Origin of the sequence: Arthrobacter sp. FW306-05-C (assembly GCF_021801725.1) — a bacterium.
GTDB lineage: Bacteria > Actinomycetota > Actinomycetes > Actinomycetales > Micrococcaceae > Arthrobacter.
The window spans coordinates 2,971,692-3,029,362 of the sequence record NZ_CP084556.1 but is presented as its reverse complement, the minus strand read 5'-3'; the positions used below and the strand labels follow the sequence as shown (position 1 = coordinate 3,029,362).

Sequence of the window (57,671 nt, the reverse complement as noted above, 5' to 3'; positions counted from 1 at the left end):
TCCCGCGTCCTTGACCCCGCTTACACGGCCGCAACGCCGGCCCCGGATGCTTCCCTCCTCCCGTTGGCCGCGGACCTCACCAAGAACTGGGTATCCCTGGATGGGCCGTGCACGGAGGAGATCGCCCCGGACAGCCGTCTGTTGAAGGGATCGTGTTTCGAACAGCGGCCGTCCGGTGAGCCTTCCAAGCGGGTCCTGGTGCTCGGGGACAGCCATGCGCAGCAATGGACCGGTGCCGTCAAACCGTTGGCAGCCCAAAAGAACTGGCTGCTGTATTCCATCCTCAAGGGTGCCTGCAAGGCCACGCCGGCGGGGCTCGGAGGAAGCGAGGACTGCGACGCCTTCAACGCGGACGTGCAGAAGGAAATCACCCGGCAAAAGCCTGATGCCATCATCGTGGTGGGGACTGCGGCGGCGCCCTCGACTCCTGCCGAGGCCCTGACACCGGGGTTCGAGGAGATGGTCTCCGGGTGGCTGGACCAGGGGATCCAGGTAGCTGCCGTCCGGGACAATCCCCGTTTTTCCTTCAACATGGCTGAATGCGTGGTTCGGGAAGGTGCCGAGGCCCAGGGCTGCCGCCCGGCGATCGGGGACAATTTTCCGGCGGCCAGTCCCTTCGACACCCTGGACATGGCGCGTCTGCCCGGCTTGTCCCTGGTGGACCTGACAGACAGGATCTGCACGCCGACGGAGTGCCCTGCCGTGGTGGGCAACGTGTATGTGTATCTGGACGACAACCACCTGAGCGCGGAATACGCGGAAAGCATGGCGGACGAGTTTGCCAAGCGGCTGCAGACGGCGGCGGGATGGGCGGTCTGATGCCGCAGGCAGCACCAGACACCAAAGCCACGTCAGCAGGCCCCGCGCCTTCGAAGCCCCGGAAGCCCTCCTTCCGCCCCGAGGTCCAGGGCCTGCGCGCCCTGGCTGTCCTGATGGTGGTGGCCTACCATGTCTGGCTGGGCCGCGTGTCCGGCGGTGTGGACATTTTCCTGTTGATTTCTGCATTCCTGCTCACCCTCTCCTTCGTCCGCAAGGCGGAGTCAGGCAAGCCCTTCCAGCTCCTGGCGCACTGGCTGCACCTGTTCAAGCGCCTGTTGCCCGCCGTCGTCGTGGTGATCCTGGGGGTCCTGGCCGGAACCTGGCTGATCCTGCCGCAGGGGCGGTGGCCGGAGGTGCTCGACCAGGCGTGGGCGTCCCTGCTCTACCGCCAGAACTGGCTGCTGGCGGATGCCGCCGTGGACTATTACGCGCAGGACCATGCGGGCGCCAGCCCACTGCAGCACTTCTGGTCGCTGTCCATCCAGGGGCAGGTCTTCATCCTGTGGCCACTGATCTTCGCCGCCACGGCCATTGCGCTGTCCCGGCTGCGCCGGATACCCCGCCTGGGCCGACTGACTTACCGCGGGCTGCTCGCCGTCGTGTTTGGGACGGTGTTCGTGCTGTCCCTGGCCTATTCCGTAGAACAGACCGCCACCAGCCAGGCCTACGCCTACTTCGACACGCGAGCCCGGCTTTGGGAGTTTGCGCTGGGGTCATTGCTGGCCCTGGTGCTGCCCTACCTGAAGCCCGGCCGCAGGCTCCGGGTGGTGCTGGGCTGGGCCGGACTGGCAGGCATGGTTTCGTGCGGGCTGGTCCTGACCGTTGACCGTTCCTTCCCCGGGTATGCGGCACTCTGGCCAACGTTGTCGGCGGCCGCCATCATCGTGGCGGGGCAGACCGGCAGCCGGTTCGGGGTGGACCGCCTCCTCAGCAGCCGGCCCGCTGTCGCCCTGGGCGATAATTCCTACGCCCTGTACCTGTGGCACTGGCCCCTCCTGGTGCTGGCCCTTGCGGCTACCGGGGTGGAAGCGCCCAACCTCAAACAGGGCCTTGGCATCGTCGCTGCCTCCATCGTGCTCGCCGTCCTGACCACGCGCTTTGTCGAAAAGCCCCTGCGCGACTGGCACTGGCCCAAGCTGCGCGCCTGGCGCACCGCCGTCGTCATTGTTGCCTGTGGTGCCGTGCTGGCGGGGCCCGTCGCCGTCTGGCAGACATCGCTCACTGCGGAGGAAAGCGCGACGGCGGCACAACCGAGGGAGCTGACGCCAGGGGCGCTGGCACTCACCCCGGAGAACGAAAACACTCCCGCCCCCAGGGCCCGGACCATCCCCGGGCCCACCGCGCTGGACAACGACTGGGCCGGCATCGACTCGCCCTGCACTGGCGCCAATGCCACCAGCGACCCGATATTGGAGGGCTGCCGGCAGGAGCTGCCGGAGGAACCTTCCTCCAAGCGCATCGTGGTGCTGGGCGACTCCCATGCCCAGCAGTACCTCGCCGCGCTGGCCCCGGTTGCTGCTGCCCGCGGCTGGGAACTGGTGACACTGCTGATGCCGGCCTGCCGGTTCGGCGCCGACTCGGAAACGCGTAACGCAGAGTGCAACGCCTACAACCGCGCCAGTTCCGCCTACGTCCTGGAGCACAGGCCCGATGCTGTGTTCACGGTGGCTTCGCTGACCCACGAGGAGGCTCCCTTCGAAACCGAGGTGCCGGGATACCTCGAAGGCGTGCAGCCATTTGCCCATGCGGGTATCGAGGTGGTGGGAATCCGGGACAACCCCCGGTTCACGTTCAATATGCCGCAGTGCGCCCAGCGCCACGGTGCCGCTGCGCCGGCCTGCAACCCGGCGCTCGCCGAGTCCCTGGTGGAGCCGTCCCCCCTCGAGAACTACCGCGGCAAGCTGCCCGGGCTGCACCTGATGGACATGAGCGACTTCATTTGCGCCCGCGGGGTCTGCCCGGCGGTGGTGGGAAACGTCTACGTCTACAAGGATGACAACCACCTGACCCGGACCTATGTGGAGACCATGATCCCCATGTTCGAGCAGCGCCTGCTCGCCGCCACCGGCTGGAACTGACCCACCCCTTGGGCTTGGCCTGAGCGGCGAGCGGGTGGGGGACCGTGCGGTTGCTCACATTGGCCGCGCGGAATAGGGGGATCGGCGCCGAGGTTCTAATATTTACTCAACACTTTCTGCCCCGGAATGCCGTGCTGCACGGTGCTCCCGCAGGATCGTCTGCACAGGCCAGTTCCGTAATCACGGGCTGGTCATCGGCTGCAACCCCTACCCGTGACCCAGCAACCAAGGTAAGAGGCGCACTCATGACCGAGCCCGAACACAACCCCTTTGGCTTCATTGGCCTGACCTACGACGACGTCCTCCTCCTGCCCGGCCACACCGACGTCATCCCGTCCGAGGCAGACACCTCTTCCCGGATCTCCAAGCGGATCAGCGTGCAGACGCCGCTGCTTTCCGCCGCCATGGACACCGTTACGGAGTCCCGCATGGCCATCGCCATGGCCCGCCAGGGTGGCCTGGGCGTGGTGCACCGCAACCTGTCCATTGCCGATCAGGCGGACCAGGTTGACCGGGTCAAGCGGAGCGAGTCCGGCATGATCACCAACCCGCTCACCATTCGCCCCGAGGCGACGCTGCGTGAACTGGATGATCTCTGTGCCCACTACCGCGTCTCCGGACTGCCCGTCGTGGACGAGGACAACCGCCTGCTGGGCATCGTCACCAACCGCGACACCCGATTCGTCCCGGAGTCCGATTTCCCGCTGCGGCTGGTCAGTGACGTCATGACCAAGATGCCCCTGGTCACCGGGCACGTGGGCATCAGCCGCGAGGAAGCCTCGCACAAGCTGGCCACCAACAAGATCGAAAAGCTTCCGCTGGTGGACGACCAGGGCCGGCTGAAGGGCCTGATCACCACCAAGGACTTCACCAAGGCCGAGCAGTACCCGCTGGCCACCAAGGATGACGAAGGCCGGCTCCGCGTGGGTGCCGCCATCGGCTTCTTCGGGGACGGCTGGGAGCGCGCCATGACCCTGGTGGACGCCGGCGTCGACGCGCTGTTCGTGGACACTGCCAACGGCCACTCCCAAGGCGTGCTGGACATGATCCACCGCCTGAAGTCCGAGCCCGCCGCCGCGCATGTGGACATCATCGGCGGCCAGGCTGCCACCCGCGAAGGTGCACAGGCGCTGATCGACGCCGGTGCCGACGGCATCAAGGTGGGCGTCGGTCCGGGATCCATCTGCACCACCCGTGTGGTGGCCGGCGTGGGCGTCCCGCAGATCACCGCCATCTACGAATCCGCCAAGGCTGCCATCCCGGCCGGCGTGCCGCTGATCGCCGACGGCGGCCTGCAGTACTCGGGCGACATCGGCAAGGCCCTGGTGGCCGGTGCGGACACCGTCATGCTCGGCTCCCTGCTCGCCGGTTGCGACGAGTCCCCGGGCGAGCTGATCTTCGTCAACGGCAAGCAGTTCAAGTCCTACCGCGGCATGGGCTCCCTCGGCGCCATGCAGTCGCGCGGCAAGAACACGTCCTACTCGAAGGACCGCTATTTCCAGGCCGATGTGTCCGGCGACGACAAGCTCATCCCCGAAGGCATCGAAGGCCGTGTTGCCTACCGCGGTCCGCTGTCCTCGGTGGCGTACCAGCTGGTGGGCGGCCTGCGCCAGACCATGTTCTACACCGGCGCACCCACCATTCCTGAGCTGAAGGTCCGCGGCAAGTTCGTCCGGATCACCTCTGCCGGGCTGAAGGAATCGCACCCACACGACATCCAAATGACCGTCGAGGCGCCAAACTACGGCTCGCGCTAAGCTGCGGCGGCACGTTTCCGCTGAGCGTGCATGAATAAAAGGAGGCAGGGGTGACCCTGCCTCCTTTTGTTTTGGCCTGAGACAGCTGCGAAACAGAATGTCAGACCCTCGATAGATGATTCTTCTATGGGAATCGGCTGTGGCGCTGGGGTGGCTTTGGAGGGTGTTCGTGCCTCTGTGGCTGCCCTCGGCGCGCTGGATGCCATAAGTGTGCTGGACCGGGAGGATGCGTTCCTGGCCTCCGGGATTGCTGTTGGTTCGGGCGCTGCTCTCGGTTCCGGCGTTGTTATTGGTCCGGGTGTCGATGTGCTGCAGCGGCGGTACGAGATCCGGCTGGAACGGCTCGGACTAACGGCCCGCCTGGAAGCGCAGCTTGCCGCCATGAAGGCGCGGGATGCAGCCGAGGCGATCGGGTTCCAGCAGGCCATGACCCCGCCCGACGCGTCGGTGCAGGACCGTACCTACGCCGAGATGTCCATGGTGGAAGAGATCGCAGGGGTCCTCACCATCAGCTCCGCCGCCGCAGGCGCCCTGGTGGAACAGTCCCGGAAAATCTGCTCCCTCCCACCCGTGTTCCAGGCCCTGGCCACCGGCGCCATGTCCTGGCAGCACGCCCGCATCGTCGCGGACGAAACCGAGGGCCTCGATCCGGCCGGCGCTGCCGCGCTGGTGGCCCACTTCTTCGACCCCGACGCACCCCACCCCGCCCGCGGCGCAACCCCGGGCCAACTCGTCCCCTCCCGGTTCCGGGCCAAAGTCCGTAACTGGCGCGAACGACACCACCCCGAGACACTGCAGAAACGCCACGCCAAAGGGGTTACTGACCGGCGGATGGAATACACCCCGGACCGCGACGGCATGGCCTGGATCTCGCTCTACCTCCCCGGCGACACCGCCTGCGCCATCTGGAACCGCACCACCGCCACCGCCCGCGGCCTCCAAGGCCCCAACGAACCACGCACCATCACCCAACTCCGCCCCGACATCGCAGCATCCCTGCTCCTCAGCGCCGGCAACACCACCGGCAACACTCTGACAGCCACCGGCACCACCACCGCGGCAGAGCCGGCCAGCATCGACGACGGGACCGGCAACGACGACGTGACCGGCACCGACGCCAGTTCGTCGGCCGTGACGGAAATCGGCAAGGTTCCCACCCCGCGCGCGGACGTCCTGGTCATGGTGCCGGTGTTCTCCCTGCTCGGACTCACGGATGAGCCAGCGGTACTGGACGGGCTGGGACCGATCCCGGCATCCATGGCCCGCAAACTGGTCGCCGACGGTGCGGACTCCTTCTACCGCGTCCTGGTCGACCCCCGCGACGGGGCACCCTTGGAGATCGGCCGGAAGAACTACCGGCTCACCGAAACCATCAAACGCTGGATCAGGATGCGCGACGGCAAATGCACCTTCCCCGGCTGCACCAACCGCACCCCGGACAACGAAACCGACCACCTGAAAGCCTGGGAACACGGCGGAACCACCGGGGCCAGCAACCTGGCACAACTCTGCCCGGAACACCACCGGCTCAAACACCACAGCCAATGGACACCAGACCCGGCCACCAACAACGGATCACCCGGCTGGACCTCGCCCACCGGCCGCCACTACAAACCCGAACACCCCCACCCAGAACCCACACACTGGCCAGTAGAGATTCATGCGCAGGGCAGGACAGATGTTCCGGGCGGGACATTCGAGCCTAAAACCGGGGTGAATCTTAATGGGGAATTGCTGCGGGTGGTTGGCCATCGCCCGGACTTCCATTACCTGGATTGGTCCCCGGGAGAGGACGCCTTGCGGCGCTGTCTCCATTCCACCAAATGACTCCAGGCCTGTTCGAGCACTCCCAGCACTAGGCTGATTCCATGCCTCCAACACGCCATCCGGCGGAGCTGACTCCTAAGCGCGATCCGCAAAAGCGGCTTGCCTTGCGCCCCTATGCCAAGGCCGTGGCCCAAGTCCTCCGAGTGAGCTTCCGGGCATCCCCAGGCGCTGTGGTCATGAAGGTGCTCGGCTCCCTGATCTCCGCAGTGCTGCCGCTGGTCACCACCTACTTCGCGTCCCTCACCACCTCGGCGCTGGCCGCGGCATATGCGGGCGACGGCGGAGCAGGCCGAAGTGCTGTCGTCTACGTCATCATCACGGCCGCGCTGGGGCTGTTCTGGGGCGCCTTCAACAGCGTGGACCGCTACATCCAGCAGTTGATGAGTTTCAAGGTTGGCGCCATCGTGGGGGACCAGATGTATGAGCGGTTCCTCGCTCTCGAGTTCTGGCGCTACGACGACAAAGAGACGGTGGATCTATACGACCGGGCAAAGCGGTTCTCCGATTCCTATGCCCGCGTCCTGGACCGCATCGCCGCCATCTTCACGCAGCTGGTCTCGGTCATCCTGGCCATCGGCGCCCTGCTGCTGGTCAGCTGGTGGATCGCCGTCATCGTCCTGGTGGCGATCGTCCCCAGCGTGTACCTGCAGTTCAAGCTGTCCAGGGAGCAGATCGCGCACTGGAACACGCAGGTGGATTCACGCCGTCAGCGGCGCATGATTGAAACCAACCTCCTGCGGCCGCAACACATCGCCGAGATGCGGCTCTACGGCATTGTCGGCTTCCTCATGGGCCTTCGGTCCCGGCTCCGCGACGCGGACGAGCGGCGGCGCCTGGATTACCAGCGACGCTACATCCCCAAGCAGCTTGCCGCCGACGCACTCCAATACGGCGCGGAGGTGGTCTCGCTGATCTGGGTGGTGGGGCAGATCATTGCCCGCGCCGCCCCGGTGGGCCAGTTCCTCTACGTTCAGCAGATCGTCAGCCGTGCCCTGTCCACGGCGAACAACCTGGTGTCGTCCCTGAGCTCCATCGATGAGGACCTGGCTAACCTGAAGGACTACGAGCTGTTCATGGCGATGCCCATGCACTCGGAACACGCGCCTCCTCTGCTGCAAGCACCCAAGGAAGTGGAGCTGAAGGACATCCGCTTCACGTACACGGGCAGCGACATTGAAGTGATCAAGGGCATAAGCCTGACCATCCGCCAGGGCCAGCACATCGCCATCGTGGGGGAAAACGGTGCCGGCAAGTCCACCCTGATCCGCATCCTCGCAGGCCTCTACCGTCCCGACTCGGGGCAAGTCCTGCTCGACGGCGTGGACCTGGCCGCCGTCGACGTCACCTCCTGGCACCGGCACCTGGCGGTTCTCAGCCAGGAGTTCCTCAAGTACGAGTTCGCCACGGCCGCCGAGAACATCTACTTCGGCGATGTGGAGAGTCCTCGCGATGATGACCGCATCCGCAGGGCCGCAGCCGACGCCGAGGCACTCGACTTCATCAACAAGCTGCCCAACGGCCTGGATAACCACGTCAGCAACTGGATGGAAGACCCCCGCGGCCGGAAGGGGAGCGGCCTTTCCGGCGGTCAGTGGCAGCGCCTGGCGATGGCCCGGAACTTCTACCGGGACGCATCCTTCATGGTCATGGATGAGCCCACGTCCGCCATTGATGCGCTGGCCGAGCACCGGATCTTTACGCGTCTCTTCGCCGACCGCAGCAGCACCATCATCGCCATCAGCCACCGGCTGGCCACCATCGAGAAGGCGGACGTGGTGTACATGCTGGAGGACGGGCAGATCGTGGAGCAGGGAACCCACAAGGAGCTGGTGGCACTGCGCGGCCGCTATTTCCGCATGTTCGAGTCCCAGCTTTCCGTGGAGGAACCTGAAGGAGTCTGACGCAGGTTGTCGAAGCCCGCACTCCGCGCAGGGTACGGCGAAGACCATGCTCATCCACCAAAACCGGAAGAGACGGGCCCTTCGATGGGCACAACCCCGTGCCCGTTCCTGTGCATCACGGTTGCCTCGGCGCCGGCGTCTCCAACGCTTCCACCACGGTGGTGCGCACGCGGGCCACACTTGGCCGCGGCGGCACACTGCTGAAGCCGAACGTTACGGCCGGCCGGATGGGGGAGAGCGTCCCGGCGTTGGCACCTTCCCAAGTGACGACGGCGGAGGTCACGTGGTGCAGGTCGGTCACCCCATAGAACTCCGCCCTTCCACTGCCGGCAGTTCCGTAGGTGCGGGCGCCGGGTGCCGCGAGGGCAGCGAGTGGATTGACCGCGGCGAGCCAGCGGGGATGGACAGCAAGGCGCCGGGGCACTGCCTGAAGCACCGAACCCAGGCGAGTCCTGGCACCGGTGACGGCCCGGATTTCCAGCGGGCCGGCGTCGACCGTCAACCTGTGGCCGGCGAGCGAGGCGGAAACGTCCACCACCTGCACCTCGTCAAAGCTGTAGGTGGCGGCGATGAAGCCGGCAACTTCAGGCGTCGGTGCCAGCAGCAGCCGGTGTCCCGAAGGCTGCTGGACCATGACGTCCGAGAAGGATCCGAAGGGGGAGTCCTGCCATATTCCAACTACGGCGCGCAGCCCGGAAGTAGTACCAATGCCGGCGATATGCCCGTCAAATGTCCAGCGGCTGCCCATCACGCCACTGTAGCGGGAAGGGTGCGCCTTACAGAGGTCCGGAAGCCGGGTTGCCGTAGGGTCACGCCAAGAGGACCAGGTCCTCCCTGTCGGAAGGAAGCCCAATCGTAAGCTGGTCGCGGGAGCATCCACCGAGACTCCGGAGAAGGCTACGTGTTTGCCCCGCGCCGCCGCCACGGGCAGCGCTTTCCGTCAGGATCCGGCCCGGGCAAAGCCAGCGGACCTGCTGGGATAACCTAGAGCAGTGACTTATGAGATCGAGATCGGCCGTGGCAAGCGTGGGCGTCGTGCCTACTCCCTGGATGACATCGCAATCGTCCCCAACCGTCGCACCCGCGACCCCAAGGACGTCTCCGTCTCTTGGCAGATCGACGCCTACCAGTTCGACATGCCAGTGATCGCCGCTCCGATGGACTCGGCCATGTCCCCGGCCACGGCCATTGCCCTGGGCAAGCTGGGTGGCCTCGGCGTGCTGGATCTGGAAGGCCTCTGGACCCGGTACGAGGATCCGCAGTCGGTCCTCGATGAAATTGCGGCGCTTGAAGACAAGACCAACAGCCCCGTCGTCACCGGTCGGATGCAGGAGCTGTACCAGGCACCCATCCAGCCGGAACTCATCACGTCCCGCCTGGCCGAAATCCGCGAGGCCGGCGTCACCGTTGCCGGATCCCTGACCCCGCAGCGCACCCAGGAGCACTACAAGACGGTCCTGGCTGCCGGCGTCGATATCTTTGTCATCCGCGGCACCACCGTGTCGGCCGAACACGTCTCCAAGGACCACGAGCCCCTCAACCTCAAGCAGTTCATCTATGAACTCGACGTCCCGGTGATCGTGGGCGGCGCAGCCGGCTACACCCCGGCGCTGCACCTCATGCGCACCGGTGCCGCCGGCGTGCTGGTGGGCTTCGGTGGCGGCGCAACCACCACCACGCGGCGCGCCCTGGGCATCCACTCGCCCATGGCTTCCGCAATCTCCGACGTCGCCGCGGCACGCCGCGACTACATGGACGAATCCGGCGGCCGCTACGTCCACGTGATTGCCGACGGCGGCATGGGCACCTCGGGTGACATCGTCAAGGCAATCGCCATGGGCGCCGACGCCGTCATGCTGGGCAGTGCCCTTGCCAGGGCAGAAGAAGCGCCGGGCAAGGGCTGGCACTGGGGCCAGGAAGCCCACCACACCGAGCTGCCGCGCGGGGACCGCGCCAATGTCGGCACCGTTGGGCCGCTGGAGGAGGTCCTCTTCGGACCCGGCCACCACACAAACGGCACGTCCAACCTCATTGGTGCGCTGCGGCGCTCCATGGCGACCACCGGCTATTCGGACCTGAAGGAATTCCAGCGGGTCGACGTCGTCGTATCGCCTTACGAAGGAAACTAAGCACAGGTCAGGGCCGGGTGGGCACCACCCGGCCCTGCCCAAAGCACGCCCATTGCAAGTAGTGTGGGGTTACTACCGGCACTAGAGGCACTGGAGGCGTTCAATGAAGAGTGTTCCTGCAAACGGCGGGGTCCTTGGCCCCGAAGCCAGGGAAGCATCCATCCAGCGGCTGCGCGCCACAGCCGAACCCGGCCAGGAGCTGGACATTCTGATTGTGGGCGGTGGCATCGTTGGTGCCGGAGCAGCGCTGGACGCCGTGACCCGTGGGCTGAGCGTTGGCATCGTCGAGGCAAGCGACTGGGCCGCCGGTACCTCCTCAAGGTCATCCAAACTCATCCATGGCGGCCTGCGCTACTTGGAAATGCTGGACTTTGCCCTGGTCAAGGAGGCCCTGCAGGAACGCGGCCTGCTGCTCTCCGAGATTGCCCCGCACCTGGCGCGGCCGGTGCCCTTCCTTTACCCGCTCACCAAGCCGTTCATTGAGCGTCCGTACGTGGGCGCCGGCATCGCACTGTACGACGTCATGTCCATCTCCAGCGGACACAGCCGCGGCGTGCCGTTCCACAAGCACTTGAGCAAGCGCGGCACGCTGCGGGCGGCCCCCAGCCTGAAGAACGATGCCTTTGTGGGATCGATCAGGTACTACGACGGTCAGGTGGATGACGCCAAATACGTGGCCAACCTGGTCCGCACGGCTGCATACTACGGAGCGCATGCAGTGAACCAGATGGCGGTGGTGGACTTCCTGCGCGAGGGCGAGCGGGTGGTTGGAGCCAAGGTGGAGAACCGCGAGGACGGCACGCAGTTCAGCGTCCGCGCCAAGCAGGTCATCAATGCCACGGGTGTGTGGACCGATGAAACCCAGGCCATGGTGACGGACCGCGGCCAGTTGAAGGTGCGCGCCTCCAAGGGTATCCACCTGGTGGTTCCCCGGGACCGTTTCCAGTCCACCGTGGGGCTGATCCTGCGCACCGAGAAGTCGGTGCTGTTCGTCATCCCGTGGGGCAGGCACTGGATCATTGGCACCACCGACACGGACTGGCATCTGGACAAGGCGCATCCGGCAGCCTCCAGCAAGGACATCGACTACGTCCTGGAACACGTCAACCAGGTTCTGAAGCGGCCGCTCACCAGGGAAGACGTCGAAGGGGTCTATGCCGGGCTGCGGCCGCTGCTGGCCGGTGAAAATGACTCCACCGCCAAGCTCTCCCGCGAGCACGTGGTGGCGCATCCGGTTCCCGGCCTGGTGGTGGTGGCCGGCGGCAAGTGGACCACCTACCGGGTCATGGCCAAGGACGCCGTCGACGAGGCCACCCGCACCATGGACGAGCGGGTGCCGCCCAGCTGTACCGAGACCATCCCGCTGCTGGGCGCCAGCGGTTTCCGGGCGGCCTGGAACCGGCGGAACCGCACCGCGGAGGAATCCGGGGTGCACGTGGCGCGGATCGAGCACCTGCTCAACCGATACGGGTCCATGACCCCCGAAGTCCTGGAAATCATCGAGCAGAACCCTGAACTGGCTGAGCCTATCCCGGGAGCCGATGACTATCTTCAGGCCGAGGCCGTGTACGCAGCCACGCACGAGGGCGCCCGCCATGTGCAGGACGTCCTGACCCGACGGACGAGGATCTCCATCGAGGCGTGGGACCGCGGCGTGTCCGCTGCCCCTGTTGTCGCTAAACTGATGGGTGACGTCCTTGGCTGGAGCGAGGCACAGCGCGAAAACGAAGTCCGCCACTACCTTGCCCGTGTGGAGGCGGAACGCCTTAGCCAGCAACAGCCGGACGACGAATCCGCAGACGCTGCCCGCCTGGGCGCGGAAGACATCGTGCCCTTGCGTTGAGGGGCCGCTAGCCCCACTGCTGACCGAAGGGATACGCCTTGGCGGAACCACTGGACCCGTATGACGCCCATTTGACCACCGCCGACATGGTGATCCTGGAAATGGAGGCCAAGGACAAGACCGACGCCACCAACCAACTGGCAGAGCGGCTGCACGCGGCAGGGCGGATCTCAGATCTTGACGGGTTCCTGAAGAACGTTAACGCCCGGGAGCACCAACTGGCCACGGGGCTCCCGGGCGGCATCGGGTTGCCGCACGCAAGGAGCGAATTCGTCTCCCAAACGTCCATCGCGGTTGGAATCGCGAAGTACGGCCATGCGCTGGACTTTGGTGCCGCGGACGGTCCGGCCACGGTCATCCTGTTGATTGCCACCCCGGCCAGCTCCTTCTCGGACCACCTGGAGGTGCTGGCCACCCTGGCCCGGTCGCTCTCAAAGGAGTCTTTCCGGGAGTCGCTGCGTCGTGCGTACGACGCCGAAGTGATTGCCGAACTCATCAACTCCAGCCTGGTCTTCTTCGACCACTAGGCGCGGCTGGGATGGGCCGGTCCCGTTTCCGGTCCGGATGCCCTGGCGTTTAGTTGTTCTACAGAAGTACGAAGTACGGTTAAGACGTGTGGAAAACAGCCCTTAAGCCCCGATGGATCGCAGGCTTTATCTTCGCGATCGTTCTCTCCGGGGTCTTCGTGCTGCTGAGCCAGTGGCAGTTCGGGCGCTCCACCCAACCCGAGGTGCCGGTCAACCCGGCTTCTGAACAGGTCCAACAGCTCACAAGCACCCTGCAGCCCGGGGAGTTCTTCCACGGAAGCGTCGCAGACCAGATGGTGACGGCGCAGGGAACGTACAGCCCGGACAAGCAGGTCCTGGTTCCCGGCAGGCTCCACGACGGCAAAAGCGGCTACTGGGTGGTGTCCGCCTTCGCCGTCAACGGTGCCCCGGCCCTGACCGGCGCGGGCGCATCTCCCCAAACCTGGATCCCGGTGGCACGCGGGTGGGTAGCCGAGCCGGGGGATGCGGCAGCACCGCCGTCGGGCGTTGTTGAACTAACCGGACGCCTCCTGCCATCCGAGGCGCCGGTGGCCGGGAAGTCGCCCAAGCCGGGGGAGGCCACGGCTGTTTCCGTCGCCGAGCTCATCAACTACTGGGACGTGAGCAGCTACCCGGGCTTTGTGTCTGCCACCGCCGAGGTGGTGGGCGGCCAGGACGTCAGCGCCTCAGCCGTCCCTGGAAAGCTCCTGCCCCTGGATATCGGGCCGCAGCCCCCCGGGCAGCACATCAACTGGCTCAACCTGTTCTATTCCATCGAATGGGTCGTCTTCGCCGGTTTCGCCTTCTTTATCTGGTGGCGCCTGGTCAAGGACGACTACCACCGCGATCTCGAGGAGGCCCTCGAGGACGCCGATGAAGCCCCCGCAGGCGGCCTCCACGAAACACAGCCTCTTCAGCAGCAGCCTAACCAGCACCAGCCTGAACAGCAGCAGCCTGACCAGCACCAGCAGAAGGTACAGCCATGATTGATCCGAAACCCGCCACCCCATCCCCGCAGGCATCCGGCGGCAAGACTTCCGGCAAGAAGCGCCGCTTCGGCGGTACTGAGGCACAGATCCGGTCGGCCCTGAAGTTCTACAAGGTCATGGCCTACCTCACCGGCACCATGCTGCTCCTGCTCTGCGCCGAACTCGTGGCGCGGTACGGCTTCGGGCAGTACCTGTTCGCGGGCGGCACCAACGCAGTGACCGGCCAGCCGTTCGGCTTCGGATTCGCCGACGCCGAACCGGCCGGGGTGATCAACGGCGTCAACGTCTCCGTCACGGTGCTGATCGTGCACGGCTGGATGTACGTGGTGTACCTGATCTCCAACTTCCGGCTGTGGTCGCTTATGCGCTGGCCGTTCCTGAAGCTAATCCTGCTGGCACTGGGTGGCGTGGTGCCGTTCCTGTCCTTCATCGTCGAGAAGAAGTTCCACGCCGAGGTGGAGGCCGAGCTGGCCGCCAACCCGCAGGCCCCGCAGCGCTACTGATCCCCTCCGCAGTGGGCTGCGCACAGGCAGCCGACCGGCCGCCGTCGGACGTTTGCTCCGTCACAGCGCGGCCTCCCAAGGTGCGCCGGTGCAACGGCGCCAAGTAGGCTATTACGGTGACTACTCCCACTGCATCCCAGACTTCCCAGAAGCCGGTGCTGGTTGTTGATTACGGTGCCCAGTACGCGCAGCTGATTGCCCGCCGCGTCAGGGAAGCGAATGTGTATTCGGAAGTGGTTCCGCATACTTACTCCACCGAGCAGCTCCTGGCCAAGAATCCCGCCGCCATCATCCTTTCCGGCGGCCCTTCCAGCGTTTATGCCGACGGCGCCCCGAGCGTTGGTGCCGACCTCTTCGAGGCCGGCGTCCCCGTCTTTGGCATCTGCTACGGGTTCCAGGCCATGGCCAACGCGCTGGGCGGCAAGGTGGACAAGACCGGCCTGCGGGAGTACGGATCCACCGAGACCACCATCCTGGGCGAGGGGCGTTCCGTGCTGGAAGGCATGCCCCAGCACCAGAAGACCTGGATGAGCCACGGCGACTCCGTCCACTCTGCGCCCGAAGGCTTCGAGGTGCTGGCCACGACCGCGGGCGCGGAGGTGGCTGCCTTCGCCAACGAGGAAAAGGGTCTCTTCGGTGTGCAGTGGCACCCGGAGGTCAAGCACTCCGCCTACGGACAGCAGGTGCTTGAAAACTTCCTGTTCAACTGCGCCAAGATTGAGCCCAACTGGACCACCGGAAACATCCTGGAGGAGCAGGTGGAGCGGATCCGCCAGCAGATCGGGGATTCCCGGGTAATCTGCGGGCTCTCCGGCGGCGTCGATTCAGCAGTGGCGGCAGCGCTGGTCCAGCGCGCCGTGGGCGACCAGCTCACCTGTGTGTTCGTGGACCACGGACTGCTGCGCGAGGGCGAAGCGGAACAGGTGGAACGCGACTTCGTGGCCGCCACCGGCGTCAAGCTGTACGTGGCCAACGAACAGGAGCGCTTCCTTTCGGCACTGGCAGGCGTCAGCGATCCCGAAACCAAGCGCAAGATCATTGGCCGCGAGTTCATCCGCGCCTTCGAAGAAGCCGAACTGGCCATCATTGCCGAGGCTGCCGCGCACGGCGAGAAGATCAAGTTCCTGGTCCAGGGCACCCTCTACCCGGACGTCGTCGAATCCGGCGGCGGCGAAGGTGCCGCTAACATCAAGAGCCACCACAATGTGGGCGGGCTTCCCGAGGACCTGCAGTTCGAGCTTGTCGAACCGCTGCGAGCCCTGTTCAAGGATGAAGTCCGCGCCGTGGGCGCCCAGCTGGGGTTGCCGCAGGAGATCGTGGGCCGCCAGCCGTTCCCCGGCCCCGGCCTGGGCATCCGGACCGTCGGCGAGGTCACCAAGGAGCGGTTGGACCTGCTCCGCAAGGCGGACGCCATCGCGCGCGCCGAGCTGACCGAGGCCGGCCTGGACAACGAGGTCTGGCAGATGCCGGTAGTGCTGCTGGCGGACGTCCGCAGCGTCGGCGTCATGGGCGACGGCCGCACCTACGGCCACCCCATCGTGCTGCGTCCCGTTTCGTCCGAGGACGCCATGACCGCCGACTGGTCACGCCTGCCCTACGACCTCCTGGCCAGGATTTCCAACCGGATCACCAACGAGGTGGACGGCGTCAACCGGGTGGTGCTGGACGTCACCAGCAAGCCGCCGGGAACCATCGAGTGGGAATAGCTTCCTAAGTGGCCGGCCTCCGCCAGCGGGGGCCGGCCACTGCTTTTCCCGAATGAATCCTCCGCAATTTCCCGTGCTCCAGTGTTGCGGTCGCTCAAGTCCGGCGCCGAAGCGGCTACTCTCGAACCTATGCCGGTATGGTCCAGGACGTCACGTGCAAACGCAGAAAAGAAGGCAGAAGTGTCAGTTGGTCAAGGCCACCCGGAGGGCTCGGAAGAGCTTCGTAAATGGCTGTCCGGGCTCAAACCCGTCACCGGCGCGGACACGATGCTGCGCTTCACCAAGACGCCCGAAGGTTCCATCGACCTCACCTCGGCACACCCCTCCGGACTCGCCCAGCTCATGGCCGGGCGCCGCACCCGCCTGTCCACGCTGATCCGGGACCGGCAGCAGTACGTGGTCGCGGCAAGGGCTTCACGCAACATCCGGTCCAAGATCTTTGAGCTCGCCAATGACCGCGGTATCGATGCCGGGTACCTGTCCGCAGGCACCGTGGTGTGGACATCCGCCGTCGGGGGCAAACCCCAGCGTGTGTCCGCCCCCGTGATGCTGACCGCCATCTCCCTCACGGTTCGGCCAGGGGAGGACGACTTTGAACTGCAGCTCACCGAGCAGGCACAGATCAACCCGGCATTGGTGCGGCACCTGAAGAACATCCACGGCATCGTCTTCGACGTCAACGCCGTGACCCGCCTGGCTTACAGCACCGCCCGGTTCGACCCCCAGCCCGTCCTGGACCGGCTGGCCACCCTGATCCGGCCCATCCACGGGGCGGAAACCCAGCACAACCTGCTCGTTTCCACCTTCGCCGACCTCTCCGGCAACCTCGACGACCCCTGGATCAACGACACACACCCCATCGTGTCCGCACTGGCCACCGCCGCCGGCGGCGAGATGGTGGACATTGAAGAACCGGACCCGTCCCGCTTCCCGCAGCTGGACAACCGGCACCCCAAGGACGAACTGCTCCTGCTGGACGCGGACACGGACCAGCAGTACGTAATCGATGCAGCCCGCGCCGGGGACTCCCTGGTGGTCAGCAGCCCGCCCGGTACCGGCCAGACCCAGACCGCGATCAACACCATCGGTGCCCTGGTGGATGCCGGAAAGACCGTGCTGGTGGTGGGCGACCGGCGCGCCAGCCTCAATGAGGTGTCCGGACACCTGGAGTCGCTGGGACTGGAGTCCATCCTGTTCCAGCTCACCGGGAATGTCACCGCCCAACAGCTGAAGGGCCAGTTGGTCCGGGCGATCGTCCGGAACGAGAAGTCGCTGGAACCGCAGCTCGGGAACCTGCACAACACCCTTACCGAGCACCGGCATGCGCTGATGGACCACGTGGCATCGCTGCACAACGTCCGCGATCGGTGGGGCTGCTCGCCGTACCAGGCCATGCAGTCCCTCGCCGAACTCACGTCCATCCATCCGGCACCGGCCACCACCGTCCGGCTTAAGCGCAGCGTCCTGGACAGCATCCGGGACCGCGATGAACTGGCCGGCCGGCTTCGCCGTGCTGCCGAACTGGGCAGCTTCAGCAAGGCAGCCACCACCAGCCCCTGGCACGGCGCAAGGCTGCTGACCCGCAAGGAAACCGAGGAAGCCCAGGACCTGGTCCGGTCCGTGGCCAAGAGCCTTCCCATCCTCCGCGACCGGATGGACGCGGTTGCCGAGCACGCCGAAATCCGTCTGGGCGAATCCTTTGCCGAGTGGGGCGAGCAGCTGGAACTGCTGGTTGCCGTCCGCGGCAGCCTGGACAAGTTCACCCCGGACATCTTCGACCGCCCGGTGACGGACCTGATCTCCGCCACTGCACCGTCCTCGTGGCGGCGTGAGCGCGGCATCGAGCTGACGGCCATGCAGCGCTCCAGGCTGCGCCGGGTGGCCAAGGAATATGTGCGTCCGGGCGTCCACATCGCGGACCTGCACTCGTCCCTGCTGCTGGTGCAGGAACAGCGGGCCCTGTGGGCGGGATACGCCACAACGCAGCGGCACCCTGCCGTTCCATCGGGCCTGGCCGAAATGAACGCCATGTACCGCTCCCTGGACAAGGAGTTGGCGCAGCTGGGCGAGGCGCTGCGGCATACGGAAGACGGTGGGTCGCTGACCGGCGTTCCCTACCCGCAGCTGATGGAACGCCTGGAGCGCCTGGTGGCGGACACCGATACGCTCAAGACCCTGCCCGAACGCACACTCCTCATCGAGAACATGCGCGAACACGGCCTGGGTGAACTCCTTGCCGACCTTGCCGAACGGGAAGTACCCGAAGGATCGGTCGCGGCCGAATTGGAACTGGCCTGGTGGCAGTCCGCGCTCGAGGCAATGATCAGCGGTGACGACTACCTGGCCATGTCCGACGGCGACGCACTGCGCCGGCTCGAAGCAGAGTACCGCCTCGCAGACAATGCGCACATTGCCAGCGGCGCAGCCCGGCTGCGGTGGGCCCTGGCGGAGCGGTGGCGCACCGCTATTGCCGCCCAGCCGCGGCAGGCCGGCCTCCTGCGCAGCCTGCTGAAGGACGGGCGGGTCTCCCTGCCCGCCCTGACCGCACAGGCGCCTGACCTGATCGGGACGCTGGTTCCCGTCTGGTCTGTCAGTCCCTACCTCATGACGGGCCTGCTGCCAGCGGAGCAGCATTTCGACGCGGTGGTGATCCTCGATGCTGAGGCCACCTCCCTGCAGGCCGTCCTGCCCTCGATTGCCCGTGCACGGCAGGTCATTGCCTTCGGTGATTCCCGCATAGCAACGCCACGGACCTTCACCGTGGGAGTGGAGCGGCTGGCGCCCGGCGAGTCGGCGCACCACCGTGTGGAAAGCGCCTTTACCGCGCTCTCCGCCGTCCTGCCGGTATGGCGGCTCAATGTGGTGTATCGCGCGGTGGACGAGGACTTGGTCCTCCAGCTGAGTAAGAGCTTTTACGACGGCGGCCTGCGCCGGCTGCCGGAAGGGCAGTCCGCCACGGGGCTGGACCGCTCCCTGTTGGTTGAGTACCTGCCGGACGGCACCGGCCTGCCCAGTGCCGACCACGAGGGTGTGGAATCCGTCGTGGCGGAGGTCAACCGCGTTGTGGAACTGGTCTTCGAGCACGCCAGGATGCGCCCCCGAACGTCCCTCGCGGTCGTAACCGCCAGTCTCCGGCACGCGGCCCGGATTGGCGAGTCCATCAGGCTCCAGCTGTCCAACCAGCCCGGCCTCGCCGGATTCTTCGGTGCCGGCCCGGAGTCCTTCCGGGTGGTTGACCTGGAACGCGCCCAAGGCCTGGTGCGTGACCACGTCATCTTCTCACCGGGATTCGGGCGGACCCCCCACGGCCGTGCACTCCACAACTTCGGGCCGCTGTCCGCCGAGGGTGGCCGGGAAAAGTTTGCCCTGGCGATGACCCGGGCACGGCGTTCCCTGCACGTGCTGACCTGCTTCCGGCCGGAAGACCTGGACCACACCCGCCTCACCCACGGGGCGGTGGACCTTTACACGCTGCTGAACCGGGAAATCTCCGGCAACACGGACCTGGGCACTCCGGCGTCCCGTGCCGCTGCCAGCGAACAGGCACTGGGAGCGGATCCCCTGGTAGCGGATCTGGGGGACAGGCTGCGCGCCCGCGGCGCCCGGGTGTGGCACCAGTACGACGGCGCCATCGACGTTGTTGCCGCGGCCGACCCCCTGAACACCATGGGCCAGGACGACCTGGACCTGCCCCGGCCTGTGGCCATCGAATCCGACGGCACCAAGCAGTACCGCGCCATGAGCGTGCGTGAACGCAGCCGGCTGCGCCCGGAACTGCTGGAACGCCTGGGCTGGCGCTACATGCCGCTGTGGACCATCGAAGTCTTCACCGACCCCTCGACCTGCGCCGACCGCATAGCGGGGTACCTGGGACTCGAGAACATCGTGCTCCTTGGCAGGACCACGACCTCTACGGGCTTCCTTGACGACGACGTCCACCAGGCACTCAATGGAATCGACACCGCATCATCGGCAGCTTCCGTGGGCAAAGAAGATTTGAGCAGAGAAGAATTGAGCAAGGAAGACAGGGCCGGGAAAGCCGGTCCCGAGGAAGACATGCACTACGACGAGAACAAGAACGGAAACCCTGAACCTGGCACTGACGCTGCTGCGTCGGGGGCGCCTGCGGCACCCGGCCCGAATGCCCCTGCGGCGCGCGCGGCACAGGGCGGCAGCGAGGAAATCCTTCCGAGCAAGGCCGCAGAGGACGATGCGCGCAGCTGGGGAGACCGGGAGGACGACCACGACACGTGGTTGAAGGAACAGAAACCACCGCACTGGGGCTGACCGCGCAGGGCTGACCAGCGCGTCCGGGTTGGATGTGTGCCCGGTTTGGATGGAGCGCCCGGCTTCGGCCTTGCATGGCTGATGTCACGGCGGCCCGACAAGGACGAAGAACAGCCGGCCCTGGGTTGAGGCTCCGGCCAGACGGGACGATTGTTCTGCGTTGGCCGCCACCACGATTAGTCCATCCGTCTCCGTGGTGCCCAGCCATTGCCCGCCCTGGCCGCCGTTGTTCGACGTCCACAGGACGGGTACGGCAGATGCCAGGACCTGGGAGGGACCCTGCTGGTCAAACCCGGTGGCTGGCGTCAGCACCACATTGACCAGTTGGCCGGGGGAGACCAGCTGTGTGGACGAAGGGTCCGCCATGCGCAGGGGAACAGCCGCTGAACCGGGCGGAGTGCCAGCCAGCAGTCCGGGACCCAGCAGTTGGGCGTCCGTGAGGAGCTGGCCCTTGCGCATGGGCGCGGCCAGCTGCTTGCCCGTTGCGGCGGCGTCATCCTGCAGGAAGCCGTCCGCCACCATTCCCGGCGGCACCTGGACGTGAGCCAAATCTGCTGTGGTGACGGCGCTTCCGGCGGGAAGATCCCGGGCGGCGGCCAGCGCCCTAACAGTGGAGAGCGGGGCAGGAGTGAGCTGCTGGACCGCAAGGGCTGCAGCTGCGCATAACAACAACGCCGCAGCGAGCCTGCGGTTGCGGTTCACCCAGCTGGCAAACCGCGCCCCCGGTGAACGCTCTTTGCCGCGGCGTGCGATGTTTCGGGGGCTGGCGGGACGCCGGTAGTGGTCGCGGCGACGGCGGGGAAGTCTGGGCATGCGCCCACGCTAGTTGCGGCAACCGCACCTGGGCAGCCAGAACGAACGCTATGTGGACAAAGGCGGCCGGCGCTGGAATGCGCCGACCGCCGTCGAACTTAAGGCTTATGCCTGTCTAGCTGGCTGCCGGAGCCGAAGCGGCGGGGGCGGCAGCGGGCGCAGCCGGAGCCGCGGCAGGCGCGGGGGAGACGGAGCTGCCCTTGGAATCGCGCGAGTCGGTGCGGTAGAAACCGGAGCCCTTGAAGACGACACCCACGCTGTTGAACTTCTTCCGCAACGTGCCCTGGCATTCGGGGCAGGACGTCAGGCTGCTGTCCGAAAACGACTGGACAATGTCGAAGGCGTGGCCGCAATCCTTGCAGGCGTAAGCATATGTTGGCACTGGTGCTCCTCCTCTTGGGCAAACGAGAGGTCCCGTGCTGCCACTTGGTAAACCATTAGCAGTCGCAGGGCCTGAGTGCTAATTCTATCACTGCCCCTGGACGGGCCGGGGTTAGGCGCCGCCCGTGAGCGGCTGGTACCCGGACGGCGCAAGGACCGCCGGGACCGGCCGGTCGAACTCCTCTGCAGGAATCCGCCCCGCAGGCAGCAATTCATCGTCGTAGATAACAGCGGCCAGGGGAATTTCCTTCCCGGCTGTCGCAAGGTGTCCCAGGAACTTGTCGTAGTACCCGCCGCCCTGGCCGATCCTGTTACCGGCACGATCCACCGCGGTGGCCGGAATGAAAAGCACTGCCGCTGCGCCTGCTGTCTCCGGCCCGTGCCGGGGTCCGGCGGGCTCAAGGATGGGTGCAAATTTGCTGCGTTCAAAGCTGGTTTCCGGCGTCCAGAACACCCAGCTCAACTCCCTGCCGGGTTCACACACCGGAAGCAGCACTCTGTGTCCGCTGCTGTGCAAAGCATTCACGAGCGGCAGGGTGGGCGGTTCTTGTCCCACGCCGAGGTACACGCACGCTATGCCGGGCTGGCCGCCGGTAACCGTCCCGGCCCAGGCTTCGCCGTGCACAGCCAAGGCGTTGCCTGCCGCTTCCAGTTGCGCCGGGGTTAGCCCCGCGCGCCGGCGTCGGTGGGCGGCCCGGATATCGTCCTTGACCGCGTTCGTTTCCTGCAGCATGGTGTCCTTCCTGCGTTGCCGGCACTCAGCGGCTTCTGGCCGGATGCCAGCCTGCCGCGCCGGTGGTTACTGAAATGCTTGACGCTGACGTTAGATTAGTCCGGTGAGCACCAGTAACCCCAGAGTCCGCAAAGCCGTCATTCCCGCCGCGGGCCTGGGCACCAGGTTCCTGCCCGCCACGAAGGCGATGCCCAAGGAAATGCTTCCCGTCGTAGATAAGCCTGCCATCCAGTATGTGGTGGAGGAAGCCGTGCACGTGGGCCTCAACGACGTGCTGATGATTACCGGCCGCAACAAGCGCGCCCTGGAAGACCACTTCGACCGGGTGCCCTCCCTCGAATCGACGCTGGAGGACAAGGGCGACACGGAAAAGCTTGCGTCCATCCAGGCGGCCAGCCAATTGGGCGACATCCACTACGTCCGGCAGGGCGACCCCCACGGACTGGGGCATGCGGTGCTCCGGGCAAAGCAGCACGTGGGCAACGAAGCCTTCGCCGTCCTGCTGGGGGATGACCTGATTGATGCCCGCGACGAACTGCTCAGCACCATGATCGACGTGCAGGCGAAAACGGGCGGGTCCGTCGTCGCGCTCATCGAGGTGGAGCCCTCGCAGATCAGTGCTTACGGCTGCGCCGACATCCAGGAGATTGACGGAGAAGACTACGTCCGCGTCAACCGGCTGGTGGAGAAGCCCACGCCCGAGGAAGCTCCGTCGAACCTTGCGCTGATCGGGCGCTATGTCCTGCACCCGGCCGTGTTCGAAGTCCTCGAGCACACCGAGCCGGGGAGGGGTGGAGAAATCCAGCTGACGGACGCCCTCCAGGAGCTTGCCACCGGTGATGCCCAGGGGCATGGTGTCTACGGAGTGGTGTTCCGCGGCCGCCGCTACGACACCGGAGACAAGCTGAGCTACCTCAAGGCCTGCGTCCAGTTGGCCGTCGACAGCGAAGACCTGGGCCCGGGCCTGCGGGAATGGCTGCCCGGCTTCGCCGCCGACCTTTCCCGGTAACCCAATGCACACAGGTCCTATTTGGCCAGTCACCCTCGAGTCGGGCGACCTGGTCCTGCGGCCCATCCGGTACCGCGACAAGAAAGAGTGGACCGAGGTACGGTCGCGCAACAGTGAATGGCTGGCGCCGTGGGAGGCATCCAACCCGGACCCGGCGGGCGGCCTCCCTGACTACCGGCACATGGTCCGCTCGCTCAATATGCAGGCTGCCCAGGCCACTGCTCTGCCTTTCCTCATCACCGAGTGGCAGCCGGGCCTTCGGAAACCCGCCATCGTGGGGCAGCTGACAGTATCTTCCATCGTCTGGGGTTCGGCCATGATGGCCACTTTGGGATACTGGGTGGACCAGGGCAGGGCAGGACGGGGGATAGCGCCCACCTCCGTGGCGCTGGTAACCGACCACTGCTTCCAGGTGCTTGGCCTTCACCGCATGGAAATCAACATCCGGCCCGAGAACGGACCAAGCCTGCGGGTGGTGGAGAAACTGGGCTTCCGGGACGAAGGGTACCGGCCACGTTTTCTGCACATCAATGGCAAGTGGGCCGACCACCGCTCGTTCGCCCTCACCGCGGAAGAAGTCCCGGAGGGCCTGTTGAGCCCTTGGCTGGCATCGCGCCGGTCATAAATCCAATGGTTTGCCCTCAGGGGCACGACACACCCTTGGTAATGCGGCCTGAGCAGGCATGATGCTCATACGGTTTTGAGTGTGGACTTCCCCCTTAGCAGCTCAGTGATCCTTGTGGTTGCCGTCGCGCTCTGGATTGTATGGGTTGCCCCTTACGTTCTCCGGAACCGCAGGCACCAGTTCCAGCCCGCCGGCGACTTCCTGGCAGACGCCCCCGCCGATGAAAGGCCGGACCCGCATCCCGGCCTGGTCCTGAACGTCGCCGCCCAGCAGGAGAAAGCCATGGAACCCAGGAAGAGTGCCGCAGGCGCTGCAAGCACCCCACCCCCGCCCAGGTTCCGCGTCCGCTACGGCCGCACTGCCCTGGCCCTTGTGGGACTGCTGTCCCTGGTCACCGCCTTCATCTCGGGTGTGCTGCTTCCGTTCGGCATCGGATCGCCTGCTCTTCCCTTCACCTGCACCCTGGTGACCGTCGCGTCGGTGGCACTGCTGCGCTGGCTCGCTGTCCGTGACCGCAAGGCGAAGGTGAACGCCGCCTTTCGCTCTGCCATGAGTGCCCCGGCACGCCGCCCGGAAGACGCCGTCGTTATTCCTGCCAAGCCCGAGGTTGCTCCCGTGCTGCCGGAAAGCACGCTCTTCGATGCGGAGGCGGGCCAGGCGAAGGTGAAGCCGCTGACGGCCGTGGAGTTGCGTGAAGCTGCCCTCGCCGTCGCAGTGGCTGCCGGTGACACCAGCGCCGCAGCTCCGTCCCCCATTCCCGTGGGCACGCCCTGGGAGCCCGTGGAGGTTCCCAAGCCTGTTTACGTGGAGGCGGCCAAGGCTGAGCGCCCTGAGCCGGAGCCGCTGGAGCTTCCGGAAGCGCCCAAAGCAGTCGGAAAACCGTCCTTGAAGAAGGGGGCTGCGGAGGCAACGGCAGCAGAGGGCGGCGAAACGGAACAGTTGAGCGCCCAGCAGTTGTCCAAGGCACAGAGCGCCCTGAGTAACCTTGACGACGTCCTCCAGCGCCGCCGCGCCTAGGGCCACGCGGGGGAGCTTCGCATTACCGGCAGATGCCCAGTGCGTCGATTGGCGTTGAGGATGGAAAATTTGTAGCCTAGGGACACCGGTTCCGCACCAGCCTGGGATATCTTGCAGGAGGCAGCTGGTTCCGGGGCTATAGCTCAGTTGGTAGAGCGCTTCGTTCGCATCGAAGAGGTCAGGAGTTCGAATCTCCTTAGCTCCACTAAAAGAGCCCGCTGGAAACAGCGGGCTCTTTCGTTGCCACTTGCCCCATGCTGCGAAGCCTGTCCGCGAAACGCCGGGCAATGCGCGCGCGCTTCCTGCAGCACAGGCCTAGAGTAAGCCCATGGGAATCATCATCGGCCTTCTGGTCCTCTGGCTCATCCTGTCCATCCTTGGCTTCGTCGTGAAGGGCCTTCTCTGGCTCGCCATCATCGGCCTGGTCCTCTTCGTCGCCACCGGCGTCTGGGGTTGGCTGAAACGCAGGGCCAACGCCTGATCATCATCCCCTGCCGGGCTGCTGTGCGGCCAGGTAGGCGGCTGGTACCAACCGCCCAAGGACCCTGGTCTTTTCGTACCGGCGGCGCCACGCTGGCTCCATGAGCCTTGCAGCGAAGCCGGACGGCCTGACGCCATTGATTCCTCCGGTCCGGCGCAACCTTGCCGCCAACCACGCCCTGCACCCGGACCGCCCGTGGATCCGTGTCCTTCGGGTCCTCACAGGGCTGGCCATCCTCGCCGCAGTGGTCCAGAAGACAGTGGATGCCACCCTGCCCGGCAACGATGTGGACATCGCCCAGCTGTATTCGGAATTCACCGTGCAGGGGAACCTCGCTTTTGGTCTTGTCCTGATCATTTCGGGAGTACGGCGGCGCGGCTCGCTGCCGTACTGGTGGGACCACTTCTTCGGCGGACTGGTCCTGTACCTGGTCATGACCGGGATCATCTACGTGGTGCTCGTGGCTCCGCCGGGGGAGCCCTGGTGGACCTGGGACCTGTACTGGCCGCAGCTTGTCCACCACCGCCTGGCCCCGTTGGTGGCAGCCCTTGACTGGGTCTTGGTAACCCGCACGGTCCGCGGCCCCTGGTGGCGGCCGGCTGCGTGGCTGGGCTACCCCGTAGTGTTCCTGGCCTTCTCGTGGATCCGGGGCGGGCTGGACGGGTGGTATGTCTACGACTTCCTTGACCCCACCATCGACGGCGGCTGGCCCAGGGTGCTGGCAACCACCGGCCAGGTCCTGGCCGCGTTCCTGGCGGTTTCGGTCCTGGTGCACGCCGCGGGCAACGCGCGGGCGGCGCTGGCAGCCGGGAAGGCCGTCCGGGCCAGGGTTCCTAAATCCAGCCCTTCTTTTTGAAGATCCCGTACATGAGCGCCCCGGCGGCAACCATGAGGACCAGGGCGTAGGGATAGCCGAAGGTCCAGTGGAGCTCGGGCATGGTGTCGAAGTTCATCCCGTAGATGCCGGCGACGAAGGAAGGCGCGAACAGGATGGCAGCCCAAGAGGAAATCTTCTTCACCTGCTCGTTTTGCTCGGCGCTGGCCTCGTTCTGCCGGTTCGCCGTGAGGGTTCCGTCCAGGGTCAGGGCATTTTGCAGCAGGTCCCGGAAGGAATCCGCCCGGGAAATCACCCGCTCGACATGGTCTTCCACATCGCGCAGGCGGTGCCGCAGGTCGCCTTCAACCTGGTACTTTTCGAAGCCCCTTTTGAGCTGGTCCAGCATCTCCGGCAGGGGGTGGATGGCGCGCTGGAATTGGATGACTTCACGTGCCAGTTCATAGATGCGGCGGGACACGGAAGAGTCGCCGCTGAACAGCTGGTCCTCGATCTCGTCAATGTCGTTCTCCAGACCGGCCACCACGGGCGCGTAGTCGTCCACCACGCGGTCCAGCAGGGCATACAGCACCGCTTCGGGTCCGTACTGGAGGAGATCAGGCCTTTCCTCCAGCCGCCGCCGAACGGTAGCCACACCCGCTGTTTCGGCGTGCCGTACGGTCACCACGAAGTTCTTGCCCGTGAAGACGTGGAGTTCACCGAACTCCACCGTCTCGTCCTCATCCAGGTACCGCGCCGGTCGGAGTACCGTGAAAAGGTTGTCATCGTAACGCTCCAGCTTGGGCCGCTGGTGGGCCGAAACAGCGTCCTCCACCGCGAGGGCGTGGAGCCCGAACTCGGCGGCCACAGCAGCCATTTCCTCAGCGGTGGGCCGGTAGAGCCCGATCCAGGCCATGCCGCCGTGCCGGGCCAGGGTCTCAAAGGTCTGTTCCAGGTTTTCAGGCTCTGCGTGGCGGACGCCGTTGACGTAGACGGCGTTATCGATGATGGTCATTCAGGAAATCCTAGCCGCCGGGGCTGTCGCGCTGCTGAGGCCGCTGATAAGGGGTTCGGTGCGGTAGGGGATGTGGGTGTGCAGGGCCAGCACCGTCTCCGTCCGGATCACGCCCTTGATCCTCAGGACCTGCCGGAGGGACGACTGGAGGTTGTGCGTGTCGGTGGCCACCACCCGGCACCATACGTCCCCGCGTCCGGAGATCTCGTGGACTTCCAGGACCTGTGGGATGAGCCGCAGCGCCGCCACAACGCCGTCGAGCTCACGGTGGGAGACCTCGATGGTCACGAACGCCACCACGTCATAGCCCACCGCCTCCAGGTCCACTTCGCGGCCGCCCGGGCGCAGCACCCCGGCCCGCAGCAGGCGCCTCACGCGGGACTGGGCCGTGTTGCGGGCGATGCCCAGGGACTCGCTAAGCTCGCCGATCTGGATCCGGGGATCCCTGATGAGGGCCAGGAGGATCTTCAGGTCCGTGGGATCCAACTTATTCAAGATCGTCACTCTCCATCACGCTGCGCTTCGTAAATTGATTATTCTGCTCAATTATCCTCGCAGCAATGGATGGATAGGGCAGCAGTGACGCACTCTTGAACCATCAATGTTGTATCCGCGCCGGGCTCCCACAAGGACTACCTGCCGTGGCGATCCCTAAGGCGGCAAAATGACGGTCTTCAGCGAACTGCGGATGCGCCCGGTAACGGCCATGCCCAGCGGGTGGAATGCCTCCACCACCGCGCGGCTGGTAATTTCCGGTGCGGCCATCTTCCTCCTCCTGGTGGGCGCCAACCTGGCCACGCCGCTGTACCCGCTGCTGCAGGCCGACTTGGGCCTGTCCAGCCTTGATGTGACCGCCGCTTTTGCCAGCTACGTCCTGGCGTTGGTGGGAACGCTGCTGCTCGCGGGGCACTGGTCGGACCATATCGGCCGGCGTGCTGCGCTCCTGGTGGCCGTCCTGACCGGGCTGGTGGGCGGCTGGACCTTCGCGGAAGCGGGAACACTGGCCGCCTTGTGCGCGGGCCGGGCACTACAGGGAATGGCTGTCGCGCTGGCCACCGGGGCAAGCGCCGCTGCCCTCCGTGAACTGCTCCCGTCCCGTCCGGAGTGGGCATCGCGCTTTACGTTGCTGGCCTCATCCGGGGGAGTGGCCGCCGGCCCCGTCATCGGCGGGCTGCTGTCGCTGCTCCCCGGCCCCACCACGGCCCCGTACGTCGTCCACTCTCTGCTGCTTGCCGGTCTCCTGGTCCCGCTGTACCTGGTCCGTGCCCGCCCGGCCATCATGGTGCCGGCAGTGTCCCGGCCGCTGCATGCCCTGGCTCCGCGCCGGCCTTCCGTTTCCCGCCAGGCGAGGGGCGCATTCTGGCTGGCGTCCGCCGTCGGCTTCCTGAGCTTCGCAGTCTTTGGCTTCTCGCTGTCCCTGGCACCGGGTTACTTTGCCCAGGTCCTTGGCACTGACTCCCGGCCGTTGATCGGTGTGTTGGCCGGCCTGCCACTGGGCGCGTCAGCACTGAGCCAGCTGGTGACCGTCCGGGGCCGCCTGACCGTTCCGGCCGGGCTCGCAGTCCTTGGCGTCTCCGTCATCCTGCTGGGGGCCGCCGGCGCCTGGCACAGCCCCCTGCTGCTGGTGGGGGCCGCCGTGACTGCCGGGCTGGGGCAGGGCCTGTCGTTCCGGATTGTCTTCAACGACGTTGCGGACAGGGTGGAGCCCGCCCGCCATGCCCAGATCATCAGCACCGTCTACGTCATCACCTATTTGGGGAGTGCGGTGCCGGTCCTGGGCCTTGGCTGGGCCAGCGCGGCGTTCGGGATGGCGCCGGCCGTCCAGGGCTTCGTCCTGCTGTGCGGCGTCGCGGCCCTTGGCCTGTCAGCCTGGACGCTCGCAGCCATGGCCGTCCGGCGGCGAAAGTGACACCCCGCCTCCCCAAATGAGCAGGGCTGGGCTAGTCGGGTAATGGCCCGTGGTTGCCCTGGATGTGTTCGAAGACCAGGGTGGTCTCGGTGTGCCCCACCACAGGATCGGTGGCGAGGTTGTCCAGGACCCAGTCCCGCAGGTCTTCGGTGCTTCCGACGGCGATGTGCAGCAGGTAGTCCACCGAACCTGAGGTGTGGAAGGTAGAGAGCACGGCCGGCAGGTGCGGCACGCGTGCGGTGAAGCGGTCGATTTGGTCCCGGTCGTGGGCGCGGAGCCGCACGGCCACCAGCGCCTGCACAGACCTGCCGATGGCCGACAGGTTCAGCTTCGCCTCATAGCCCTGCACGATGCCCCGTTCAGACAGCGCCCGGGTGCGCATCAGGGCCGTGGATGGAGCGATCCCCACCAGTTCGGCGAGCTGTTTGTTGGAAATCCTCGCGTCAGAGACGAGGGCTTCCAGGAGCCGTTCGTCGATGGCGTCGAGCGGTTCAAGATGTGGCCCGGGCCTGGGGTTCCTGGGATTCGTACTCACTGCGGTTCCTTCCACGCGATCTTTCGTTCATCCTAGACCGCAGAATCGTCGCCATCCGCTCAGCGCGGGCGTGCCCTGCCGAATATCCAAGGCCCTTTTAGAGCTGGGGAAGCCGCTTAATTCACGGACGGCGCGGCGGACCTTAGGAAGGGGCTGTTTCGGCCCGGGGATGGACGACGGCGACAGTTGCGGCAGTGACGCAGGCCAGCGCCATGACGGCTCCCGCCAGGGCGCCCCAGCCCCACGCCTGGAAGACGAGGCCGCCCGCCCATCCAAGGAGGCTGGAGCCCAGGTAGTAGGCCAGGTTGTACAGCGAGGCCGCCTGGGCCCGGCCGGTACTGGCGATGGCGCCGGTCCACCCGGACCCGATGCTGTGGGCGGCGAAGAAGCCCCCGGTGAACACCACCAGCCCGGACAGGATCAGCACCAGGGACGGGGTGAGGGTCAGGGCGAGGCCGGCCACTGCAAGCGCAAGTCCCGCGAGCAGGACGGTCCGACGGCCATACCTTGTGGTCAGGCCCGCAGCCCAGCGGGAGGAAACAGTGCCGGACAGGTAGGCCAGGAAGATCAGGCTGATCACGGTGGCCGGGAGCCCGAACGGCGCAGCGGACAGCCGGAAACCCAGATAGTTGTAGACGGCCACGAACCCGCCCATCATCAGGAAGGCCTGGGCGTAAATGGCCAGCAGCCGGACATTCCGAAGATGGGCGGCGAGCGTCTGAATGGCGTTCCGGAGGCCGGCGGCCTGGGCCGGAACGAATCCCCGGGCCCGGGGCACCAGGACAAGGAATACGACGGCGGCAACGGTCGCCAGCAGGGACACGGCCAAGGCCGCCGAGCGCCAGCCCCAGAGTTCACCAACCGGCCCCGCCACGAGCCGGCCGGACAGGCCGCCAAGGGTGGTGCCGGCAACATAGCTTCCTGCAGCCAATGCGGCATGGGCTTTGCTGACCTCTTCGTTGAGGTAGGCAATGGCGATGGCGGGAATGCCGCCCAGGGCCATCCCTTCCAGTAGCCGCAGCACAAGCAGCATGGTGAAGTTCGCGGACAACGGCACCAGCAGGCCCAGGACGGTGGCCGCCGTGATGCCCCACATCATGGCCTTCACCCGGCCAATGCGGTCTGCCAGGAAGGACCAGGGGATCACCGTGGCGGCCAGCCCCATGGTGGACAGGGAGATGGTGAGGGCGGCCTCGGCAGCAGTGATGTCCAAGTCGGCCGCCATGAGCGGCAGGACCGCCTGCGTGGCGTAAAGCTGCGCGAAAGTGGCCACACCGGCGCACGCCAGTCCGGCGAGGACGCGGCCGTAGTCACGCGATCCCTTGGGATGCCCACTCCAGACGGGTGAGGGGCCGGTGCCGGCTGGTGCCTTCTGTCGCATCCAGCCAGCGTAGTCCTCCCGAAATGGATGCTTCCAATGCATCTTTCCTGTCAAACTGATATCAATAGTGGGTCATTCGAGGCACAGGTAAGGCAGCAATGGAACCGGACCGGAAACAGTTGGCGCATTTGCTGCCGCTCCTGCCGGTACTGGCCGAGCTGGGCCGCACCGAGCATGTGACGGAGACAGCCGAGTTGCTTGGAGTACCCCAGTCAACGGTGAGCAGGGCACTGGCCCGGGCCAGCGCCGCCGTCGGCACCGAACTCCTGGTCCGGGACGGGCGCGGGGTCCGCCTGACTCCCGCTGCCCGCACGCTTCTGCCTTACATCGAGCACGCGCTGGCGGAGTTCCAGGCCGGGCTGGACCTGGTCCGGAACGAGTCCCAGGTGGTCAGGGGCACTGTGTCTGTGTCCTTCCAGCACACATTCGGCGAAGCCACCCTGCCCCTGCTGATCAGCGCCTTCCGTACCCGACACCCCGGAACCGCCTTCCGGCTTAGCCAGGGCGCCCGGAACAGCTGTTTGGAGGAGCTTGCTTCCGGCGAAGCCGACCTTGCCCTCACCGCGCCCGTGGCCCCACCCGGGAAGAACCTTGATTCGGCGCCGCTGTACCGTGAGCCGCTCCGGCTGGTGGTGCATCATGGCCACCCGCTGGCGCGGAAGCGGATGGCGGCCGTGGCCGATATCCGGGCCGAGCCGTTCGTTGCCCTGGGGCCCGGGTACGGGCTGCGGTCCCTCACCGATGCACTGTTCCGCGAGGCCGGGTACCGCCCGCGGATCGCCTTTGAAAGCCAGGATTCCCACACGGTCCGCGGACTGGTCGCGGCAGGCCTCGGCGTCAGCATCCTCCCGCCGGGCGGTGAGGCGCCGGGCCGCACACTGCGCCCCGAAACGGGCGACCTGGGGTGGGTGGAAGTGCCACTGGATTCCCCGCTCGCCTTCAGGGAGGTCGGCGTGAGCTGGCGGCGCCGGAAGCCCGAAAGCGAACCTGTTCCGGCCAGGCTCTTCCGCGAACTGGTGGTCTCCCAAGGTCCGGGCCTGTTGGCTGGGCTGGTCACCAGGGCGGGCCGCTGAGCAAGTAAGACGGCCGACGGCGGAGCGCGCCGGCCAGGGCCAGGCGCGGCCGGGTGCCGCACGGCACGCCCTCCCCGCAAGTACCCTTGTGACGTGACGAACACCCAGAACCCTTTCGCCCATCCCGTCGAGCCGGCCGCGGAAGCGCCAAGCGACCCGCAGCCGGGCAACCCGCTTCCTGTAAACCCGCTTCACGGCATCACGATCGGGCTGGACATCGGGGGCACCAAAACCCACGGGGTCCGCTTTGAGGACGGTCGGCCTGTCGCGGACGACTCGGCAGGCAGCTCCAACGTCCAGAACGTCACCCGTGGACAGGCGGCCCGCAACCTGGCGGAGCTGTTCGCCCGGATCGGCGGAGGACGTGTGGACCGGGTGTATGCGGGCTCGGGCGGAATCGATACCGACGAGGACGCTGCAGCCCTGGCTGCCCTGATCCAGCCGCTGGCCCCGCAAGCACGCGTCACCGTTGTCCACGACTCGCGTTTGCTGCTGGCGGCAGGCCGTGCCGGCACCGGGGTGGCCGTCATCGCAGGGACGGGCTCAGCGGCCTGGGGACGCAATGCCGACGGCGGCGAGGCCCGGGCCGGCGGCTGGGGTTACCTGCTGGGGGATGAAGGCAGCGGCTATTGGCTGGGCCGCGAAGCGGTGCGGCACAGCCTCCGCAGGATGAACCAGGGCCTGCCCATCGACCAGCTCACCGCAGCCCTTCTGCGGTCCTGCGGGCTGGACCACCCCAACAAGCTGATTGCGCTGTTCCACTCCCCGGACACCGGGCGCCGCTTCTGGGCGCAGCAGGCCCGGCACGTGGTGGAGGCGGCAGCTGCCGGGCACCAGGACAGTGCAGCCCTGCTGGCCCGGGCCGGGCAGGACCTTGCTGCCCTGGCGGAACAGGTGCTGGGCCAGCTGAAAATCGACGGGCCGGTGATCCTGGGGGGCGGGCTGGGGATGAATGTTGCTCCCCTGCAGGAGTCATTCCGCCGGAACCTTGCCGCAGCCGGAATCATGGATGTGCGGGTCCTGGACCAGGAACCGGTGTTTGGTGTCCTGCAGCTCCTGGCAGAGCCCGCCTGACCCTTTAGGCAGGACTCCTAGCTGACGGACCGTTTGCGGGGTGTCAGCCGAACGCCGGGAAGCGGGGGAGCCGGGATGCGTCCTGCCTCCGCCCCGGCGTCCGGACCGTGCCCGGGCACCAGGCCGTAGCGGGCGGCGGCCGTTTCGGTGTCCGGCAGCCCCGCCTGCGCTTCCCAGTCATCCCGGGCCTGTTCCACTTCGTCGTGGGTGCGGCCCACAAAGTTCCACCACATCAGCAGTTCCTCACCGAACGGCTCACCGCCGATCAACAGGAAGCGCGTGCCAGGACGCGCCTGCATCCGCAGCTCGCTGCGGCCGGTGCCCAGGTAGCCCAGCGGCCCCGCCGGCAGTTCCTGCCCGTCCACCGCCAGGCCGCCGTCGAGCACCAGGATGCCGTGCTCGAACGCGGGCTCCAGCGGGAGCACCGCCTCCCCTTCACAGGAAACGTCAGCGCCGACGATTGGCGAGTACATCGTTGCCGGGGACGCCACTCCGGCAAGCTTTCCCACCATCACGGTGGCGGTAAAACCCTGGCCGGCGGCGCGCGGCAGCTCGCGGTGCTGTTCGAACGCCGGTTCCCTGTGCCGGTCCCCGTCGGGAAGGGCAACCCACAGCTGAAGTCCCCGCTGCAGCGGCAACTCCTGGCCGCCGTCGGAAGGAAGCACCGCGAACTCCGAGTGCGACACGCCCTGCCCCGCAGTCATGATGTTCAGCTCGCCCGGACGCACCACCACATCGCTGCCCACACTGTCCCGGTGCCGGATGTGCCCCGCCAGGGGCCAGGTCACCGTCTGGAGCCCAATGTGGGGGTGCGGGAGGACAGACATGGCGGTCCGGTCGGGGCCAAAGCTGTCCAGGAAGCACCAGGCACCGATCGTCGGCAGTCCGCGCTGGGGCAGCGTGCGTTTGACGTTCATGGCGCGGACTCCGCCCAGCGGCACTTCGCGCTCCGGCCACAGCTGCAGGCACGGGCCCGGGGTGCCTTCGGCAGCGGCAGGCGGGCACAGCTCTTCCTGGGGTGAAATTTCCAAGTTGGTCACGCCTTTACTCTAGGCGCGCTGATGCCACCTCAACAGGAGTGGTGCGCGTCCCATCCCGGACACCCATCCGTGCAGGACAGGGTACCGAATGGTCACAGTAGGGATTCCTTTGCGGGGATTGGGGCTTTAGCTGCTGAAGGCCGCCCCCGTTTGGGTTACCGTAACTATCAGCGTGCTGATGGCAGTGTCGCGGTGCTGAAAGCAGCCCGTCCAAGAGAACAGGTAAGTCCGCACCATGGACCAGGCGATGATTGAGTTCCAGAGCGTTACCAAGCAGTACCCGGGCGGCCAGCCCGCCGTGGACGGGTTGTCCATGTCCATCGCCAGGGGCACGGTCACAGTCTTCGTGGGCCCTTCCGGCTGCGGCAAAACAACGTCCCTCCGGATGATCAACCGTATGGTGGAGCCCACATCCGGGACCATCACCGTGGATGGCCGGGACGTCACCTCCGTGCCGGCGGCCGAACTGCGCCGCTCCATGGGCTACGTCATGCAGTCGGCAGGGCTGCTGCCGCACCGCTCGGTGCTGGACAACATCGCTACCGTTCCCAGGCTGAATGGGGTTTCGAAAGCTGACGCCCGCAGGCGCGCCGAGGAGCTCCTGGACGTGGTGGGCCTGGCGCACTCCCTGGGCACGCGGTATCCGTCGCAGCTGTCCGGCGGCCAGCAGCAGCGCGTAGGCGTAGCGCGCGCCCTCGCTGCAGATCCGCCCATCCTCCTCATGGACGAGCCGTTCAGCGCAGTGGACCCGGTTGTCCGGGACGAACTCCAGCACGAGTTGCTGCGTCTGCAAAAGGACCTGGCCAAGACCATCGTGTTCGTCACCCACGACATCGACGAAGCCACCATCCTGGGCGACAAGGTTGCCGTCTTTGCCACCGGCGGCAAGCTGGCCCAGTACGCCACCCCTGAGGAAATCCTCCGGGCGCCGGCCAACAACTTCGTGGCGTCCTTCGTCGGCCGGGACCGCGGCTTCCGGCACCTGGGTTTCAGCCCGTCCGACGGCGTGGTGATCCACCCGGTGCCTACGATTATCCGCGCTGCAGGGGGATATGAGTCCGATTCCAGCGCAGCCGGCGGATGGCAGCTGGTGGTGGACCCGGACATGCAGCCTTTGGGATGGTCCGCGCCGGGCACTGAAACCGAACTCGTTCCCGGCGGTTCGCTGTTCCGTCCAGGGGAAAGCCTCCGGCGGGCCCTGGACGCAGCCCTGTCCTCGCCGTCGGGCCTGGGCGTTGCCGTCGACGCCGACGGCAAGGTACTCGGTGTGGTCCGCGGCGGTGAGGTGCTGGCGCTCATCGAAGAAGCGCGCCAGGTGCGGCAGGCTGCCCTCTGATGGAATGGTTCCTTGCCAACACCGGCATGATCCTGGAACGCGGCGGCCAGCACCTTGTGCTGGCCATCGTTCCCATGGTCCTGGGCCTGCTGATTTCCATTCCGCTGGCGCAGTTGGCACGGCGGAACAGCGCACTGCGCTCCGTGGTGCTCACGGCCTCCTCGCTCCTGTACACCATTCCGTCGCTGGCTCTGTTCATCATCCTGCCGACCATCCTGGGCACCCGGATCCTGGATCCCCTCAACGTGGTGGTGGCGCTGACCATCTATGCGGTGGCCTTGCTGGTCCGCGCCGCCCTGGACGCCTTCGACTCCGTTGACGCGGACATCAGCCAGGCCGCGCAGGCAATGGGCTTCAAGCCGCTGGCCCGTTTCCTTCAGGTCGACCTGCCGCTCTCCCTGCCGGTCCTGTTCGCCGGACTTCGCGTAGTGTCCGTCAGCAACATCTCGCTGGTCAGTGTTGCGGCACTCCTGGGTGTCGGCAACCTGGGGATGCTCTTTACCGACGGCCTCCAGCGGGATTTTGTCACCGAGGTGGTGGTGGGCATCATCGCCATCCTGGTCCTTGCGCTGCTGATGGATGCTGTCCTGGTCCTGCTGGAACGCATCCTCACCCCGTGGGAGCGGGCCGGCGGCCGGCGGGACCGCGGTGTTGGGCGTGCCCCTGCGGACGCGCCGGTGGCTGCGGAGCGGTCTGCGTCAACGGCGGGAGGAGCAGCATGAGCAACGTCTTTGCCGATACGTTCGCCTGGCTCACCGACCCGGAGCACTGGTCCGGAAGCATGGGCATCCCTGCCCGAATGGGGGAGCACCTCCAGTACACCGGCCTGGTCATGCTCATCGCCACCGCCATCGCCGTTCCCGTCGGGCTTTTCGTCGGCCACACCGGAAAGGGCCGGGTGGCCGTCGTGGCGCTGGCTGGGGCCCTCCGTGCACTTCCCACCCTTGGCCTGCTGATCCTGTTCGTGCTGCTGGCCGGAATCGGACTGATGCCCCCGGTGTGGGCCCTGGTGATCCTCACCGTCCCGCCGCTGCTGGCCGGAACCTATGCCGGAATATCCAGTGTGGACCGGAACGTGGTGGACGCCGCCCGTGCCATGGGCATGACGGAACCGCAGGTCCTGTTCCGGGCCGAGCTGCCTAATGCGCTCCCCGTCATGTTCGGCGGATTCCGGACCGGCGTGCTGCAGGTGATCGCCACTGTCTCCGTGGTTGCCTACATCAACCTCGGCGGCCTGGGCCGCTATCTCTTTGACGGCCTGGTCCTCAGCGACTTCCCCCAGATGCTGGGAGGCTCCCTCCTCATCGCGGTGCTGGCCATCGCCGTCGACCTCGTCCTGTCCCTGTTCCAGAGGCTGTTCCTGACCCAGGGGCCCTCGAAGCTGTCCTATCGCAGCCAGGAGGCTGCGGTTGATCTCACAGACCCCGTTGTTGCGGAGACTGTTGTACAAGGAGGTAAGTCATGAAAGATAGCCGTCCCCAGCGCCTCGGAAGGCGGGCATTCGGTGGCCTCGCCGCCGGGGTTGGCCTGGCCGTGGTGCTGTCCGCCTGCGGCGGTTCATCCGATCCCCTGAAAAACCCGCCGGCATCGAGCAGCGGGGCCTCCGGCCAAGCCACCTCCCTGGTGGTGGGTTCGGCCGACTTCCCCGAGAGCCAGATCATCGCCGAACTCTACGCAGGCGCGCTGAACGCCAACGGGATCACCGCCACCACCAAGCCGAACATCGGCTCCCGCGAGGTCTACTTCAAGGCAGTCCAGGACGGCTCCGTGGACGTGGTGCCGGACTACAGTGGCAACCTGCTGCTGTACGTGGACAAGGAAGCCAAGGAAGTCTCCGCCGGCGACATCGCCAAGGCACTGCCCGGCAAGCTGCCGGAGGGGCTCGGCGTGCTGGACGCATCCAAGGCTGAAGACAAGGACGCCATGGTGGTCACCAAGGCCACCGCGGAAAAGTACCAGCTGAAGTCCATCGAGGACCTGGCCAAGGTCTGCAGCGAGATCGTGGTGGGGGCACCCGCCACGTTCGCCGAGCGCGCCTACGGCCTGCCGGGTCTGAAGAAGAACTACAACTGCGTCCCCAAGAAGCTGGAGCCCTTCAGCGACGGCGGCGGCCCGGTGACGCTGAAGGCGCTGCTGGAGGACCAGGTGCAGGTGGCTGACATCTACACCACCACGCCCTCCATTGCCGACAACGACCTGGTGGTGCTGGATGATCCCAAGAACAACTTCATCGCCCAGCAGGTCCTGCCGCTGTACAACAAGGCGAAGATGACGGACAAGGCAAAGCAGGCTCTGAACTCGGTGTCCAGCACGCTCACCACCGATGACCTGATCAACCTCAACCGTGCGGTCAGCGGCAGCCAAAAGCAGGACGCCAAGACGGCGGCCACCAACTGGCTCAAGGAGAAGGGCATCGTCAAGTAGGCATCACGCCCCTCCGGCGAGGGGAGCTTCGGTAATGACGACGGCGGCTGCCGGACCTTTGAAAGGTCCGGCAGCCGCCGTCGGCCATGTGGTGGATGTCTCAACGGGGATGCATCCTTCCTGTGGCATATTTGAGGAATGGCAGAATTCAGGCAGTCCACGAAGCTTCACAACGTTCTCTATGACATCCGTGGACCGATTCTGCAGGCCGCCCAGCAGATGGAGGCGGAGGGCCACCGGATCCTCAAACTGAACATCGGCAACCCGGCCCCGTTCGGCTTCGAGGCACCGGACGCCATCCTGGTGGACATGATCCGCCACCTGCCGCACGCCCAGGGCTACAGCGACTCGCGCGGCATCTTTTCCGCCCGCACTGCGGTGTCGCAGTACTACCAGACCCGCGGCATCCAGAACATCCACGTCGATGACATCTACCTGGGCAACGGTGTCAGCGAGCTCATCACCATGTCCCTGATGGCGCTGCTGGATTCAGGCGACGAAGTCCTCATCCCGACGCCGGACTACCCGCTGTGGACGGCCTCCGTGGCGCTCGCCGGCGGTAAGCCCGTCCACTACCTTTGCGACGAGGAATCCGGGTGGCAGCCTGACCTTGAGGACATGGAAGCCAAGATCACGCCCCGCACCAAGGGAATCGTGGTCATCAACCCGAATAACCCGACGGGCGCGGTCTACCCGGAAGAGACGCTGAAGCGCATTGTTGCCCTGGCTGAAAAGCACGGCCTGGTGGTCTTCGCCGACGAGATCTACGAAAAAATCCTGTATGAGGACGCCGTCCACGTTAACCTCGCCAAGCTCACCGACGACCACGTCCTGTGCCTGACGTTCAGCGGGCTGTCCAAGGCCTACAGGGTATGCGGCTACCGGGCCGGCTGGATGGCCATATCCGGCCCCAAGAAGGAGGCTGCCGACTACCTCGAAGGCATCAACCTCCTGGCCAACATGCGGCTGTGCGCCAACGTCCCGGCCCAGCACGCCATCCAGACCGCACTGGGCGGCTATCAAAGCATCAACGACCTCATCCTCCCCGGCGGCCGCCTGCTGGAACAGCGGAACAAGGCCTATGACATGCTCAACGCCATTCCCGGCGTCAGCACCCAGCAGGCCAGGGGCGCGCTCTACCTCTTCCCGCGCCTGGACCCCGACGTCTACCACATTCGCGATGATGAGAAATTCGTCCTCGACCTGCTGAGGGAACAAAAGATCCTCGTCTCCCACGGGCGCGCCTTCAACTGGGTCCGCCCCGACCATTTCCGGATGGTGACGTTGCCGAACGTGAAGGACATCGAGGAGGCCATTGGCCGTATGGGGGACTTCCTAAGCAGGTACCAGGGGAACTAGCCTGTGCTCACGGGCCCCTGCCCGTGCAACCCTTGGCGAAAGGATTCCCATGGCCCGCGTCGTTGGCTTCGACCAGCATCCTGCCCAAACCCTTCGCGCGGGGGAGGGTTTCTCCCTTGCCGCCGTGGATCCCAACTCAACGCCCGGCTACAGCGGAACCAAGGATGACGGCAAGCTGCTCCTCGCGGAGATGGACGACGAACTTTCCGAACTCCAGGAAAAGCTCTTTGCGGAGTCCCGCTTCGGCGGAACCAAACGGGTCCTGCTGATCCTGCAGGCCATGGACACCGCGGGCAAGGGCGGGATCGTCAGCCACGTCATGGCATCGATGAACCCGCAGGGCGTCCACTTCAAGGCATTCAAAGCCCCCACCGACGAGGAAAAGTCCTACGACTTCCTATGGCGCATCGAGAAGGAAGTGCCGGCCGCCGGGATGGTGGGTGTGTTTGACCGTTCCCATTACGAGGACGTCCTCATCCACAGGGTCCACGGCTGGGCCAGTCCGGATGAAATCAAGCGGCGGTACGTTGCCATCAATGAATTCGAGGCGAGGCTGACGGATTCCGGTACCAAGGTGGTCAAGGTGATGCTGCACATCAGTGGGGACGAACAGAGGGAACGCCTGCTGGCACGGCTGGACAACCCTGCCAAGCACTGGAAGTACAGCCACGGCGACCTGGACGAGCGCGCTTTTTGGGACGATTACATGAGTGCCTACCAGGCTGCGATCGACGAAACGAGCACGCCGGTCGCGCCCTGGCACGTCGTCCCGGCCAACAAGAAATGGTATGCCCGGATCGCGGTCCAGCAACTGCTGCTCGGCGCCCTCTCCGGGATGAACCTCAAATGGCCAAAGGCTGAATTCGACGTCGCCACAGAGCGGGAACTGGTGGCCCGTTCCTGAGGATCGCTCCCGTGAATCGACTGTGTAATCTTTCCACTGGCCTGCTGCTGCCGGTCCGTTGACTGGGCTGCGTTGACCGGCTGGCGACAGTGGATGGGCTGCCTATAGCGGCTGGTCGCGGGCTGCCGCCAGGCGCTTCCGGGCGCCTTCCAGCCACTCCTCGCATCGCGCCGCCAGCGCCTCGCCGCGCTCCCACAGCGCCAGGGATTCCTCGAGGCTGGCGCCTCCCGCCTCCAGCTTGCCCACTACAGCGATGAGCTGCTCCCGCGCTTCCTCATAGCTCAGTGCTGCGACATCCGACCCTGGTTTTTGTTCAGTCATGCTTTTTCTTCCAATTCCTGGTGGTGGTCTGGTTTCTGGTGGTGGTCTTGGTTTCCTGCCTGGAATCCGCCGGTGGACTGAACGGGTCCGGTGGACGTCGCGCCGAAACGTCCCTCCGCCACGCGGATGGACAAGGCTGCACCCGCAGGCGCCTCGGCAGGGCGGCGGACCACTGCGTGCCCGGCTTGGGCGATCCGTGCGGCCTGGTCTCCTGCCAGTTCGACGACGGCGTACCCCCTGTCCAGCGTCTTCTGCGGGGACAACGCGCGTACCTGGGCTTTGAGGTGCTCAAGCTGGTCTGCTGCCCGCACCACGGTGGAACTTACTGAAGCGGAGGAACGGCGCAGGAGCCGTTCAATTTCCTCGGCCCGGAGCGAGACCATGCCCTCGGGCGCCGCCATGACCGGCCGGGAATGCAGTGCCGCCAATCGGTCAGATTCCCGGTCCACCAGCCGCTCCATGCAGCGGCGCAACTGTTCACGCGCCTGGCGCACTCCGGCAAGCTCTTCTGAGACTTCCGGCACGATCCGCTTGGCGGCATCGGTGGGGGTTGAGGCGCGCAGGTCCGCGACGTAGTCCAGGAGCGGGCGGTCTGCCTCGTGGCCGATGGCGCTCACCACGGGAGTGGCGGCCGCAGCCACCGCCCGGATCAGGTCCTCGCTGTTGAAAGGCAAGAGGTCTTCCAGCGCACCGCCGCCACGGGCGATGACGATGACGTCCACCTCCGGCCGGGCATCCAGTTCCCGCAGGGCACGGACCACCTGGGCCACAGCTGTGTTTCCTTGGACGGCCACCTCGCGGATCTCAAATTCCACCGCCGGCCACCGCAGGGCTGCATTGCGCAGGATGTCCTTCTTTGCATCGGAGTCGCGGCCAGTGATGAGGCCGATCCGGTGCGGCAGAAGGGGCAGGGGCTTCTTCCGGGAATCTGCGAACAAGCCTTCCGCCGCCAGGGCCTTGCGCAACCGCTCGATCCTGGCCAGCAGGTCACCCAGTCCCACGGGCCTGATGTCCCGCACCAGCATGTTGAGCCTGCCCGTTTTCAGCCAGAATTCCGGCTTCAGCAGTGCCACCACCCGCGACCCGCGCTCCAGTGGAAGGTTCTGGCGTTCCAGCACCTTGGTCCATACGGAGGCAGGCAGTGAGACCTCGGCGTCCACGTCGCGAAGGGTCAGGTAGGCGTTACTTCCGCGCCGGTTCAGCTCGATGACCTGGCCTTCCACCCATGCGGACGGAGTGCGGTCAATGTGGGCCTTCAGCTTCTGCGACAGCAGCTGCAAGGGCCACGGGTTATCCGGGCTGGTTTCAGCTGCGGTAGCCGGCAGCGTCGTGGGGGCGGTACCCGGAAGGGATGCCTGCTCAGACATGCGGATGCCATTGGGAAGCTGGTGCTGGGGGCATGCGGTCCTTCATCTCTTGGGGGCGTTCAATCAACCTTATCCATATGGTCTAGCAGCGGGGGCTGACAGGGACAGTCCTCCGTCCTGCCTAGGATGGGTAAAGGCCCCCAACCCCGAAGGACCTGTTGTGCGCACCTTTGTCTCTGCCATTGCCACCGTGCTGGGCATCCTCCTGGCCGCTGTCGCCGTTCCCGCTATATGGGTGGATCGGAACATCGTCCAGGAAGATGGGTTCGTCCGCCTCGCGGCTCCGCTGGGCAAGGACTCGGACTTCCAGCGAAAGCTTGCTGCGGCGGCGGTGGGAACAATTGACACCGGAGCAGTTCCGGGCTTTCTTTCGGGGCTGGTCGAACCGATGCTTGAGAAGGCGGCGGAGTCGTTGACCGGGCTTCCCGGTTACCCGGCGGCCTGGGAGGAAACGCTGCGCCGAAGCCACCGCCTGAGTTTTGCGGAGCCTTCGGTGGATCCCCAGGATGGCGCCTCGCCGTCGTCGCTGACTCTGGACGTGGCCCCTTTGGTAGCCCTCGGCTCGGAGGAAATCTCCCGGACCACGCGGCTTCCACTCAACCCACCGGAGCAAACCCTGATCAACGTCGGCCAGCCTGCGCAAAGGGAGTGGACGGAACGGCTGGCCACCTATGCGCCGATGGGCTACATCCTGGCCATGGGTTCGGCCGTAGCCTTTCTGCTGGCGCTGGTGGCTGCACGGCGCCGCTGGACCGTTCTGTTGGCAGCCGGCCTTGGGGGATTGGCGCTCGCCGCTCTGTGGGGAGCTGGCTCGCAGCTGGGCTCGGCCCGTGCCCGGTCGACGGACACCGGCAATGCCGTGGCCAACATGTTCCGTGACGAGTTCCTGGCCGCCGCGGGCGCGGACTTCCAAGGATGGATCACCACCGCCGCAATCACGGGTGGCGTCCTGGTGGTCTTGGGCATTGTGACCTTGTTCGCATCCCGGAAACGGGCGCGGACCAGCCGGTAACATGGAGGGATGACCACCACGGCCGTACCCCTTTCGATGCCAACCATTCCACGCAGGCGCCGTTCGCCTGAGGAAGTAGCAGCCGCAGCTCCCGTCAACGGCACCAAGAAGGTGCTGCTGGCTGCCCCGCGCGGCTACTGCGCCGGCGTTGACCGGGCCGTCATCGCGGTCGAGAAGGCGTTGGAGCACTACGGCGCGCCCGTGTATGTCCGCAAGCAGATTGTCCACAACGTCCACGTGGTCAGCTCCCTGGAGGAAAAGGGTGCCATCTTTGTGGACGAGACCGACGAAGTCCCAGAAGGCGCGCTGGTTATCTTCTCCGCCCATGGCGTGTCCCCGGCAGTGGTCCAGTCCGCGGAAGACCGCGGCCTGCGCACCATCGATGCCACCTGCCCGCTGGTCACCAAGGTGCACAGGGAAGCCGTCCGCTTCGCCAAGGACGATTTCGACATCCTCCTGATCGGCCACGACGGCCACGAGGAAGTGGAAGGCACGGCCGGTGAAGCGCCGGAGCACATCCAGATCATCAACGGCCCCCACGAAGTCGACAAGGTGACCGTCCGCGACCCCGAAAAGGTCATCTGGCTTTCCCAGACCACGCTGAGTGTCGACGAGACCATGGAAACCGTCCGGCTGCTCAAGGAACGGTTCCCCACCCTGCAGGATCCGCCCAGCGATGACATCTGCTACGCCACCACCAACCGACAGGTGGCCATCAAGAAGATCGCGCCCAAGGCGGACCTGGTGATCGTGGTGGGCTCAGCCAACTCGTCCAACTCCGTCCGGTTGGTGGAGGTGGCGCTCGAATACGGTGCCAAGGCCTCGTACCGGGTGGACTTCGCCAACGAGGTGGACGAAGCGTGGTTTGAAGGCGTCGCCAGCGTGGGTGTCACGTCGGGGGCCTCTGTTCCCGAGGTGCTGGTGCAGGACGTGCTGAGGCTCCTGGCCGACTACGGTTACGGCACTGTGGAGGAAGTGGTCACGGCTGAAGAAGACCTGCTGTTCTCGCTGCCCAAGGAACTCCGCGCAACCCTGAAACAGTCCGGTGACGTCAGCCGTGCCCTGGGCGGCCGCCGGGCCCGCAACTGAAACACAAGCACGGCATATAGCCGGCGCGCGTAGAACGGACGGGGCCGGGCAGTCAGCGACTGCCCGGCCCCTCCTGCCTTCACCGGCACTTCAGGCGGCTTCGTCATCACCTTGAAGTTCGGGCGCCACCAGCGCGCGCGGGGTTACCTCCACCAGCGGAGGCGCGGCAAGGCCTGACTCCTCCAGGCTGTTGAGCTTCCGCGCGGTGGGCAGAATCCGCGCTTCTAGGGTGCCGACCATCGCGTTGTAGCGGTCCACGGAGGTCTTCAGTGAGGAACCCAGCTTGCTGACGTTCTCACCCAGCGTGCCCATCCGGTCGTACAGCTGCCGCGCGAGCTCGAACAGTTCGCGTGCACTGTCCGTCAGGACGTCCTGACGCCAGGTGAAAGCCACGGACTTCAGCACGGCCAGCAGGGTGCTTGGGGATGCGAGGACAACATTGCGGGACAGCGCGTGGTCCAGGAGCCCGGCGTCAGCTGTCAGGGCGGCGGCCAGGATGGACTCGGCCGGGATGAAGCAAACCACCAGTTCCGGCGAATTCCCCGGGATGTCCCAGTATTTCTTGGTGCCCAGCGCATCGACATGGGCCCTCAAGGCCTTGGCGTGCGCGGCGAGCAGGGCCTGTTGGTTCCTGCCATCGCTCGCCGAGGGTCCGGCCAGCCGGCCCGTGCCTGGATCCACGGCGCCCAGTTCCTGTGCCTCGAGGTAGGACGAGAGCGGGACCTTGGCATCCACCACCAGCTGCTTTTCACCGGGCAGCTGCACCACCAGGTCCGGGCGGACAGCTGAGTCGTGGCCGGCGCTGTGGACCTGTTCCACGAAGTCCACGTGGCGGAGCATGCCTGCGGCCTCTACCACGCGCCTAAGCTGCACCTCGCCCCACTGGCCCCTGGCGCTGTTGGAGCGCAATGCCGACTCCAGGGCATGCGTGGACCGGATGAGCTGTTCATCCGACAGCCTGGCCTCCTGCAGCTGCTGGGCCAGCTGGCCGTATTGCTCAACCCGGTCCCGCTCCAGCAGTGCCACCTGCTGCTGGACGGCAGAGAGCTTCTCGGCCACCGGCGCCAGGGCGCGCAGCACGCTGCCGTCCTGCGTCCTTGCCTCGCCCAGCTCACGGTTCTGTGCAGCCAGAAGCCGCCGCTCGGCGTCGGCCGCTGCAAGCTGGGCCGTGACCTCTGAAAGGCGGGACGATACCTGGTCAAAGTCTGCCTCCAGCCCATGCGAGTTCCGGCGCAGGGAAAAGTAGGTGGCAGCGGCGCCGGCAAGGGCGCCCAGCAACAGCATGAGAAGGGCCAGAATCAAGGCAAAAGCATCCATGGCTTCACTGTTGCACGGGGCTCTGACATTCACCGGCAGTGACATTCCCCGGTACTGTCCCCGGCGGCCCGGCGGGTAGAATCAATGCTCGTGGCTCTTACTATTGGCATCGTCGGACTGCCCAACGTCGGCAAATCAACCCTCTTCAACGCGCTTACCCGCAACCAGGTCCTGGCCGCGAACTATCCGTTCGCCACGATCGAACCCAATGTGGGAGTGGTGAACCTCCCGGATCCCAGGCTTCAGAAGCTTGCCGGCATCTTCGGTTCCCAGCGCATCCTGCCCGCAGCCGTGTCCTTCGTCGACATTGCCGGGATCGTGAAGGGTGCGTCCGAGGGGGAGGGGCTGGGCAACCAGTTCCTGGCGAATATCCGCGAGGCCGAAGCCATTGCCGAGGTTGTCCGGGTCTTCGACGACCCCGACGTGGTGCACGTCGACGGCAAAGTGGACCCGCGCTCGGACATGGAAACCATCAACACCGAACTGATCCTCGCGGACCTGCAGACCATCGAAAAGGCCATCCCGCGGATCGAAAAAGAAGTCAAGATCAAGAAGCGCGAAGCCGCCGAACTCGCAGCCATCAAGGCCGCGCAGGCAGTGCTGGAGCGTGGTGACACCATCTACTCCTCCATCAAGAGCGACAAATTGGAGATGGAACACCTCAAGGAACTGGGCCTGCTGACGGCCAAGCCCTTCATTTACGTCTTCAATGCCGACGAAGGCATCCTGGGCAGCCCGGAGAAGCAGGAGGAGCTGCGGGCCATGGTCGCTCCGGCAGACTGCATTTTCCTTGATGCCAAGCTCGAAGCGGACCTCGTCGAACTGGATGAGGAAGAAGCCCGCGAGATGCTCGAGATGAACGGCCAGGACGAGTCCGGCCTGGACCAGCTGGCCCGCGTCGGCTTCCACACCCTGGGGCTGCAGACCTACCTCACGGCCGGCCCCAAGGAAGCCCGGGCCTGGACCATTCGGCAGGGGGATACGGCACCGCAAGCGGCGGGTGTCATCCACTCCGATTTCCAGCGCGGCTTCATCAAGGCCGAAGTTGTTTCCTTCAATGACCTGGTCGAGGCCGGCTCCATGGCCGAGGCAAAGTCCCGCGGCAAGGTGCGGATCGAAGGCAAGGAATACGTCATGGCCGACGGCGACGTGGTTGAATTTCGGTTCAATGTGTAGTTTCTGACCCTCGTGAAACCTCTGGGAAGGCCGCCAAGAAAACTGTTCTTGGCGGCCTTCGCCTGTATCCACGGTCGATAAAACCTATCCCGGCAAGAATTGATTGCGGCTCGTTTTCGGCGGGGATAAGCGGGTCGTTCGAGCATTCCCCTTACGCCCGTCCGGGGCATGAGTAGGAGCGTTTTGGAATCAAGGTTTGGTGAGCAGGGGCGTGACGGAGACTTGGCTCTTTGCCGCGCTCGAAGCAATGTACCCCGCCAACACTGCCCCAAGGCCAATGACTCCGCCGCGCAGCTCAGCTCGTGCTATCGAGGATCAGGCGTGCCGTTTCCGTTGGTTGGTCCCAGTGTGGGAAGTGACCGGAGTTTTCGAACCAGTGGAGGGTGGCATCCGGGAACAGCTCCGCGGCACGCGCCGCCTCACTGGGAGGGGTGACCTTGTCCTTCCGCCCCCATCCGACTACCACTTTTCCCTTGAGTGAACCGGCCGGTGCGCCTTCCTGGCGGGGACCGTGAATCAGCGCGTTGAGGGCCGGGTCCAGGCTGGTCGATGTCTTGAACCCGCGAAGCTCATGCAGGACAAGATCCTGCGGCAGTTTCCAGGGATGGGCGGAGAACTGAGCCAACAGGGCCGTGCGGCCCACGGGGTTGCCCGTGAGGAAGGGGAGTGCCGGTTGGATGCGGCGCATCAGTGCGACGGATGCTTTGATGCTTGCCCCAAAGATCGCTGCCTGGCGGTCATTCCAGAAGCCACCAGGGTCCAGGGCGATCGTGGTGGCAGGGTGCCCTCGCCGCGCCATTTCCATTGCCATCCGGGCGCCCATGGAGCTGCCTACGAGATCAATGTCATCCAGTTTCTCGTCGCGTATAAAGGCTTCGACGGCATCGGTCAGCGTGGCAATGGTGGTTTCGCCGGTCAGCGGCGCGGATTCGCCGCAACCGGGGAGGTCGATGGCAATCACATCGCGTTCAGCGGCCAGCGCCGGGATTACCGGGTTCCAGTTACCAATACTGGAACCGAGTCCATGGATCAGGAGGAGTGGCTTACCGGAGCCTTGCCGGGTTGAGTGCAGCATGCCTTCACTCTAGGGGGCGGTGCAATGTATCTGGCCAACACCGGCCTCGTTCCGCGTCAACGTCTGGGCCTGTGGCGGCCACGGCACCATGACGTGCCCGCTTCCTTGGGGGGCTGCCGCCACTACCGCGCCCGAAGCTTGTAATGGACGATCTCGATGGCGGCCCCGATATCCTCCGGCGAGCGGATCCGGACGACGACCGGCAGCATCGCTCCGGACATCTGCACCCGGTGATCTGGGCCCGGAGGTTGTCAGGGAGGGGCAGCGCGGCGAGGTCATTGCGGTGTCGGGCGGAGAAGTAGCACGTGACCGTGGCGTAGCCGTCCCAGACCGCCAACCACGCCATATTCTTGCTGCCCTGGAGAGCCTTGCACAGCCATCCGCCGTCCCGGTAGTGGTGCCACGACAACTCCAGGCCAAGGTCGGGTCGGGACAACAGCTCCTTGAGGTCGTGCCAGGCGGCGAGGAAGCACCCAGATGCTGGCGGATCTGTTCGTCGTCGGGCATGCGGCCGGGATCGGTCAGGACAGCGTCACGGCCAGGCACGGGTTCATAGTAGCGGCCCGGTGGGTGGAACTACAGGGTCCAATGCCCCACATCAACGACTGGCCGGCCTGACAGCTTATCCTGAAGTGGTAGGGCGCGATTGGGCGGCCCGGGTCCCCTCCTGGAGAGGGAAACACACAAGGAGGCGGCATGCCGGTACGGCGTCTGATTCAGTTGCTCGTCGCCGCATTGTCGGCCGCCCTTGTTCTTTCCGGCTGCTCGGGTGGCAGCGCCCCGTCCGTCGTGGTGGGGGAGGCGAAGCGCGGCGGCAGCGTCACGGTGGCGGAGGTCAATGCCTTCTCGTCGTTCAACCCCTACAGCGCCAACGGCAACACTGACATCAATTCGAAGATCGGCGCCATCACACACTCGGGCTTCTTCTACCTTGATGACATGTCCAAGGTTGTCCGGAACGACAAGTTCGGCCATTTCGAGAAGGTATCCGACCAGCCGCTCAAGGTGAAGTACACGGTCAACGAGGGCGTTAAGTGGTCGGACGGTGCGCCCATTGGCGCAGCCGACCTCCTGTTGAGCTGGGCCGCCGGGTCCGGCTACTACGATGATGTCGATCGTGCTGCCGGCAAGGGAACCAAGTACTTCTCGGTTGCCTCCGACACCACGGGGCTCGCCGGCACCCTGTTCCCGGAAATCGGATCCGACGGGCGTTCCATCACCATTGAGTACGCCGCACCATACGCCGACTGGGAAGTGGCGTTCGACGTCGGGCTCCCCGCCCACGTCGTTGCTGCCAAGAGCGGACTCAACGATGAGGAGGACCTGGTGACGTTGCTCAAGGACACGCCCCGGGGCAACCCGGAAAAGCCGGTGTCCAACCCCGCGCTCAAGAAAGTCGGCGACTTCTGGAACACGGGATTCAATACAAAGGCCGTTCCGGATGATCCGGCACTCTACCTGTCCAGCGGCCCCTACATCGTCCGCGATATCGTCCCGGAAGTCTCGATGAAGCTGGTTCGCAACCGGGACTACACATGGGGCGCGGAACCCTGGCTGGACGAAATCAATGTCAGGTTCACCGGGGCAGTACCGGCGGCAGTGGATGCCCTCCGCAACGGCCAGGTTGACATCATTTCGCCGCAGCCCTCAGCCGCTACGGACAGTCTCCTCACCGGCCTGTCGGGCCAGGGCATCACCGTGCAACGGTACAAACAGTCCGGCTATGACCACCTGGACCTTAACTTCTCCGGGACCTTTGCCGACAAAGACGTCAGGGAAGCCTTCCTCAAGACCGTGCCGCGGCAGGCAATCATGGACGCCGTGGTGGGAACCCAGGTGCCGGACAACAAGCCATTGGACTCGCAGGTATTCCTGCCGGGACAACCGAAGTACGACGACACCGTGAAGAATAACGGCTCTTCGGACTACGCCAAGGTGGACATTGACGGGGCAAAGAAGCTCCTGAAGGACACCACCCCCAGCGTCCGCGTACTTTACAACCGGGACAACCCGAACCGGGCCAAGGCGTTCGCCCTGATCCGCGACTCGGCCGCGCTGGCCGGATTCCGGGTGGTCGACGGGGGACAGGGCAGTGCCGACTGGGCTGCCGCGCTAAGCCGGGGCGGATATGACGCCGCCCTGTCGGGATGGATCGGCACAGAGGCCGGTGTCAGCCGGGTGCCGCAGATTTTCCGCACCGGTGCGGGCAGCAACTTCACGGGATATTCCGACGGCGGCGCGGACAAGGTTATGGAGCAACTGGCCGTGACTACGGACCTGGGCAAACAGGATGAGCTCCTGGCGGAAATCGATAAGCACATCTGGGAGGACGCGTATGGCCTCCCGCTCTACCAAACGCTGGGAACAACCGCCTTCAATTCCCGGGTAGCGGGCATCAAGACCAGCCCCGGCCCCCTCGGCATCTGGTGGAACGTCTGGGAGTGGCGGCTGTCCAACCCTGCCAGGTGACCTAGGGTCTTTCGCCCCTTGCGCAGCGCTCTTTGGCCCGATTCGCCGTACGGCTTACCGGCGAGTAGCATGTGACGTGCCTAACTTCCCTCCATGTGCCGGGGTATTGCACTGCGCCGGTCACGGTTTGGCAACGGAGTACCAATATCTGGACTACGTGCGGTTAGGCTAACTCGTATTGTGTAGGTTTCGTCACAGCGGTGAGCTGCGTGCAGCCTGCAGGGGAAGCACAAGATTCCCCTATATACCTCTCCCACAACTCATAGGAGGCGGAATGCGTTTTACGCGCACTTCCAAAGCACTGGGCATCGTGGCAATCGCCGCGCTTGCCCTGACCGGGTGCGGCGCCGGCGGCGGCGGCAGCACTGAAGGGTCCAGCAATGCTGCCGGCGATCCGAACAAGGTCATCACTGCCTACAGCAACGAGCCACAAAACCCGTTGCTGCCGGCAAACACCAATGAGGTTTACGGCGGCCGCGTGGTCGAGCTCCTCTTCGAAGGCCTGCGCACGTACGATGCCAGCGGCAAGCCGGTCAACGCCCTCGCCGATTCCATCGAGTCGTCCGACGCCCAGAACTGGACCATCAAGGTCAAGCAGGGCCAGAAGTTCACCAACGGCGAGGCCATTACGGCCAAGACCTTCGTTGACTCCTGGAACTTCGCTGCAAACTCCAAGAACCTGCAGAACAACGGATTCTTCTTCGAGTCCATCGCCGGTTACGAAGACGTTTCGGCTGTGAACTCGCAAAAGGGTGCTGACGGCAAGACCACCACCACCCCGGCCCCCAAGGCTGACACCATGTCCGGCCTTGCAGCAACCGATGATTCCACCATCACGGTCAAGCTGGCCCAGCCTGAGGCTGACTGGTCCCTGCGCCTCGGCTACTCCGCCTTCTTCCCGCTTCCTTCGGCAGCGCTGACCGACCCCAAGACCTTCGGTGAAAACCCCGTCGGCAACGGTCCGTACAAGTTCGAAAAGCAGGGTTCCTGGGTCCACGACCAGTCCATCTCCCTGGTAAAGAACGCGGACTACAAGGGCCCGCGCGAAGCCAAGAATGGTGGCGTGACCTTTAAGTTCTACACGGATCCGGGCCCCGCATACACGGACCTGCAGTCGGACAACCTGGACATCACCGACGTTCTTCCGTCCAACGCACTGAAGACCTACGTTTCCGACTTCCCGGACCGCAACGCCACCAAGGCCGTTGCCACCAACTCCACGCTGAACATCCCGCCGTACAACCCGAACTTCCAGGGTGAGGCCGGCAAGCTGCGGCGCCAGGCACTGTCCTACGCCATCAACCGCGAGGAAATCGCCAAGGTGGTCTTCAACGGCACCCGTACCCCTGCCAAGGCATTCGTCCCGCCGGTCATCGACGGGTTCAAGGAAGGCCTGAAGGGCAGCGAAGTCCTCAAGTTCGACGCCGCCAAGGCCAAGGACCTGTGGGCACAGGCTGACAAGATCCAGCCCTACGACGGCTCCAAGCCGCTTCAGATCGCCTCCAACACCGACGGCGGCAACAAGGAATGGATCGACGCCGTGGCCAACGGCTTCAAGAACAACCTCGGCATCCAGGCTGAAATCCAGCCCTTCGCCAAGTTCGCTGAAGTCCTGAACCTGCGCAAGTCCCAGCAGCTGCCCGGCCTGACCCGTGCGGGCTGGCAGGGCGACTACCCGTCGCTGTACAACTTCCTGGGACCGGTATGGGCCACCAACGCTTCCTCCAACTACGAGAAGTACTCGAACCCTGAGTTCGACAAGCTCCTCAAGGAGGGCCTGGCTGCCAAGAGCACGGATGAAGCCAACGACAAGTTCAACCAGGCACAGGAGATCCTGTTCCAGGACCTGCCCGGCCTGCCGCTCTGGGATCAGGCCCGCCCGATCGTTTGGAGCAACAACATCGTGAAGGCCGAAACCGGCTGGAACGGCGGCATCCTGTACTACGGCATCACGGCCAAGTAGTTCCAAGAAATAACTTGCCGACAAGCTGATGGGGGTTCCGGTTACGTCCGGGCCCCCATTGGCTTGCAAGCGGCAGGAAGGCATTCATGAACGTGTTCTCCCCCTTACCGGAAGGCAGGTGATCCTGTGATCCGGTTTATTCTGCGCCGACTCCTGCAGGTGATCCCTGTTTTCCTCGGCACTACCCTCCTGGTGTACTACATGGTGTTCGCCCTGCCCGGCGACCCCATCGCCGCGCTGTTCGGCGACCGCCAGCCCCCGCAGGCAGTCATCGACACCCTGCGCAGCCAGTACAACCTCGACCAGCCCTTCTGGGTCCAGTACGGCCTGTTCCTCAAGAACCTCTTCACCTTCAACCTGGGCAATGACTTCACCGGCCAGCCCATTGCCGCCAGCCTGGCCCGTGTCTTCCCCGTCACAGCCATGCTCGCCATCGAGGCGTTGGCGATCCAGGCCATCTTCGGCGTGGCCTTCGGCGTGTTCGCCGGCCTGCGTCGGGGCGGTTGGTTCGACTCCACCGTCCTGGTGGCTTCGCTGGTGGTCATTGCAGTTCCCACCTTTGTCCTCGGCTTCGTCTTCCAGCTCGTCTTCGGCGTGCAGCTGGGCTGGGCCAAGCCGACGGTGGGTGCGAATGCGAACTGGGGCACACTGTTGCTGCCCGCAATTGTTTTGGGGCTTGTCTCCTTTGCCTACGTCCTGCGCCTGACCCGCGCTTCAGTCAGCGAAAACATGAACGCGGACTACGTGCGGACCGCCACGGCCAAGGGCCTGTCACGTCCCCGGGTGGTCCTGGCACACATCCTGCGCAACTCGCTGATCCCGGTGGTGACCTACCTGGGCGCCAACCTTGGCGGCCTGATGGGCGGTGCCATCGTTACCGAGGGCATCTTCAACGTTCCCGGCGTTGGCAACAAGCTTTACCAGGCAGTCCTCCGCAGTGAAGGGCCCACCATCGTCTCCATCGTCAGCGTGCTGGTGCTGGTGTTCGTCGTGGCCAACCTGCTTGTCGATCTCCTGTACGCCTGGCTTGACCCGAGGATCCGCTATGACCAGTAATAACAGCCACTTCGTGGCCCCCATTGAAGAGACGCCGCTGCAGGCAACGGATGCCGTCAAGACTGACCAGGCCCCACTCAGCCTGTGGGCCGACGCCTGGCGCAAGCTCCGCCGTCGTCCGCTGTTCATCATCTCGGCACTGCTGATCCTTGCCCTGATCGTCATTGCGCTGTTCCCTGGACTTTTCACGTCCACGCCGCCCAACGAAGGCTGCGAACTCGGGAACTCGGAAGGCGCGCCCAGCGCCGGACACCCGTTCGGCTTCACTTTCCAGGGCTGCGACGTGTACTCCAGGGTCATCCACGGCACCCAGGCCTCGCTGTTAGTGGGCCTGCTCTCGGTGCTGTGCGTCCTGGTGATCGGCGTGACCCTTGGCGCCCTTGCGGGATACTACGGCGGCTGGATTGACGCTGTGCTTGCCCGCTTGGGTGACATCTTCTTCGCGCTGCCGCTGGTACTCGGCGCTCTGGTGATCACCCAGCTGCCGCTGTTCCGCGAAAACAAGAGCGTGTGGACCGTGGTGTTCGTCATCTCCCTCCTGGCCTGGCCACAGATGGCGCGCATCACGCGCGGTGCAGTCATTGAGGTGCGCAATTCCGACTTCGTCACCGCAGCCCGAGCGCTGGGTGTTTCCAAGTTCGGTGCGCTGATGCGCCACGTCCTGCCGAACGCCCTGGCCCCGATCATTGTCCTGGCAACGCTGGAACTTGGCGTGTTCATCGTGGCCGAAGCCACCCTGTCCTTCCTGGGCATTGGCCTGCCGCAGAGCATCATGTCCTGGGGCAATGACATCGCAGGCGCCCAGGCATCGATCAGGACCCGGCCGGAAATCATGCTCTACCCGGCCGCGGCGCTGTCCATCACGGTGCTGAGCTTCATCATGCTGGGCGATGCAGTGCGCGACGCCCTTGACCCGAAGAGCCGTCAGCGATGAGAGAAAATGAGATGACAACTCCAGACGTCCGCATTGATGAGGCCGAAACCACCGGCGTCAGGCCGCTGCTCGAAATCCGTGACCTCGCCATTTCCTTCAAGACCGGCGGCGGTGAGGTCCAGGCCGTGCGGAACGCGCACCTGACCATCATGCCGGGCGAAACGGTGGCAATCGTGGGGGAGTCGGGGTCCGGCAAATCCACCACGGCGCTGGCGGCCATTGGCCTCCTGCCCAACAACGGCAGGGTGTCCGGCGGCCAAGTCCTGCTCGACGGCGAGGACATTGCCCATGCCACCGAGCAGCGCATGATCGAGCTGCGCGGCAACACCATCGGCATGGTTCCGCAGGACCCCATGTCCAACCTGAACCCTGTGTGGAAGATCGGCTACCAGGTCCGGGAAACACTGAAGGCAAACGGCCGCCCCAGCGGGCCGGACGATATCGCCAAGGTGCTCTCCGAAGCGGGGCTGCCCGACGCGAAGCGCCGGGCCAACCAGTACCCGCACGAGTTCTCCGGCGGCATGCGCCAGCGCGCGCTGATCGCCATTGGCCTCTCCTGCCAGCCCCGCCTGCTGATTGCGGACGAGCCGACGTCGGCCCTCGACGTCACCGTCCAGCGGCAGATCCTGGACCACCTGGAGACGATGACCAACGAACTGGGAACCTCGGTGCTGCTGATCACCCACGACCTGGGCCTGGCAGCCGAGCGGGCAGACAAAGTGGTGGTCATGTACCAGGGCCGCGTGGTTGAAGCCGGTCCGTCGCTGGAACTGCTCCGCAACCCGCAGCACCCGTACACCAAGCGGCTCGTAGAGTCCGCGCCGTCCCTGGCCAGCCGCCGTATCCAGGCTGCCAAGGAGCAGGGCGTGGAGACGGCGGACCTGCTGGCGCCGGCGGCCGAGACGGCCAAGTCGGACACCTTCCTGCAGATCCAGGACCTGCGCAAGGTCTACAAGCTCCGCCAGGGGCTGGGCAAGGCGACGGACTTCGCGGCGGTGGACGGCGTGAGCTTCGACGTCAGGCGGGGAACCACGACGGCGATTGTGGGGGAGTCGGGCTCCGGCAAGTCCACGGTGGCCAAGATGGTGCTCCAGCTGGAAAAGCCCACGGAAGGCAGGATCCTGTTCGACGGCGTCGACACCTCGGCCCTGAAGCCTGCCGAACTGTTCAAGTTCCGCAGGCGCGTCCAGCCCATCTTCCAGGATCCGTACGGCTCCCTCGATCCGATGTACAACATCTACCGCACCATTGAAGAACCGCTTCGGGTGCACAAGATCGGGGACCAGGCCAGCCGGGAAAAGAAGGTGCGGACACTGCTGGACCAGGTGGCCCTGCCCCAATCCGCCATGCAGCGGTACCCGAACGAGCTGTCAGGCGGGCAGCGGCAGCGTGTTGCCATCGCGCGCGCACTGGCGCTTGACCCCGAGGTCATCATCTGTGACGAGGCAGTTTCCGCCCTGGACGTACTGGTGCAGGCGCAGGTGCTGAATCTGCTGGCTGACCTGCAGGTCAACCTCGGCCTGACCTACCTGTTCATCACCCACGACCTTGCCGTCGTGCGGCAGATCGCGGACCACGTGTGCGTGATGGAGAAGGGCCGGCTGGTCGAGACCGGGTCCACGGACGAGGTTTTCGAGTCGCCCCAGCAGGACTACACGAAGGCCCTGCTCAATGCGATCCCCGGCGCGAAGCTGATGCTTCCGCCCGAGGTGGCATGACCCTGGCGTAGCGGGGAAGCCCCATGTCAACGGCTGGAGCCGGGACCTTCGGGTTCCGGCTTCAGCCGTTTGTGCCGTTCGCTCCCGTAGCTGCCAGCGACGGCCCGCCACCCGGCGCGGCGGGAACACCGAGTTCACGCAAGCGGCGCTCCAGGACCCCGCCAAGCTGCTTCCGGCCTTCGGCATCCATATGGACGGCGTCGGCCAGGTGCTGGGTCAGGTTGTATTTGGTCAGCCAGTCGCCGGCGCTCACGAACGTGACCTGCTGCCGGGCTGCGATCCCCGCCAGCAGTGCATCCACCTGGCTTCGCCGGCCGCCGCCGTTTTGGGCTCCGCGGGCAAGGGTGCCCACCACGACGATCCGCGTGTCGGGGTATCGGGCTTTCAGTGCGTCGATGAGCCGGTTGGCGTTGGCACTGATCTGCGCGTCAGAGGCGCCCCGGGCAGCGTCGTTGCCGCCGCCTTCAATCACGATCAGGCCGGGTGCTCCGGCCGGCATCAGCCAGTCGCCGTGTTCAAGGGCATCGATGTAGTTGCCCACCTTGCCGTTGGCAGCGGTGAACCCCGTGCCGCCGTAACCGCAGAAGTGGACGCTGTAACCCAGGCCCGCCAAGGCCCTGCGAGGCCAGCTGTCGTCGGGGACGGACTGGGAGTCGCCAATCAGCACAGCAGTGCTTCTGGCATTTGCCACCACAACCTCGTTGCGCTTAAACACCGGGTTGCGGTAAATCTCGCCCGGGAACAGCGCAGGGCGGTTAAGTACCGTTGACAGGTCGACGTTTGAGGCGAAGCCCGTCGCACTCGGTTGACCAACGGCGCTGGCCCGGAGCAGCGCGGACGGAAGGTACCCCTCCACGGGGGACGCCTGACCAGGAGCCACATCCACCTGCTGACCGGGCGCCGCAAGGACCAGCCCCGCGGCAAGTGCCAGCACCGCAGCGCGCGTGAGCACACGCACGGGACGGGGGGATTCTTTGCGGGGCGATGGGCTGCTCATCAACAGCAATAATGGGGCATTGGCGGGTATTTATCCAGTGAGTGTGACCTGGCGATCACGGGTGATTCCGGGTTGCGTGCGGCAGCGGCACCGCCGCCCGGATTTAGGCCATCACTTGCCGCAGCGTTTAGACTGGAAGTAGTCGCCCTGTGTTAAGGGCCAAGTCCGTCGTGCGTTCCAGTTGGAAATGTCGCGATACAACAGCTGACTCCACTGAATCGAGCCATTACGCATGTCTGAAACCACCACCAACACCGCGGTAGCCACTGCATCGCGCAGTGACCTGCGCAACGTCGCGATTGTGGCCCACGTTGACCACGGCAAGACCACTTTGGTCGATGCCATGCTCAAGCAGACCAATTCCTTTGCCGAGCACAACCACCTCGAAGACCGCGTGATGGACTCCGGTGACCTTGAGCGCGAAAAGGGCATCACCATCCTCGCCAAGAACACCACGGTGGCCTACAACGGGCCGTCCTCCAATGGCGAGACCATCACCATCAACGTCATCGACACCCCGGGCCACGCCGACTTCGGCGGTGAGGTGGAGCGCGGCCTGTCCATGGTCGACGGCGTCGTCCTCCTCGTTGACGCATCCGAGGGTCCGCTTCCGCAGACCCGCTTCGTCCTCCGCAAGGCCCTGGCCGCGCACCTGCCTGTCATCCTGCTGGTCAACAAGACCGACCGTCCCGATGCCCGCATCGAGGAAGTCGTCCACGAGTCCATGGACCTGCTCCTGGGCCTGGCCTCAGACCTCGCGGACGAAGTGCCCGATCTGGACCTGGACAAGATCCTCGAAGTTCCCGTCGTTTACGCTGCAGCCAAGGTTGGCCGCGCCTCCCTCGAACAGCCCGCTGACGGCACCGCCCCGGAGAACGAAGACCTCGA

Annotated in this window: 49 protein-coding genes, 1 tRNA gene and 1 pseudogene (2 of these 51 cut by a window edge); 36 read left to right on the top strand and 15 right to left on the bottom strand. The window is 65.6% G+C overall.

Annotation, left to right across the window (positions count from 1 at the left end):
* From LFT44_RS13985 to LFT44_RS13965, 5 genes are all read left to right on the top strand, one after another.
* On the top strand, positions 1-819 hold the end of the coding sequence (locus LFT44_RS13985; protein ID WP_236799043.1) for an acyltransferase family protein. Its footprint begins 1,137 nt before the window's first position; only the last 819 of its 1,956 coding nucleotides appear in the window; the start codon falls outside the window, past its left edge; the stop codon is at positions 817-819.
* A complete protein-coding gene (locus LFT44_RS13980) occupies positions 819-2,897 on the top strand; it encodes an acyltransferase family protein (RefSeq protein ID WP_236799042.1) in 2,079 nt (692 codons plus the stop codon). The genes LFT44_RS13985 and LFT44_RS13980 overlap by 1 nt, the downstream gene beginning before the upstream one ends.
* Before the next feature lie 245 nt (positions 2,898-3,142).
* The gene (guaB, locus tag LFT44_RS13975; RefSeq protein ID WP_142133152.1) at positions 3,143-4,654 is read left to right on the top strand and encodes an IMP dehydrogenase; all 1,512 of its coding nucleotides are present in this window, start codon (positions 3,143-3,145) and stop codon (positions 4,652-4,654) included.
* Positions 4,655-4,780: 126 nt separating this feature from the next.
* Complete coding sequence (locus LFT44_RS13970) at positions 4,781-6,481, top strand: HNH endonuclease signature motif containing protein (protein WP_236799041.1); 1,701 nt, start codon at positions 4,781-4,783, stop codon at positions 6,479-6,481.
* A 41-nt stretch (positions 6,482-6,522) separates the two neighbouring features.
* The gene (locus tag LFT44_RS13965) at positions 6,523-8,382 is read left to right on the top strand and encodes an ABC transporter ATP-binding protein (protein WP_236799040.1); all 1,860 of its coding nucleotides are present in this window, start codon (positions 6,523-6,525) and stop codon (positions 8,380-8,382) included.
* A gap of 115 nt (positions 8,383-8,497) precedes the next feature.
* Here the strand turns inward: LFT44_RS13965 and LFT44_RS13960 are convergent, their stop codons facing one another.
* Entirely contained in the window at positions 8,498-9,130 is a 633-nt protein-coding gene (locus LFT44_RS13960; protein WP_236799039.1) for a hypothetical protein, read from the bottom strand.
* 244 nt (positions 9,131-9,374) lie between these two features.
* Here LFT44_RS13960 and LFT44_RS13955 point away from each other — a divergent pair, with 244 nt between their 5' ends.
* From LFT44_RS13955 to LFT44_RS13925, 7 genes are all read left to right on the top strand, one after another.
* Positions 9,375-10,511 (top strand): GuaB3 family IMP dehydrogenase-related protein, encoded by a 1,137-nt coding sequence (locus tag LFT44_RS13955; protein ID WP_236799038.1) that lies wholly within the window; start codon positions 9,375-9,377, stop codon positions 10,509-10,511.
* 103 nt (positions 10,512-10,614) lie between these two features.
* Positions 10,615-12,354, top strand: a complete 1,740-nt coding sequence (locus LFT44_RS13950; protein WP_236799037.1) for a glycerol-3-phosphate dehydrogenase/oxidase — start codon at positions 10,615-10,617, stop codon at positions 12,352-12,354.
* Between the two features lie 38 nt (positions 12,355-12,392).
* Positions 12,393-12,881 carry a PTS sugar transporter subunit IIA gene (locus tag LFT44_RS13945; RefSeq protein WP_018769223.1) on the top strand — a complete coding sequence of 163 codons (489 nt, stop codon included), beginning with the start codon at positions 12,393-12,395 and terminating at the stop codon, positions 12,879-12,881.
* 86 nt (positions 12,882-12,967) lie between these two features.
* Positions 12,968-13,867, top strand: a complete 900-nt coding sequence (locus LFT44_RS13940) for an SURF1 family protein (protein ID WP_236799036.1) — start codon at positions 12,968-12,970, stop codon at positions 13,865-13,867.
* Positions 13,864-14,373, top strand: a complete 510-nt coding sequence (locus tag LFT44_RS13935) for a DUF3817 domain-containing protein (protein ID WP_236799035.1) — start codon at positions 13,864-13,866, stop codon at positions 14,371-14,373. The genes LFT44_RS13940 and LFT44_RS13935 overlap by 4 nt, the downstream gene beginning before the upstream one ends.
* A 116-nt stretch (positions 14,374-14,489) precedes the next feature.
* Positions 14,490-16,079 carry a glutamine-hydrolyzing GMP synthase gene (gene guaA, locus LFT44_RS13930; protein ID WP_236799034.1) on the top strand — a complete coding sequence of 530 codons (1,590 nt, stop codon included), beginning with the start codon at positions 14,490-14,492 and terminating at the stop codon, positions 16,077-16,079.
* Positions 16,080-16,208: 129 nt separating this feature from the next.
* Positions 16,209-20,366 carry a DUF4011 domain-containing protein gene (locus tag LFT44_RS13925; RefSeq protein ID WP_236799033.1) on the top strand — a complete coding sequence of 1,386 codons (4,158 nt, stop codon included), beginning with the start codon at positions 16,209-16,211 and terminating at the stop codon, positions 20,364-20,366.
* Positions 20,367-20,450: 84 nt separating this feature from the next.
* Here the strand turns inward: LFT44_RS13925 and LFT44_RS13920 are convergent, their stop codons facing one another.
* The 3 genes from LFT44_RS13920 to LFT44_RS13910 all read right to left on the bottom strand — a co-directional run bounded on the left by LFT44_RS13920 (position 20,451) and on the right by LFT44_RS13910 (position 22,293).
* Positions 20,451-21,179, bottom strand: coding sequence for an RcpC/CpaB family pilus assembly protein (locus tag LFT44_RS13920; RefSeq protein WP_236799032.1), 729 nt, complete (start codon positions 21,177-21,179; stop codon positions 20,451-20,453).
* Positions 21,180-21,294: 115 nt separating this feature from the next.
* Positions 21,295-21,561: an FmdB family zinc ribbon protein gene (locus tag LFT44_RS13915; protein WP_236799031.1), complete on the bottom strand. Its 267-nt coding sequence runs from the start codon at positions 21,559-21,561 to the stop codon at positions 21,295-21,297.
* Positions 21,562-21,672: 111 nt separating this feature from the next.
* Positions 21,673-22,293 carry a 5-formyltetrahydrofolate cyclo-ligase gene (locus LFT44_RS13910; protein ID WP_236799030.1) on the bottom strand — a complete coding sequence of 207 codons (621 nt, stop codon included), beginning with the start codon at positions 22,291-22,293 and terminating at the stop codon, positions 21,673-21,675.
* A 103-nt stretch (positions 22,294-22,396) separates the two neighbouring features.
* On the opposite strand from LFT44_RS13910, the gene galU reads away from it, so the two are divergent.
* The 6 genes from galU (at position 22,397) to LFT44_RS13880 (ending at position 26,281) form a co-directional block, all read left to right on the top strand.
* Positions 22,397-23,302 carry a UTP--glucose-1-phosphate uridylyltransferase GalU gene (gene galU / locus LFT44_RS13905; protein ID WP_236799029.1) on the top strand — a complete coding sequence of 302 codons (906 nt, stop codon included), beginning with the start codon at positions 22,397-22,399 and terminating at the stop codon, positions 23,300-23,302.
* Between the two features lie 4 nt (positions 23,303-23,306).
* Positions 23,307-23,927, top strand: a complete 621-nt coding sequence (locus LFT44_RS13900) for a GNAT family N-acetyltransferase (protein ID WP_236799028.1) — start codon at positions 23,307-23,309, stop codon at positions 23,925-23,927.
* A 105-nt stretch (positions 23,928-24,032) separates the two neighbouring features.
* Complete coding sequence (locus LFT44_RS13895) at positions 24,033-24,944, top strand: hypothetical protein (RefSeq protein ID WP_236802903.1); 912 nt, start codon at positions 24,033-24,035, stop codon at positions 24,942-24,944.
* 132 nt (positions 24,945-25,076) lie between these two features.
* Positions 25,077-25,149: transfer RNA gene (locus LFT44_RS13890), tRNA-Ala, on the top strand.
* 123 nt (positions 25,150-25,272) lie between these two features.
* Positions 25,273-25,425, top strand: coding sequence for a hypothetical protein (locus LFT44_RS13885; protein WP_236799027.1), 153 nt, complete (start codon positions 25,273-25,275; stop codon positions 25,423-25,425).
* Between the two features lie 100 nt (positions 25,426-25,525).
* Positions 25,526-26,281, top strand: coding sequence for a Pr6Pr family membrane protein (locus LFT44_RS13880; RefSeq protein WP_236799026.1), 756 nt, complete (start codon positions 25,526-25,528; stop codon positions 26,279-26,281).
* Here the strand turns inward: LFT44_RS13880 and corA are convergent.
* Together corA and LFT44_RS13870 are read right to left on the bottom strand one after the other, a co-directional pair.
* On the bottom strand, positions 26,259-27,254 hold the full coding sequence (corA, locus tag LFT44_RS13875; RefSeq protein ID WP_236799025.1) for a magnesium/cobalt transporter CorA: 996 nt from the start codon (positions 27,252-27,254) through the stop codon (positions 26,259-26,261). The two genes, LFT44_RS13880 and corA, sit on opposite strands and share 23 nt — an antisense overlap.
* Positions 27,255-27,749, bottom strand: coding sequence for an Lrp/AsnC family transcriptional regulator (locus LFT44_RS13870; protein WP_236799024.1), 495 nt, complete (start codon positions 27,747-27,749; stop codon positions 27,255-27,257).
* 169 nt (positions 27,750-27,918) lie between these two features.
* On the opposite strand from LFT44_RS13870, the gene LFT44_RS13865 reads away from it, so the two are divergent.
* On the top strand, positions 27,919-29,163 hold the full coding sequence (locus tag LFT44_RS13865; protein ID WP_236799023.1) for an MFS transporter: 1,245 nt from the start codon (positions 27,919-27,921) through the stop codon (positions 29,161-29,163).
* A gap of 31 nt (positions 29,164-29,194) precedes the next feature.
* Here the strand turns inward: LFT44_RS13865 and LFT44_RS13860 are convergent, their stop codons facing one another.
* Together LFT44_RS13860 and LFT44_RS13855 are read right to left on the bottom strand one after the other, a co-directional pair.
* On the bottom strand, positions 29,195-29,698 hold the full coding sequence (locus LFT44_RS13860) for an Lrp/AsnC family transcriptional regulator (RefSeq protein WP_236799022.1): 504 nt from the start codon (positions 29,696-29,698) through the stop codon (positions 29,195-29,197).
* A 142-nt stretch (positions 29,699-29,840) separates the two neighbouring features.
* The gene (locus LFT44_RS13855; protein WP_236799021.1) at positions 29,841-31,079 is read right to left on the bottom strand and encodes an MFS transporter; all 1,239 of its coding nucleotides are present in this window, start codon (positions 31,077-31,079) and stop codon (positions 29,841-29,843) included.
* Positions 31,080-31,177: 98 nt separating this feature from the next.
* Between LFT44_RS13855 and LFT44_RS13850 the strand changes: the two genes are divergently transcribed.
* Positions 31,178-32,152: a LysR family transcriptional regulator gene (locus LFT44_RS13850; protein ID WP_236799020.1), complete on the top strand. Its 975-nt coding sequence runs from the start codon at positions 31,178-31,180 to the stop codon at positions 32,150-32,152.
* 93 nt (positions 32,153-32,245) lie between these two features.
* Complete coding sequence (locus LFT44_RS13845) at positions 32,246-33,226, top strand: N-acetylglucosamine kinase (RefSeq protein WP_442863750.1); 981 nt, start codon at positions 32,246-32,248, stop codon at positions 33,224-33,226.
* Between the two features lie 17 nt (positions 33,227-33,243).
* Here LFT44_RS13845 and LFT44_RS13840 read toward each other — a convergent pair whose 3' ends face one another.
* Positions 33,244-34,266 carry a pirin family protein gene (locus LFT44_RS13840; RefSeq protein WP_236799019.1) on the bottom strand — a complete coding sequence of 341 codons (1,023 nt, stop codon included), beginning with the start codon at positions 34,264-34,266 and terminating at the stop codon, positions 33,244-33,246.
* A gap of 235 nt (positions 34,267-34,501) precedes the next feature.
* Between LFT44_RS13840 and LFT44_RS13835 the strand changes: the two genes are divergently transcribed.
* From LFT44_RS13835 to LFT44_RS13810, 6 genes are all read left to right on the top strand, one after another.
* On the top strand, positions 34,502-35,602 hold the full coding sequence (locus tag LFT44_RS13835; protein WP_272910801.1) for an ABC transporter ATP-binding protein: 1,101 nt from the start codon (positions 34,502-34,504) through the stop codon (positions 35,600-35,602).
* Positions 35,602-36,324 carry an ABC transporter permease gene (locus LFT44_RS13830; protein WP_236799017.1) on the top strand — a complete coding sequence of 241 codons (723 nt, stop codon included), beginning with the start codon at positions 35,602-35,604 and terminating at the stop codon, positions 36,322-36,324. Before LFT44_RS13835 ends, LFT44_RS13830 begins: the two co-directional genes overlap by 1 nt.
* Entirely contained in the window at positions 36,321-37,067 is a 747-nt protein-coding gene (locus LFT44_RS13825) for an ABC transporter permease (protein ID WP_236799016.1), read from the top strand. Before LFT44_RS13830 ends, LFT44_RS13825 begins: the two co-directional genes overlap by 4 nt.
* Positions 37,064-38,026, top strand: coding sequence for an ABC transporter substrate-binding protein (locus LFT44_RS13820; RefSeq protein WP_236799015.1), 963 nt, complete (start codon positions 37,064-37,066; stop codon positions 38,024-38,026). Before LFT44_RS13825 ends, LFT44_RS13820 begins: the two co-directional genes overlap by 4 nt.
* Before the next feature lie 138 nt (positions 38,027-38,164).
* On the top strand, positions 38,165-39,385 hold the full coding sequence (locus tag LFT44_RS13815) for a pyridoxal phosphate-dependent aminotransferase (RefSeq protein ID WP_236799014.1): 1,221 nt from the start codon (positions 38,165-38,167) through the stop codon (positions 39,383-39,385).
* 49 nt (positions 39,386-39,434) lie between these two features.
* Positions 39,435-40,289 (top strand): polyphosphate kinase 2 family protein, encoded by an 855-nt coding sequence (locus LFT44_RS13810; RefSeq protein ID WP_236799013.1) that lies wholly within the window; start codon positions 39,435-39,437, stop codon positions 40,287-40,289.
* A 102-nt stretch (positions 40,290-40,391) separates the two neighbouring features.
* On the opposite strand, the gene LFT44_RS13805 is transcribed toward LFT44_RS13810, so the two are convergent.
* A complete protein-coding gene (locus LFT44_RS13805; protein ID WP_236799012.1) occupies positions 40,392-40,610 on the bottom strand; it encodes an exodeoxyribonuclease VII small subunit in 219 nt (72 codons plus the stop codon).
* Positions 40,607-41,977, bottom strand: coding sequence for an exodeoxyribonuclease VII large subunit (gene xseA / locus LFT44_RS13800; protein ID WP_236799011.1), 1,371 nt, complete (start codon positions 41,975-41,977; stop codon positions 40,607-40,609). The genes LFT44_RS13805 and xseA overlap by 4 nt, the downstream gene beginning before the upstream one ends.
* A gap of 160 nt (positions 41,978-42,137) precedes the next feature.
* On the opposite strand from xseA, the gene LFT44_RS13795 reads away from it, so the two are divergent.
* Both LFT44_RS13795 and LFT44_RS13790 read left to right on the top strand, forming a co-directional pair.
* Positions 42,138-42,989: a hypothetical protein gene (locus tag LFT44_RS13795; protein WP_236799010.1), complete on the top strand. Its 852-nt coding sequence runs from the start codon at positions 42,138-42,140 to the stop codon at positions 42,987-42,989.
* A 9-nt stretch (positions 42,990-42,998) separates the two neighbouring features.
* Entirely contained in the window at positions 42,999-44,078 is a 1,080-nt protein-coding gene (locus LFT44_RS13790) for a 4-hydroxy-3-methylbut-2-enyl diphosphate reductase (RefSeq protein WP_236799009.1), read from the top strand.
* Positions 44,079-44,168: 90 nt separating this feature from the next.
* Here the strand turns inward: LFT44_RS13790 and LFT44_RS13785 are convergent, their stop codons facing one another.
* A complete protein-coding gene (locus LFT44_RS13785; RefSeq protein WP_236799008.1) occupies positions 44,169-45,395 on the bottom strand; it encodes a DNA recombination protein RmuC in 1,227 nt (408 codons plus the stop codon).
* 90 nt (positions 45,396-45,485) lie between these two features.
* On the opposite strand from LFT44_RS13785, the gene ychF reads away from it, so the two are divergent.
* The gene (ychF, locus tag LFT44_RS13780) at positions 45,486-46,571 is read left to right on the top strand and encodes a redox-regulated ATPase YchF (RefSeq protein WP_236799007.1); all 1,086 of its coding nucleotides are present in this window, start codon (positions 45,486-45,488) and stop codon (positions 46,569-46,571) included.
* A gap of 295 nt (positions 46,572-46,866) precedes the next feature.
* Here ychF and LFT44_RS13775 read toward each other — a convergent pair whose 3' ends face one another.
* Together LFT44_RS13775 and LFT44_RS22155 are read right to left on the bottom strand one after the other, a co-directional pair.
* Positions 46,867-47,646 (bottom strand): alpha/beta fold hydrolase, encoded by a 780-nt coding sequence (locus tag LFT44_RS13775; protein ID WP_236799006.1) that lies wholly within the window; start codon positions 47,644-47,646, stop codon positions 46,867-46,869.
* Between the two features lie 292 nt (positions 47,647-47,938).
* Positions 47,939-48,055, bottom strand: a pseudogene (locus tag LFT44_RS22155) (hypothetical protein); the annotation flags it as partial.
* Between the two features lie 287 nt (positions 48,056-48,342).
* On the opposite strand from LFT44_RS22155, the gene LFT44_RS13770 reads away from it, so the two are divergent.
* The 5 genes from LFT44_RS13770 to LFT44_RS13750 all read left to right on the top strand — a co-directional run bounded on the left by LFT44_RS13770 (position 48,343) and on the right by LFT44_RS13750 (position 55,786).
* Entirely contained in the window at positions 48,343-50,115 is a 1,773-nt protein-coding gene (locus LFT44_RS13770; RefSeq protein ID WP_236799005.1) for an ABC transporter family substrate-binding protein, read from the top strand.
* 274 nt (positions 50,116-50,389) lie between these two features.
* Positions 50,390-52,078, top strand: coding sequence for a peptide ABC transporter substrate-binding protein (locus LFT44_RS13765; RefSeq protein WP_236799004.1), 1,689 nt, complete (start codon positions 50,390-50,392; stop codon positions 52,076-52,078).
* Positions 52,079-52,204: 126 nt separating this feature from the next.
* Positions 52,205-53,134, top strand: coding sequence for an ABC transporter permease (locus tag LFT44_RS13760; RefSeq protein WP_236799003.1), 930 nt, complete (start codon positions 52,205-52,207; stop codon positions 53,132-53,134).
* Positions 53,124-54,068, top strand: a complete 945-nt coding sequence (locus tag LFT44_RS13755) for an ABC transporter permease (RefSeq protein WP_236799002.1) — start codon at positions 53,124-53,126, stop codon at positions 54,066-54,068. The genes LFT44_RS13760 and LFT44_RS13755 overlap by 11 nt, the downstream gene beginning before the upstream one ends.
* An 11-nt stretch (positions 54,069-54,079) precedes the next feature.
* Positions 54,080-55,786 (top strand): dipeptide ABC transporter ATP-binding protein, encoded by a 1,707-nt coding sequence (locus LFT44_RS13750; protein WP_236799001.1) that lies wholly within the window; start codon positions 54,080-54,082, stop codon positions 55,784-55,786.
* Positions 55,787-55,847: 61 nt separating this feature from the next.
* Here LFT44_RS13750 and LFT44_RS13745 read toward each other — a convergent pair whose 3' ends face one another.
* Positions 55,848-56,783, bottom strand: coding sequence for an SGNH/GDSL hydrolase family protein (locus tag LFT44_RS13745; protein ID WP_236799000.1), 936 nt, complete (start codon positions 56,781-56,783; stop codon positions 55,848-55,850).
* Positions 56,784-57,015: 232 nt separating this feature from the next.
* Here LFT44_RS13745 and typA point away from each other — a divergent pair, with 232 nt between their 5' ends.
* A protein-coding gene (gene typA, locus LFT44_RS13740; RefSeq protein WP_236798999.1) for a translational GTPase TypA crosses the window boundary here: on the top strand, positions 57,016-57,671 show its start. The gene runs 1,273 nt beyond the window's last position; 656 of the gene's 1,929 nt are visible here — the first part of the coding sequence; it begins with the start codon at positions 57,016-57,018; its stop codon lies beyond the right edge, outside the window.

What these genes read in the sequence shown, in the direction of transcription:
- LFT44_RS13980 (WP_236799042.1), top strand. Translation starts at nt 819, where the DNA reads ATGCCGCAGGCAGCACCAGACACCAAAGCCACGTCAGCAGGCCCCGCG.
- LFT44_RS13880 (WP_236799026.1), top strand. Translation starts at nt 25,526, where the DNA reads ATGAGCCTTGCAGCGAAGCCGGACGGCCTGACGCCATTGATTCCTCCG.
- LFT44_RS13950 (WP_236799037.1), top strand. Translation starts at nt 10,615, where the DNA reads ATGAAGAGTGTTCCTGCAAACGGCGGGGTCCTTGGCCCCGAAGCCAGG.
- LFT44_RS13855 (WP_236799021.1), bottom strand. Translation starts at nt 31,079, where the DNA reads ATGCGACAGAAGGCACCAGCCGGCACCGGCCCCTCACCCGTCTGGAGT.
- LFT44_RS13830 (WP_236799017.1), top strand. Translation starts at nt 35,602, where the DNA reads ATGGAATGGTTCCTTGCCAACACCGGCATGATCCTGGAACGCGGCGGC.
- xseA (WP_236799011.1), bottom strand. Translation starts at nt 41,977, where the DNA reads ATGTCTGAGCAGGCATCCCTTCCGGGTACCGCCCCCACGACGCTGCCG.
- LFT44_RS13805 (WP_236799012.1), bottom strand. Translation starts at nt 40,610, where the DNA reads ATGACTGAACAAAAACCAGGGTCGGATGTCGCAGCACTGAGCTATGAG.
- LFT44_RS13820 (WP_236799015.1), top strand. Translation starts at nt 37,064, where the DNA reads ATGAAAGATAGCCGTCCCCAGCGCCTCGGAAGGCGGGCATTCGGTGGC.
- LFT44_RS13960 (WP_236799039.1), bottom strand. Translation starts at nt 9,130, where the DNA reads ATGGGCAGCCGCTGGACATTTGACGGGCATATCGCCGGCATTGGTACT.
- guaB (WP_142133152.1), top strand. Translation starts at nt 3,143, where the DNA reads ATGACCGAGCCCGAACACAACCCCTTTGGCTTCATTGGCCTGACCTAC.
- LFT44_RS13750 (WP_236799001.1), top strand. Translation starts at nt 54,080, where the DNA reads ATGACAACTCCAGACGTCCGCATTGATGAGGCCGAAACCACCGGCGTC.
- LFT44_RS13825 (WP_236799016.1), top strand. Translation starts at nt 36,321, where the DNA reads ATGAGCAACGTCTTTGCCGATACGTTCGCCTGGCTCACCGACCCGGAG.
- LFT44_RS13835 (WP_272910801.1), top strand. Translation starts at nt 34,502, where the DNA reads ATGGACCAGGCGATGATTGAGTTCCAGAGCGTTACCAAGCAGTACCCG.
- LFT44_RS13755 (WP_236799002.1), top strand. Translation starts at nt 53,124, where the DNA reads ATGACCAGTAATAACAGCCACTTCGTGGCCCCCATTGAAGAGACGCCG.
- LFT44_RS13790 (WP_236799009.1), top strand. Translation starts at nt 42,999, where the DNA reads ATGACCACCACGGCCGTACCCCTTTCGATGCCAACCATTCCACGCAGG.
- LFT44_RS13920 (WP_236799032.1), bottom strand. Translation starts at nt 21,179, where the DNA reads ATGCCCAGACTTCCCCGCCGTCGCCGCGACCACTACCGGCGTCCCGCC.
- LFT44_RS13815 (WP_236799014.1), top strand. Translation starts at nt 38,165, where the DNA reads ATGGCAGAATTCAGGCAGTCCACGAAGCTTCACAACGTTCTCTATGAC.
- corA (WP_236799025.1), bottom strand. Translation starts at nt 27,254, where the DNA reads ATGACCATCATCGATAACGCCGTCTACGTCAACGGCGTCCGCCACGCA.
- LFT44_RS13745 (WP_236799000.1), bottom strand. Translation starts at nt 56,783, where the DNA reads ATGAGCAGCCCATCGCCCCGCAAAGAATCCCCCCGTCCCGTGCGTGTG.
- LFT44_RS13785 (WP_236799008.1), bottom strand. Translation starts at nt 45,395, where the DNA reads ATGGATGCTTTTGCCTTGATTCTGGCCCTTCTCATGCTGTTGCTGGGC.
- LFT44_RS13850 (WP_236799020.1), top strand. Translation starts at nt 31,178, where the DNA reads ATGGAACCGGACCGGAAACAGTTGGCGCATTTGCTGCCGCTCCTGCCG.
- LFT44_RS13810 (WP_236799013.1), top strand. Translation starts at nt 39,435, where the DNA reads ATGGCCCGCGTCGTTGGCTTCGACCAGCATCCTGCCCAAACCCTTCGC.
- LFT44_RS13965 (WP_236799040.1), top strand. Translation starts at nt 6,523, where the DNA reads ATGCCTCCAACACGCCATCCGGCGGAGCTGACTCCTAAGCGCGATCCG.
- LFT44_RS13775 (WP_236799006.1), bottom strand. Translation starts at nt 47,646, where the DNA reads ATGCTGCACTCAACCCGGCAAGGCTCCGGTAAGCCACTCCTCCTGATC.
- LFT44_RS13910 (WP_236799030.1), bottom strand. Translation starts at nt 22,293, where the DNA reads ATGCTGCAGGAAACGAACGCGGTCAAGGACGATATCCGGGCCGCCCAC.
- LFT44_RS13865 (WP_236799023.1), top strand. Translation starts at nt 27,919, where the DNA reads ATGACGGTCTTCAGCGAACTGCGGATGCGCCCGGTAACGGCCATGCCC.
- LFT44_RS13885 (WP_236799027.1), top strand. Translation starts at nt 25,273, where the DNA reads ATGGGAATCATCATCGGCCTTCTGGTCCTCTGGCTCATCCTGTCCATC.
- LFT44_RS13925 (WP_236799033.1), top strand. Translation starts at nt 16,209, where the DNA reads ATGCCGGTATGGTCCAGGACGTCACGTGCAAACGCAGAAAAGAAGGCA.
- LFT44_RS13900 (WP_236799028.1), top strand. Translation starts at nt 23,307, where the DNA reads ATGCACACAGGTCCTATTTGGCCAGTCACCCTCGAGTCGGGCGACCTG.
- LFT44_RS13970 (WP_236799041.1), top strand. Translation starts at nt 4,781, where the DNA reads ATGGGAATCGGCTGTGGCGCTGGGGTGGCTTTGGAGGGTGTTCGTGCC.
- LFT44_RS13770 (WP_236799005.1), top strand. Translation starts at nt 48,343, where the DNA reads ATGCCGGTACGGCGTCTGATTCAGTTGCTCGTCGCCGCATTGTCGGCC.
- LFT44_RS13765 (WP_236799004.1), top strand. Translation starts at nt 50,390, where the DNA reads ATGCGTTTTACGCGCACTTCCAAAGCACTGGGCATCGTGGCAATCGCC.
- LFT44_RS13935 (WP_236799035.1), top strand. Translation starts at nt 13,864, where the DNA reads ATGATTGATCCGAAACCCGCCACCCCATCCCCGCAGGCATCCGGCGGC.